The following is a 57426-nucleotide window of genomic DNA, read 5'->3' on the forward strand; positions in this document are numbered from 1 at the left end:
AGTTCATGCTGGATACTCATACTCAGGAAAACGGATATCAGGAGGTCATGGTACCTTACCTGGTTCATGCTGAGGCATTGCAGGGGACTGGGCAACTTCCCAAGTTCGAGGAAGATTTGTTCAAGATTCCCGGCGAACATGATTTTTATCTGATTCCGACAGCAGAGGTGCCTGTCACCAATCTGGTTCGGGATACAATCCTGGAAGGAAAAGAGCTGCCACTGAAATACGCCAGTCATACCCCCTGTTTTCGTAGTGAAGCAGGAAGTTATGGGCGGGATGTTCGGGGAATGATCCGCCAGCACCAGTTTGAAAAAGTCGAGTTGGTTCATATTGTGGACCCAAGCTCTTCAGCAGCAGCGCTGGAAGAATTGACCGCAAATGCCGAAAAAATTCTGCAAAAGCTGGAGCTGCCTTATCGGGTGGTGGCGCTTTGTGGCGGAGATCTTGGCTTTTCTGCTGCAAAAACCTATGACATCGAAGTCTGGCTTCCCGGACAGAAGAAATACCGGGAGATTTCTTCCTGCTCAAATTGCCGGGATTTCCAGTCACGCCGAATGCAGGCTCGCTGGCGTAACCCTGCTACAGGTAAGCCGGAGCTGGTGCACACCCTTAATGGTTCGGGGCTGGCTGTTGGACGCGCTCTATTGGCAGTGATGGAAAACTATCAGCGTGAAGATGGAAGTATTGAAGTTCCGGTGGTCCTGAGGCCCTATATGGGAGGAATGGAAACGCTGGAACCTCAGAAATAGAGGCTGTCGTGGATGGCTAAAGACTTCGAAGGGCAATGGGATTTTCTTCCGGTTGCCCTGGATCTGAAAAATAAGGCTTGTCTGGTGCTGGGTGACGGAGAGCAGGCTGCACGTAAAAGTGAACTACTGCTGAAAGCCGGTGCCAATGTGAGACTCGTGGTGGCAAGCCCGGAGTCTGAAGCACTAGAGGAGTTGGGAGAGGCTCGAGCAGTTTCTTTCATCTGTTCACCCTATGAGTCTTCGATGTTGGATGATGTGTCAATCGTTGTGGCAGCATCTGATAATCCTGAACTGAATGCACTGGTGGCTCGTCATTGCCAGGAAAAGCATTTGCCCGTGAACGTGGTAGAAAACCCCGCGCTCAGCAGTTTTATCTTTCCTTCGATTATAGATCGTCACCCGGTTCTGGTGTCTGTCAGCAGTAGCGGAGATGCGCCAGTACTGACACGTCTTTTACGCAACCGTCTTGAATCGACTATCCCGCATGGAGTCGGGCGGCTGGCCGAGTTGGCAGCCAAATATCGGGGCGCGGTAAAAGCGAAATTCCAGCACATCAATCAGCGAAGAAAGTTCTGGGAGCAGACTCTGGAAGGGGCCATTGCCGACCTTGTTTATGCCGGAAGGATGGACAAGGCAGACAAGTTGATTCAGGAGTCCCTGGAAAAGATAGATGTTGATGCCAGAGGGGAAGTGTATTTGGTGGGCGCCGGCCCAGGAGACACAGACCTGCTGACCTTCAGGGCTTTGCGCCTGATGCGTCAGGCAGATGTCGTTTTGTATGATCGACTTGTCTCACCCGCAATTCTTGATCTGGTGCGGCGGGATGCCAAAAAAATTAACGTGGGTAAGGCACGTTCCAACCATACGTTACCTCAGGGGGAAATAAACCAACTGCTGATTGATCTGGCCAAAAAGGGAAATCGAGTGCTCAGACTAAAAGGAGGAGACCCTTTTATCTTTGGGCGCGGAGGTGAGGAGATCGACCGGCTTGCTGATGCTGATATTCCTTTTCAGGTAGTTCCCGGTATTACGGCTGCTGCAGGATGTGCGTCCTACTCAGGTATTCCCCTGACTCACCGTGATTATTCGCAGTCAGTCAGGTTTGTCACAGGGCATCTCAAGAACGACACCTGTGATTTACCCTGGAATGAATTTGTTCAGGAACATCAAACCCTGGTGTTTTATATGGGATTGGTGGGGTTGCCGATTATTGCAGAACAATTAATGGCTCACGGTATGCGGAAAGATATGCCGATAGCCCTGATTTCCAGGGGAACTTTGCCTGATCAGAAGGTGTTGACTGGTACGCTGGAAGATATCACAGGGAAGGTTGAGAACAATGAGGTCCATGGGCCGACAATCATCATTATTGGTGATGTGGTCAGATTAAGGGAAAAGCTGGATTGGATGAATTGAATTAAAAAAACGGGGCAGAAGCCCCGTTTTTTATTTGTATTCTGATTATTCGATTCTGCTCGGTAGCGCGTCTTTGAGCTTGGCATGCATTTCACGCAGGCTCTTTTCGGTTGCTTCCCAATCGATGCAGGCATCAGTGATAGATACACCGTACTTCAGCTGCGAAAGATCTTCCGGAATAGGTTGGTTACCCCAGTGAATATTGCTTTCCACCATCAAACCGACAATCGATTTGTTGCCTTCAAGGATCTGGTGTGCAACGTCCATCATCACCAGAGGCTGGTTGGCGGGATCTTTGCTCGAATTTGCATGACTGCAATCCACCATAACAGCTTCACGCAGTTTGGCTTTTTTCAGGTCCTGCTCACAATGCGCCACACTTACGGTGTCATAATTGGGCTTTCCATCGCCACCACGTAGTACAACGTGGCCATAGGCGTTGCCTTTGGTACGAATGATGGATACCTGGCCCTGGGGGTTGATGCCCAGGAAAGAATGAGGATGAGACACTGATTTCATCGCGTTTACTGCGACGGTCAGGCTGCCGTCAGTTCCGTTTTTAAACCCGATCGGCATGGACAGGCCGCTGCTCATTTCCCTGTGGGTTTGAGATTCGGTGGTCCGTGCTCCAATGGCTGACCAGGAGATTGTGTCCTGGAGATACTGGGGAGAAATCGGATCGAGTGCTTCTGTAGCAGTAGCGATACCCATCTCAGCCAGGTCCACCAGTAACTGGCGGCCAATATGCAGACCCTTTTCGACGTCAAATGAATCGTCGATGTTAGGATCGTTAATCAAGCCTTTCCAGCCAATTGTGGTACGGGGCTTTTCAAAATAAACCCGCATAACCAGATATAACGTATCTTCCAGCTCTTCTGACAGAGCCTTCAGACGCTTAGCGTAGTCTTTCGCCGCTTCGATATCGTGAATCGAGCAGGGACCAATCACGACAAACAGGCGATGATCTTTTCTATCGAGAATGTCACGGATCGTCTGCCGTCCTTTATAGACGGTTTGTTCTGCTGTTTCGGATAAGGGGATTTCTGCCTTCAGGCGATCAGGTGTAATGAGAATGTCCTGGCTGATGACATTAACGTTATCAATCTGGTGTACTGACATAATTTTTCCGTGTTTTCTATAGCGTTCAAGGCGTTACTATCTGGCTCGACAGGGCCGTTATACTGCGCTAATCAAGGGGTAAATGCAATCAAGATCAAGGGGAGCCGTCACACTATTTCACATATACTGCATTTAACATATTGCAGCAATGCGCCTACATAGGAAGTAGGTACAAAGCAGGTAAGTGTGAAACATACTGAAATATGAAGAAGGGTATTTGGTAATGATCAATAAGCGGCCAAAACGAGGCTTCTGTCTCGGGTATTTCTGACAAATGCCCGAGACAGACCTAAAGTCGTCAGATTTCGCAATGTGGCAGGTAAGGAAACGCCTGTAAAGGTCTGTTGTCTCTGCGTCTTTCTGTGCGTCGACGGTTGACGACGGTTTCCGGATGATAATCTTCCGGTAGCTTGGTGATTTTGGTAAGGCGGCGATCAAACCGACGACGATCTTTCGTCAAATCATACATGTCGAGTCCTCCTTGTCTTTGTTATGGACCCACGTATTAGCATAGCAATGATAAACGACGTTGGTGATATCAATTGTTCATAATAAGGGACTGCCAATAACTCTTGGTTTTTAACAGTTTCATGATTTTAGGCGCCATTAGCACTGAGCTGTTTCAAATTGTTAAGCGAATTTAAGGGAATAGTCTATTCGGGCGGCTGACAAGGAAGCCGTTTATCATCCATTATGATGTTCTATACTGAGTCTGTGTGAGCGCGATTCTTTGACAATTGCCTGTGGATGAATTCTCAAGTATTGCCTTTTGTCACAGCCAAAAGATAAGTACAAATCTACACAGTCAAGCATACGTGTCCATTGAAAGGTTGCGGAATTTTTTAACACAGCAATGGCAATGCAGGTGACTTTTGAAAGGTTTTCGAAGTTCCTGCTTTAAAGATTTTTCCACTACACCGGTTATGATAACTCCAGGATGATTTTCGCAGTGATTCCAGAAAAGGACCACGATACTCCACCCACATCGATCAATGTCGATCAACTGGCTTCTGCGCTTCTGCGTGTCAATCTCGAAGAAACAGAAAATATATTTCGACTTGCGGGTACCAAGCTGATTGAAAGTGACGAGGACCGACATGCGGTTGCCACCAAGCTTGCGGATATTAGCCGGGAAAAGAAGCATCAGCTCAGAGATGTTATTAAACAGCTCAATCAGGATATGGGGGGGCTGGACCGGTCCATAATCAACTGCCTTGTGTTTATGAACCGGGCGACCGAGACCTGGCAGGCGCAAACACCGTTGGATCCTTTCGTCAGAAAGTCGCTGATGCGCAGGCGATACATACTGGCGGCACTATTGCTGGATCAGCCGGAGTTTGTATTGGAGCCTTCCCATCCTGTTAATGAAATTCTGGGGTTGGTGGAGGATCTGTTTCTCGGCTGGGAAGAGGATAAGGGGCAGCCTCCTACATTTGTTATGAAGTCCCTCAATGTATTGACACGATTGTTGGATGCCGATCATTGTCTGATCAGAGAGGAGCAGGAACTTGCTCGTGACGCCTTATTTGGCGAGTGGGAGAAGGAACAAAAACGGAGAAAGATGATGGAAGATCGCCTGATTCAGACGGAGCTGGGTTTGGATAATGTTTGGTATGCTCAGCAATTGGCTATACAGACAATCAATAAATTTGCCTTAGGTAAATTATTGCCACCGGAAGTCAGCCATTTTCTGTCGACAGTATGGCTGGACTCAATGAGGTTGATGGTGCTTTCCAAAGGAGAGGAAAGCAGGGAATACCAATTGATGTACAAACTGACTGACCGTATCGTGTTTACTTACAAGGGGCAGCATAACTCCGGTCAGATGCAGCGGGTTTATGATTATGCAGGGCAACTGGTGGATGAACTGCAGAATCATCTGCACAGTCTTGATAATAATACTGAGGAAAAAGAAAAGCAGTTATCCATTCTCCAGTATGTGATTCTCGATATCGTCAAGCAGCAAGAAGTTCCCAGGGAAGAGTTCAAGACTCTGGAGAGCGAAATAGCCGACCAGGAAAAAGTTGACGCATCCGCGGTGATTGAGGGCCTGAGAAGCTTACAGGGCAAATGGTACCGCAGATTTGATCGTATTTGTCGTCTCGTGCATATCTTACCCCGGCAGCAGGCGATTCTTTGGGGGGATTTCAGTGGAAGAAAGGTGGCGCTGGAACCGGCAATGCAGTTTCATCAGGCATTGGCTTCCGGGAAGATCGTTGAGGTTGCGCCGTCCACAAGAATGCAGGAAATTTGTGCCAAGGTGGCACAGGATGTTGTGACCACAGACATCGAGCATCGAAAAGCCCTGCAGAAAAAGCTCGACGAAGAGCGTAGCATCCGAGCCGCAGCGAAAGCCAAAGCTGAGGAGGAAGCCAGGGCCATCATGGCGGCCAGAGAAGAGGCCAGGAGAAAGCTGGAGGCAGAGAAGGCCGAAAGGGATGAGAGAATGCGCCAGCAGGCTCTGGAAGAGGAAGAACGTACACGCCTGGAGGCGGAAAGTGAAGCTTTGGAGGCAATCGACAGCCTGAGAATAGGGGGCTGGGCAGCATTTGAAAAAGACGGCAGGGAAATCAGAGCTAAACTTGGAGTACGTTTCAATGCCACAGGGAGGTTGGTGTTTGTGGATGAATTTGGAATGAAACTCGCCGAGCTGCAGCGCGATGAGGCAAAGAGCTTGATTCTGGAAGGCAGGTTCAGGTTGCTGGGGGCTGATGCGGAGCTCGAAGAAAGGCTCTCAAGAGCCGTTGGGCGTATCGGGATTGCTAAGAGGTGATCTATGCATAACAAAAATCCTCTGGATGATAACCTTAGAACAGAGCCGAGACTTCCACATAATGAAGTGATTTATGTGGAAATAAAGTCATCCGGTGCTGTAGAAAGTAGTGAACTTGGTCCGGTTATCAGGGCCTCGGAAACAGTAGACATATCGGCTAATGGCATACAGGTTAGGCTGTCTCAACCATTGCGTGTCGGTGCTTTTATAGAGCTTGGTATTATTCGCGAGAAAACCGGGGATCGTTATGATCTTGTGGCGGAGGTTCGCTGGCAGAAAAGGCTGCCAGGTTCTGTCGGTTACCTGGTGGGACTGGCTCTGCTTGAGTCTGACGACACTTCCATCGTTGAGTGGAAATTGGCTGTGTCAGCGATGCTTGGGGATGATGACCCTGATCATGTGAGATGCTGATTCTGTTTAATGGGACGGTTTTTTGCCGGATCTTTCAAGACCTTAAATCAGGGTCTAATCGGAGTAGATCCCTGATTGATCATCTGCTTTTTGAATATTCATCAGATCTGAAAAATGTCGGATGATTGACAGGTTAAAGTCCTTCCATCGGCGCGAAATCTGATGAGAAGTCCTCTCCCTGCAGTATAGACTCCAGTTCGTCAATGGAAGGGGATGATTGTGTCGGTGCCTGCTGGACGTCCGCCAGGAAGACTATGGCGTCCTGCACTGTCTGATAGGGTATCTCTTCCATCGGCATATGCCCCACACCCGGGTAGCTGATAAATTCCAGATTTCTGACATCTGCTTTCCAGCGCTCTGCCAGTTCTATGGGAATCCAACGATCATCTTCACCCCACATCAAAAGTGTCGGAGCGTCTATGCTGGCAAAGGGGAGTGGCCGTTCGGTCGTCGATGCTTCTGACTGCATCTCCATGGTTTTCACATAAATGGATTTGGCTCCCGCCCTTTGTGCCATGTGCACATAGCGATACAGGTTGTCCTGGCTGAGACGGGAGCGGTCGCCATAGATATCCATCACGTTTTTGGTAATGAGGAACGGTGGCTGAACCATTTTAGAAAGCGTACTGATTACAGGTGCTGTCGCCAGTTTAAATATCCATGGACGCTCCTGGGGGTATCCGGATGGGTCGAGCAGGATAAGTTTTTCGACACGCTCTGGATACTGAACGGCGTAACGGGCGGCAATATAGCCACCGAAGGAGTTGCCAGCCATAGAAAATCGTTCAAGTTCAATATTGTCTATAAACTTGGCGAATGTATTGAAAATATAGTCTTCATTGAAGTCATCAATGTCTTCCGGCCCGCCTGTAAGTCCGAATCCCGGCATATCGAGGGAAATGACCCGGAAATTCTTGCTGAGTTCTTCGGACCACCCATCCCAGGTCTGCAGGGAAGACATAATACCATGCATTAATACAATAACCGGACCTTCCCCGACATCACGGTAGTGAATTTCCAGGTCATTGACCTCAATAAACCGGGAATTCTGATCGGTGTATTTTTTCTTCAGATCCTTCAATGGAATGTCTGCCATACCTAGAGCATTGGCCAGCGTAGGGCTGGCCTTCATCGCCGGCTTCATCGAACTGCAGCCGGTGGTAAGTAGAATCAGGGCAATAAAGGAGCAGAGTAGTACGGACCTTGTCATGATGTTGTCGTTATATCCGGTTGCTGTTCACAAGTGATGACGGTGCATGAACGCTAGATGTTCACAAAAGGTTACATTAATGAGAATTGTCTTTCATTACAGTGACGTGGTCCTGAAATTCTACTACGGGATGTGGTTCTGACGATGATTTGGCCACAAAAAAGGGAAGCCGAGGGCTTCCCTGATGATGGTTGAGAAGTGCGGCAGATTATTCTGCCTCAGCTTCCCAAGCCATTGCGGTGGTGTTGAAACCACCGTCTACATACAGAATCTCACCACTGATACCGCTAGCCAGATCAGAACATAGGAACATCGCTGCATTACCGACTTCTTCAATAGTGACATTGCGACGCAGTGGAGTCTGTTTGGCGTTTTCCGAGAGCATCATACGGAAGTTTTTGATGCCTGATGCAGCCAGTGTCCGGATAGGTCCTGCGGAAATGGCGTTGACCCTTGTACCTTCAGGGCCCAGGCTACTTGCCATGTAACGGGTGTTGGCTTCAAGGCTGGCTTTGGCCAGTCCCATCACGTTGTAGTTAGGGATTGCGCGTTCTGCCCCAAGGTAGGTCAGGGTCAGCAGTGAGCCGTTGCGTCCACGCATCATTTCCCGGGCACCTTTTGCCAGGGCGACAAAGCTGTAGGAGCTGATATCGTGTGCAATGCGGAAGCCTTCACGGGTGGTGACATCCACGTAATTACCGTCAAGTTCGTGGCCTGGCGCAAAACCTACGGAGTGCACCAGAATATCAATGCCATCCCAATGCTTACCAAGCTCGGTAAACAGATTGCTGATATCTTCATCGTTGGCAACATCACATGGGAAAGTGAGTTTTGAGTCATACTCGGCCGCGAAGCCTTCAACCCGGCCTTTAAGTTTGTCATTCTGGTAGGTCAGAGCGATTTCTGCGCCTTCACGATGAAAGGCATCAGCGATCCCTTTAGCGATAGACAGTTTGCTGGCAACGCCGACAATTAGAGCTTTTTTTCCTGACAGTAATCCCATAATCGTTGTCCGTCTGTTTTACTGTTTAGTTGCAATGACCGTCACCAGAAAATTCAGGGTGGCTGTCATCGTTCTTCTGTTACGAAAAGGCTGCGTCGAGAAGTCTGCGGGTATATTCCTGTTCCGGTCTGCCGAAAATGTCTTTCGTCATTCCGTGCTCAACCACACTTCCTGATTTCATCACCATAATTCTGTGGCTGAGTGCTTTAACGACTGCCAGATCGTGACTGATAAATATGTAGGCCAGCTTGTACTTTTGCTGTAACTGGCGCAACAATTCGATCACCTGCTTCTGCACGGATCTGTCCAGAGCTGACGTAGGCTCGTCCAGAATAATCAGTTTCGGTTTCAATACAAGCGCTCTTGCGATGGCGATGCGCTGTCTTTGTCCCCCTGAGAATTCATGAGGGTACCGATCTTTGGCTTCCGGATCGATTTCGACATCCCGCAGAGCTTCCACAACCTTTTGGGTGCGTTCATCTTTACTTAATTCTGGCGCGTGGACCAGTAGACCTTCTTCTACAATCTGTGCAATTGACATTCTTGGGCTGAGGCTACCATATGGATCCTGAAAGACAATCTGCATGTTTTTACGCAGAGGTTTGAAAGCTTTTTGATCCAGGTTCTCCAGTGCCTGACCTTCGAATGACCATTTGCCATGCGCGGTCAAAAGTTTGACCAGTCCCAGTCCCAGGGTGGTTTTTCCGCTGCCACTTTCGCCGACTATGCCGAGTGTTTCGCCTTCCTTTAGATAGAGGTCAATATTTTTCGCAGCCTGTAGTGACTTGATAGGCCTACCCCAGAAGTTCTTTTTTAGTGTAAAGGAAATATTGATTCCTTCAGCATTCAGTAAAACAGGTGCTGTTTCTGGTACCGGATCTGGCGCACCGGTAGGTTCTGCGTTCAGAAGCATCTGGGTATATTCATGCTGCGGCGAAGAAAAGACTTGATCCATTGAGCCCTGCTCAACAATCCGTCCATTTTTCATCACCGCGACTTTGTTGGCGTAATGCCGGACCACACCGAGATCGTGAGTGATCAGGAGCACAGCCATTTGCAGTTTTGTCTGCAGCTCCTTGATCAATTCCAATATTTGTTTCTGTACCGTCACGTCCAATGCGGTGGTGGGCTCATCTGCTATCAACAGTTTGGGATCATTAGCCAGCGCCATAGCGATCATCACCCTTTGCTTCTGGCCACCGGATAGTTGGTGCGGATAACTGCCGAGCCTGGACTCAGGGTCGGGGATTCCCACCAGGTGCAATAATTCAATTATGCGGCTTCTGGCTTTAGCGCCGGTCAGCCCCTTGTGTAGTAGAAGGGTTTCTCCTATTTGCTTTTCAACGGTATGCAACGGATTAAGGCTGGTCATGGGTTCCTGAAAAATAACCCCAATATCATCGCCCCGGACTTGTCTCATTTCATTTTCGGACAGTTTGAAAAGGTCTTTTCCTTCCAAACGTATCTCACCATCAGGGTGAGAGGCAACGGGGTAGGGTAAAAGTTTCAGAATAGACATAGCTGTGACTGATTTGCCGGAACCGCTTTCGCCCACCAGCGCCATCATTTCGCCCTTGCCAATCACAAAAGACACTTGATCTACTGCAACTGTGGTGCGTTTCTCCTGATGAAAATGGACGCTCAAATTATTGATTTCGAGTAGCTTAGAAATCTGATCAGTGTTGTTTTCTTGGGTCGAAGGCATCGCGAACCGCTTCTCCGATGAATACCAGTAATGTCAGCATGACTGCCAGGACCATGAAAGCTGAAATGCCAAGCCAGGGGGCATGCAAATTGGACTTGCCCTGAGAGATCATTTCGCCCAGGGATGCGGATCCCGGAGGCAAGCCAAAGCCGAGAAAATCGAGGGAGGTCAGTGTCGTTATACCCCCCGTAAGAATAAAGGGCATGAATGTCAGTGTCGCCACCATTGCATTCGGTAACATGTGTTTGAACATAATGACCCGATTGTCGAGACCTAGTGCCCGTGCGGCTCTGACATATTCAAAGTTTCTGGCCCGGAGAAATTCTGCTCTGACAACATCCACCAGTGCCATCCAACTGAAAAGTAGCATGATTCCTATCAACCACCAGAAATTTGGCTTAACGAAGCTGGACAGTATCAGCAGAAGGTAGAGCACAGGCAGGCCTGACCATATTTCAAGAAAACGCTGCCCAATCAAATCGATTTTGCCGCCATAGAAGCCCTGTACTGCTCCAACAAAGACCCCGACCAAAGAGCTGAAAAGTGTCAGCACCAGACCGAACAGTACTGATATACGAAAACCATAGATCAGGCGTGCAACCACATCACGCCCTTGGTCATCAGTACCCAGCAGGTTCTCTTCTGAGGGAGGGGCTGGGGCGGGCTGGGAGAGGTTGTAATTGATCGTCTGATAGTCATAACGTATAGGCGGCCAGATTATCCAGCCTTTCTCATTGATAAGCTCTTTGACAAATGGATCACGGTAATCCGCTTCGGTCTCGAAATCGCCGCCAAAAGTGGTTTCAGGGTAGGCGTTGAACACCGGCATATACAGGTTGCCGTCATAACTGACCAGAATCGGTTTGCTGTTACTGATGAATTCAGCACCGAGGCTGAGGATGAAGATCACGAGGAAAATCCATAATGAATAAAAGCCTCGCTTGTTCTTGCGGAAGTTATGCCAGCGACGCTGGTTGATTGAGTTCCAGGAGGATGGGGAGAATATTTTCACTTCAATTCTCCCTGCTTTCAAAGTCAATACGTGGATCGACCCAGACGTAGGTGAGATCGCTGACAAGCTTCAGCAAGAGCCCCATCAGCGTGAAAACGTAAAGGGTACCAAACATCACCGGGTAGTCACGGTTTATGGTCGACTCGAAACCGAGAAGCCCCAGACCGTCCAATGAGAAAATTACTTCAATCAGTAGTGAACCGGTAAAAAACAGAGACATTAAGGCAACTGGCATACCGGCTATCACAATCAGCATGGCGTTGCGAAAGACATGGCCATAAAGAATCTGGTTTTCTTCCAGTCCTTTGGCCCTGGCAGTCACAACGTATTGTTTGTTGATCTCATCCAGAAACGAATTCTTGGTAAGCATGGTCAGGGTCGCGAAGCCTCCGATAACGTTGGCTGTTATCGGTAGGGCCAGATGCCAGAAATAGTCGGTGACTTTTCCGAAGAGGGACAGTTCCTCAAAGTTGCTGGATGTCAGTCCTCTAAGCGGGAAAAGGTCCCAGTACGAACCGCCTGCAAATAACACAATTAATAAGATGGCGAATAGAAAACCAGGTATAGCAAAGCCGATTATAATGGTGGCGCTGGTCCAGACATCGAAGCGTGATCCGTCTCTGACTGCTTTTCGGATGCCCAGAGGAATAGAGATCAGGTAAATAATCAGGGTGGACCATAATCCCAGGGAAATGGAAACAGGCATTTTGTCGATGATTAGATCGACCACGGTTCTGTCCCTGAAAAAACTTTCCCCGAAATCGAATGTTGCGTAGTTTTTTAGCATCAGGAAAAAACGTTCGTGAGCAGGTTTGTCGAAACCGTAGAGTTTCTTGATCTGTTCAACAAGTTCAGGGTCAAGACCCTGAGCTCCCCGATAGTTTGAATCGCTGCCCGAACTACTTTGGACTTCGCTGCCACTGCCGGCAACGCGGTTTTCCACCTCCGAACCCAGGCCTTCCAGTTTGGCCAGCGTTTGTTCTACCGGGCCGCCAGGGGCGGCCTGAACAATGATGAAATTAAGGAGCAGGATGCCTAACAGAGTAGGGAATATCAGTAAAATTCTTCTTAGTATATATTGCCACATAGATATTGGCCGGCCTTGAAGTTATTTAATCCACCAAGTGCTTAAGTCTGAACCTAATTTAGTCTGTTTTTCCGGGTGGGCCAGTTTTTTCCAATAGGCGATTCGCTCATAAGGAAGGTGCCATTGTGGAATGACAAAGTGATTCCACAGAAGCACTCGGTCCAAGGCGTGTGTGCGGGCAATGAGGCTTTCTCTGTCAGGGGCTTTTATTACCAGTTCAATCAGTTCATCGATCACCGGATCTGCAATGCCAATGAGGTTTCTGGATCCTTTCACATTGGCTCTTGAGCTGTGCCAGAATTCAATCTGTTCGTTTCCAGGAGAGTTGGATTGGGAGATGGTGTAAACCACCATGTCGAAATCAAAATCTCTCAGGCGATTAATATATTGAGTGGTATCGATACGTCTTAACGATGCATCAATACCCAGTCGTTTGAGATTCTGTATGAAAGGTAGAACGATACGCTCGAATCCCTGAGAGTAAAGGGTTATCTCGAAGGCAAGAGGTTTGCCACTTGCTTTATTGACCAGTTTACCATTTTGTACCACCCAGCCGGCCTCTTTCAGTAACTGAGACGCCTTGCGCAGGTTCTTGCGGATATTGCCTGCTTCCGGGTTGGTGGGAGGCTGGTATTCTTCAGTGAATACCTTTTCTGGTATTTTCCCTTTAAAGCGTTTGAGAATGTCCAGCTCTTCTCCGGAAGGCAATCCGTCTGACGCCAGTTCTGAATTGACCCAATAACTGTCAGTTCTAGAATACTGGCCGTAAAAAAGATTCGCATTTGTCCATTCAAAGTCAAACGCCAACCCTAGAGCTTCTCTGACTTTGGGGTCTTTAAAAACATCCCGGCGAATATTGAATATGAAGGCCTGCATACCTTTAGGAGTACTTTCAGGGAGTTGTTCCTTGATGATGTCTCCGCGCTCAAATTGGGGGCCAGTGTATGCTGTGGCCCAGCTTTTTGCTGTATTTTCCAATCGCACATCAAACTCGCCAGCTTTGAACGCCTCCAGTGCAACGGTATGATCTTTGTAATACTCGTAGACAATTTCATCAAAATTAAAGAAACCTTTGTTGACCGGTAGTTCTGCTGCCCAGTAATCCTTAACCCGTTCATAAACAATCGAGCGGCCGGGTTCAAAGGATTTGATTTTATAAGGGCCACTGCCAAGGGGGACTGTTAGGTTAGCGTCGGAAAAGTCTCGCTTTTCATAATAATGTTTGGGAAGAACTGGTAACTGGCCGAGTATCAATGGAAGCTCTCTATTCTCGTCACTTTTAAAGTTGAAGCGCACGGTTCTGTCATCCACAGCGACGATTTCTTCTACATCAGCATAATAGGCCTTATAGAAAGGTTGGCTCTGGTCATTTTCGGTGAGCATCTTGAAAGTATAAATTACATCCTCAGCAGTGATAGGGTGCCCATCGTGAAAACGTGCTTTTGGATTCAGATGAAATGCTACCCAGCTACGGTCGTCAGGCATCTCTATTTTTTCTGCGAGTAAACCGTACTCACTGAATGCTTCATCACCTGAGGCCTTGGCGAGTGTGTCATGAAGGAAGCCGATCCCTGCAGCGCTGACCCCTTTGATAACGTAAGGGTTAAAACTATCGAAACTGTCGCCCACTACGCCGAGTTTCAATGTGCCACCTTTCGGAGCGTTAGGGTTTGCGTAACTGAAATGTTCGAAGTCTTCCGGGTATTGAGGATCCCCGTGCATGGCAAATCCATGGCTGATGGTGATATTTGGTTCTTCTGCTGATGCTGTGGTTAACAGGCCGACCCAAATAATCGCCACCAGAAACGTCAGGGAGGAGTAGATTTTTTTTTGCCCGAAAGCTGCAGTATTTATGTCTAAAGACATGATCAACCTTATTTTATTTGTGTATGCCAATTATTTTTCTAGCCACCAGTTTTCAAAACCCAGACTATAGTCCGGCTGGTGCTTGGGCCTTTGCAGCGGCTTCCAATAGGCTGCTCTGAAGCTGCCTAAATGCCAGTTCGGCACTATATAGTGCTGCCAAAGTAAAACTCGATCAAGGGCTCTGAGCGTTACGGAGAGTTCATTTTGTGACGTGGCCTGGATGGCACTTTCCACAAGTGCGTCCACTGCCGGGTGGGATATACCGGCGTAGTTTCTTCCTCCCTGCATTGCAACCGACTCCGAATGAAAATATTCTTTCAGTTCTTGCGCGGGTACCTGACCCTGGGGAAGTACATAAGTCGTGATGTCAAAATCGTAGGTTTCAAGACGTTGTTTGAACTGAGCGCTATCCAGTAGTCGAAGACTAACATCGAGTCCTGCCTTCTTTAAATTCTGTATATAAGGCAACAGAACTCTCTCAAGATTCTTTTGTAGGTAAATGATTTCAAGTGTGACAGGTTGTTTTGATGTGCGGTTGATGAGCCTGCCGTTAGTTAATTCATAACCAGCCTGTTTAAATAGAGAGAATGCCTGCCTCAGCTGAGGGCGAATATTGCCTGAACCGTCCGTTTTAAAGGTAGGTGGAGCTTTAGTGAAAAGAGACTCTGGCAGTTGTTGTCGGAATCGCTGCAGAAGATCCAGTTCCTGGCCCTCAGGAACGCCAGTTGCCCGATAGCCAGAGTTTGGGAAGTAGCTTTCTGTCCGCTTGTAAGCATCGTAGAAAAGCGCTTTGTTCGTCCACTCAAAATCGAACAACAATGATATTGCCTGGCGGAACACCGGATCGTTCAAAGGTGCGCGACGGGAGTTCATGAACAAGCCCTGCACGCCGGCTGGAATTTGATGAGGGATGTCAGCCTTGATGACCTCTCCTTTATCTACTGCTGGAAAGTCATATCCGGTTGCCCAGTTCTTTGAAGAGTATTCCAGGAATATATCCAGGTTTCCGGCCTTGAAGGCCTCAAATGCCACTGTTTGGTCCCGGTAGAATTCAACTTTCACTGTGTCGATGTTGTAACGCCCCCGATTTACAGGCAAATCTTTTCCCCAATAGTCATTCACTCTCTCGTAGGTAATGCTTTGTCCGGGGTCTACTGAGGCGATTTTATAGGGGCCACTGAGCAGAGGAGACTCTAATGTCGTCTTCTCGAAATCACGATTCTGCCAATAGTGTTCGGGTATTATCGGCAATTCTCCAAATCTGAGTAAGTCTTTTGCTGAGTTTGCCTGTCTGAAGGTGACTTTTACCCGTTTGGTTCCCTGTGCTTCTACAGTCTTTACACCAGCCAGAACCTGTTTGAATCGAGGGTGTCCTTTTGCAAGAAGAGTGTTGTAGGAATAGAGGACATCGGATGCCTCTATCGGGTGACCGTCATGAAACCTGGCTTTTTCCCTTAACTGAAAGACTGCCCAGGAAAGGTCTTCAGGGTAGGATACTGATTCTGCTATGAGTCCATAAGCCGTCTGGATTTCGTCACCGGACGGAGAGCGTGAGCCGGAGCCGGCCAATAAGGTTTCGTTCAGCTCATTGATTCCGTAGAGGTAAAAACCGGGTGTATTGTAGGGGCTGGTTCCTTTCAGGGTGTAAGGGTTGAGTGTATCAAAGGTGCCAAAACCAAGTAGTCGGATAGCCCCTCCTTTTGGCGCCTCTGGATTCACGTACTGAAAGTGTTGAAAATCTGACGAGTACTTCAACTCGCCCCAAAGCGAGAACCCGTGAGAGGTAATTTGATCAGCTTTAGCTTCAGCAGTTGCTAAGGCCGATAGCAGGAGGGTGAATAAAAAAAACAGGGACAAAAATACTTTTCGGATGAAACGGGTCATCTTCATATCAGGCTGAGGGCTCTTTTCTTTTTTCTTTCAAGCGAATTGCTTTTCATATCAAACTAATGTTTTTTCATAACAAGCATGTTGATGCTGCATGGCATGCTCTAAATAACCTAGCAATTTCAGCTAGATAAATGAAGCGATTTAAAGCCTACAGAAAGCTACTTTTTTTCTGAGTATGCTTTAGTTCATACAGACTGGCGTCTACACTTGAGCATAGACACCTGTATATGTGAAGGCTGAGAGGGTAAATGCTGTTGACTTCCAAAAAGGCTCCTTTCGGGTTGGATGAATGGCTGGAAGAGCTGAGCCAGATGGATGCAGTGACCATGGGTGCGATTATCAGGGAGTTGAACAAGCTGACGGATTCTAAAGAGTCTTCTGTACAGCAACTATCAAAGGAAATATTGAAAGACCCGGGGCTGACTTCGAAAATTATCAAAGTCGCAAATAGCGTCCTGTACAACCCGTCCAAAGCGTCAGTTGCAACGATTAGTCGTGCAATCATGCATATTGGATTCAATACCGTTCGAGCAATCTGTGTCTCGGCGATTGTGATTGAATCTATTATGAGGAATCATCCTCGTGAATCACTGATCAGGCAGATGGCCAGATCTTTTCACGCGGCAGTGCAAGCTCGCAATCTATGCGAAAAAGCTCGGCTGGACATCAGGGAGGAGGTCTTTGTCGCTGCTTTGCTTCTGCACTTGGGGGAGCTGATGATTTGGGCCTATCCCCATCCCAGCATCGATAAGTTGTATCGCTTGTATCAGAAGGGAGCAAATTCCAGGGATATCGAATCCGTCCTGGGAGTGACCTTTGAAAGACTGACAATCGAGATGGTTTCACAGTGGAACCTCGGGAACACTCTGGCCGAAGCGCTTTCCGAAGTTGAAGATAAGGCGAGTCGGATGTGTCAGGCTGTGCGTTTGGGAGACGAAATCGCCATTGCCATGGAAAAAGGTTGGGACAGTCCTGAAATGGCATCTGTGCTCAAGAAAGTCTCTGTTTTTTCCAATCAGCCTGAAGCAGAAGCCAGGAGGCGCCTGCAGACCAGCATGAGTGAAGCGACTCAGCTGTCCAAACTTTATTGCGATCCCAAGTTGACCAGATTGCTGAAGGAGACCGGACAGGTTGCCGAAGAGTCCATGGATACACCGGCCCTGTTGCAGCCGAACCCCCAGGTTCAGTTACAGACATTGCAGGCGATTATGCAGATGATGGCTGGAAACCTCGACAGCGGCAAGTTGTTCCAGTTGATTATGAATGGGCTGCATGAGGGGGTTGGGTTGGAAAGGGTCGTTCTGGCGATATTCAATCAATCCCGCACACAGGTATCGGCAAAATATGTCGTGGGAGCAAGAACGGTCAATTGGCGAGAGCGATTTCGGTTTTCCTACGAGAAGCAGCCGGATAATCTGTTTTCCAGGGTGATGCAAGGACATGAGGCTGTCTGGCTAGGTAACCCAGGCTTCAGCGCCGTCAGTAAGCTTCGAAGTAAGGCTTTTGAGGAGGTGGTGGGAGCGGGCGATTGTCTGCTGGGACCCATAGAGGCAAGTAAGCGAGAAGTGGGATTCCTGTATGCAGACATGCACGTGTCAGGTCGGCCGATGACCGAAACTTATTTCAGTGGTTTCAAACATTTTCTCCAGCAAACGTCCCTGTGTCTTGGATTGCTGGCGAATAAACGTTGACAATCGGAAAGCCTAATTTATCTCTGTTACATCAACGTAAATAGAAAGTCTCTGACCTGGGCGCAAAATGCTGCTTTTGTTGATGGAGTTCCATTTAACCAGGTCATTGACAGATACATTGAACTTGTTGGCGATAAGATAGAGCGAGTCACCCTGACGTACCCTATAGCCTACCTTACGGATAATTTCCCGATTGCTGAATGCTGACGTTGTTGGTGTTGGAGAGGTGGTGGACTTGGCCAGATTGACTTTGGTCCACACCACCAGCTTCTTACCGGGGCTGAGCACATCACCTGGTGCCATACCATTCCATTTTGCCAGTTTGCGTACATTGACGTGATAAGCGCGGGAAATGTCCCAAAGCGTATCTCCTGACTTAACGGTATATTCGATTCGGGTCGTGCCCGCTGCCCCTGTGACTTTCGACTGTTTGCTTTCCAGTCGATTGTCAGCACTCAAGGCGTAGTAGTCTGCTCCCTCATAGCTGCTGGGGATGAGTAGCTGCTGGCCTTGTCTGATAAGTGAGCCGCGAATGCGATTGACATCTTTGACCACCTGAGGCGTGGTTTTAAATTTTTTGGCGATGGAGATCAGACTGTCTCCGGCTTTCACCCGGTACCGTGTCCAGTTGACTCTTTGTTCCTTTGGCAGCTCAGCATAGGCTTTTTTGAAATCTTCAACCCGGTCGATTGGTAACACCAGCCTGTGTGGACCAAGAGGATCCGTTGCCCACTGGTTGTAACCGGGATTCAGGATGTAGAGGTCATCAACATCGATTTTGGCGAGTCTCGCTGCCTGGGAAAGATCTATTTGAGATTCGAGCTGTACTACGTCGAAATAAGGTTTGTCATCAATAGGGAAAAGGGTGACGCCGTATTGCTCCGGCTTATATACCAGTTTGGCTATCGCCAGTAGTTTGGGGACGTATGCCCGGGTTTCCCTTGGAAGATCCAGGTTCCAGAAATCAGTGGGTTTACCTCTGGCCTTGTTCTTGCGGATTGCCCGCTGCACCGTTCCTGCTCCGGAATTATATGATGCCAATGCAAGCAGCCAGTCACCTTTAAAATACTTGGCCATGTCTGAAAGATAGTTAAAGGCAGCTTCAGTGGAAGCTACGATATCTCGTCGGCCGTCGTACCACCAGGTCTGGCGCAGACCATAATGTTTGCCGGTACCGGGGATAAACTGCCAGATGCCTGCCGCGCGACCGTGAGAATAAGCAAAAGGATCAAAGGCACTTTCCACCACAGGCAGCAATGCCAGCTCCATTGGGAGTCCCCGGCGTTCCGCTTCGGAAACAATGTGGTACATGTAAAGGGAGCTGCGTTCGAACGTCCGGTCAAGATAGGACTGGTGCTTTGCATACCAGTTGAGCTGAGATTCAATGCGGGGGTTGGTGAGCTCCATATCCAGCTTGAAGCTGGCGCGCATTCTGTTCCACACATCTTTTTTAGGAATAAGTTCGGCCGGATCTCTGGCTATGGCTGGATCTGACGGCGTAATGAGGATACCTGCCGATTCATCCCTGCCATTGAGGTATTGTCCATTGTGATATTGCTCACCGGCATGCTGAGAATCTGAATGGGCCTCCGCTCGGGTGATCTCACTCAGTGTCTGATCGTTGTCCGTAGTTTCCTGCATTGCCAACTGGTCAACGTCGACAGAGGAAGAGGATTCCGGGGCTCCTGTTTGTGTCCCGGCTTCAGAGGCAGGCGTTGAGTCGTCTGTAGATTCGCTCGAGACGATCTGTTCCAGGTGACTGCAGGCTGCGAGGAGCGATAACTGGGTTGCGGCCAGCAGGCGCGCGATATAATGCATAATCAGGCTTTACTTTCAGCGTTTACAACAAAAAAGATGCTATGAAACTTATAGCATCCGGCAAGCAAAACGTCGTGGATTGTATTGGGCGATACTTTGATCAGCAAGTTAAAAAACCTAAAAGTTGTCTTTCCATTTCCTGATTGCCCCCATAACTTCGGCTTCATCTTCAGGCTCATGACCGAGGCGGTTTCGTGCCTGTGAGATAACTTCCGGATCGTCTGTTCTTAGGAAGGGATTGTACGCGAGCTCGCCTGACATCAGCGAAGGAACTGTTGGATGCCCCTTATGCCTGAGGTCTGTACACTCATTAATCCGGTGTTGTACGGCTTCTGATTTGGGCAGAACTGCTTTGGCAAATGCAAGGTTGGAAAGCGTGTACTCATGAGCGCAATAGACCCGGGTATCGCCTGGCAAAGCCTTTAGTTTTGCCAATGAGTGGAGCATATTGGAGGGGGTACCTTCAAACAGTCTTCCGCAGCCGGCTGAGAATAATGTATCCCCGCAAAAGAGGACCGGTCCCAGAGAGTCTGAATGGCCGAAATAGGCAATGTGATCCATGGTATGGCCCGGAACAGTCATTACACTGAGCTTTAGTCCAGGGAGTGAGAGTTCGGCGCCATCATCGAGGGGATGGTTGATCAGGGGAATGTTGGCCCGGCTATATCCATAGACCGGAATGTCGCGGGTAGCCAGCAAGCTGCGAATCCCGCCCACATGATCCATATGATGGTGGGTTACCAGAATGCCGTTAAGCTCGAGGTTATGCTCTAATAGTGCCGTTTCCACCGGCGACGCCTCACCAGGGTCTACTACCCAGGCTTGTTGATGGTGTTGATAGAGCCAGATGTAGTTATCGTGAAATGCTGGTATTGGAAATATCTTCGTCATGGGTTATCCCGGGGTAGTCGAAGTGATACTATTTTAACGTCGGGTCAACGTTTTATCGATGTTACCGAAATATAAAGTGAGATTAGATGCTCTTGTTTGAACATTCTAATACACTCCGGGAGTATCTGTCGTATCCGAACCGGGTTTGAACCAGAGGGAATTTCGTCAATAACGGATTTCAGTGGCAATGCAGGATTATGAAAAAAATTAACAAGCAGAAAATGCTGGATCCTGAGTCTGTCAGGGAAGATTTCAAGCAGTGGTTCAGTACCGGCCTTGGGCGTATATTGCTGGCCAATCAGAGGTTGGCGGTAGAACGCTGTATTTCCCGTTACTTTGGTTATCACCAGCTTGAGTTGTTGGTTGATCAGAGCCATGGCGTAGCCGAAAACAGTCTGCTGGGGCATCGAATTATTGCAGTGCCAAAGTTGGAAGAAGGGGCGGATGATGGTGTCCTTGTGTGCGAGCCCCACGAACTGCCCTTGATCACAGACAGTATTGATCTGGTGGTTTTGCACCATACTCTGGATTTGTCTCCGGATCCCCATCAGACATTGAGAGAGGCATGCCGGGTTCTTAGATCCGGAGGACATATTGTGATTGTCGGGTTTAATCCGGTCAGCACCTGGGGGCTCAGCAAGATTTTGCACCGGGGGCGCAAAGCTCCTTGGTCTGGTCGCTTTATTTCTTCCGTGAGACTAGAGGATTGGTTAAGTCTGCTTGACCTGCGCCTGCACGACGTTTCATACAGTTTTTATACACCGCCTGCTGCCAATCTTCGCTGGCATAATCGTCTGGCGATTCTGAATCGACTGGGGAAAAAGCTAAAGCTTCCGCTGGGGGCTTTCTATATCATACAGGCGCAGAAACGCGTCGGTGGAGCGATACCTCTTAAGCCTAAATGGCAAAGGAGAAGGGCTGTTACCGGTGCCGCGGTGGTTCATCAATTCACACCATACAGAAAAAATGAAAAAAGTTGAGATATATACAGACGGGGCCTGTAAGGGAAATCCCGGTCCTGGCGGGTGGGGCGTTGTCCTGCTTTATGGGAAAAGCAAAAAGGAAATGTGGGGCGGAGAATCGCCCACCACCAATAACAGAATGGAGCTGATGGCTGCGATTAAAGGGCTTACAGCGCTAAAACAGTCATGCGAGGTGGATCTATACACTGACTCTCAGTATGTTCGGAAGGGGATTACTGAGTGGATGCATAACTGGAAAAAGAAGAACTGGAGAACCTCATCAGGCAGTGCCGTTAAAAACAGTGATTTATGGAAGGAGCTTGATCAGGCCTGTCAGCGCCATCAGGTAAAATGGCACTGGGTGAAGGGACACGCGGGTCACCCATTAAATGAGCTGGCCGATGAATTGGCGAACAGGGGAGTGCTTGAGCCTTCGCCCAGCCTGTAGTATCTATCAGATACTTAACGAAGATTAGAGAATTTAGCGAAAAACTATGCGTCAAATTGTACTGGATACGGAGACTACGGGTCTTGAGCCATCACAGGGCCACCGTATTATAGAAATTGGTTGTGTTGAAATTGTCGACCGCAAACTGACAGGTAATCATTACCACGTTTACATTCGGCCAGACAGGGAAGTGGATGTCGAGGCATTTGAAGTTCATGGGATCTCAAATGAATTTCTGGCTGATAAACCCCGCTTTGCGCAAATTGCAGATGAATTTCTGAACTTTATCAAAGGGGCGGAGTTGGTGATACATAACGCAGCGTTTGACGTTGGGTTTATCGATCACGAGTTTGCGATGCTTGGTAGCCAATACGGCAAAACGTCAGACCATTGTGGTGTGGTGGATACGCTGCTGATGGCTCGAAAAAAGCATCCAGGGCAAAAGAACAATCTTGATGCTCTATGTAAGCGGTACATGATTGATAACAGTCATCGCGAACTTCACGGAGCCTTGCTGGATTCCGAAATACTGGCGGAAGTCTACCTGGCTATGACCGGTGGCCAGACTGCTTTAATGCTGCATGGTAATGACGGTGATGGTGAAGAAACGGCGACCGAGATCAAAAGGCTGTCTGCAGATCGTCCGCCACTGAAAGTTATTCGAGCCACCGAGCAAGAGCTGTCGGCGCATAATGACAGGCTGGACGCCATAGACAATAGTCTTTGGCGACAATTGGAGAGTTGAATTCCGGACCTTGGATATCAAAGGATTCTGAATACCAAAAACAAAAAAGGCGCTGAGTAAGCGCCTTTTTTATGTCTGTGTCCCGTTCTGAGTAACGGTGAGAAGACTCTGAATGAATCGGATTAAAGCGTCAAGTTAACCATTAACAGTCCAACGGCACCCATCACCACCGTGTAGGGGGCTGCCATGATGACCATTTTACCGTAGGACAGTCTGATCAACGGCGCAATGGCGGAAGTCAGCAGAAACAGGAATGCTGCCTGGCCGTTGGGGGTCGCCACGCTCGGCAGGTTGGTACCGGTGTTGATGGCCACAGCAAGTGCTTCATAGTGCTCGCGGCTGATCTGGCCGGCATCAAAGACACGTTTGACTTCATCTATATAGACAGTGGCGACAAAAACGTTGTCACTGATCATAGAAAGTACACCATTGGCGATAAAGAACATTGATGGCTGAGCTGATTCGTCCATGGCCAGCACCGCATTGATAATACCGGAAAACAGATGCTGTTCATGGATGACGCCGACGATAGCAAAGAAGACTACCAGAAGCGCTGTAAACGGCAGGGCTTCTTCAAACGCTTTACCGATTTGGTGTTCTTCGATAATACCATTGGCAGAGGTTTGCAGAATGATGACCATCAGGCCGATCAGGCCGACAGCAGCCAGATGGAACGCCAGTGAAAGAATCAATATTCCCGCAACACATCCCTGAACAATCAGCTTGGCCTTCTGCTGCAGATGCATTTTCTTACTTTCTTCAGCGTTGAAGTCAGAGAGAATCTGTCTTACAGAGTCTGGTATGTTGGAACCATAGCCAAAGACCTTGGTCTTCTCCAGGATGTAGCAGGTAATCAGTCCTGCTACCAATACCGGCATAGTGATCGGGGCCATAACGGTAAAGAACTGAATGAAGTCCCAGCCCAGCTTGTCAGCGATCAACAGGTTTTGAGGCTCGCCGACCTGAGTGCAGACACCACCCAATGCTGTTCCCACCGCACCATGCATCAGCAGGCTGCGCAGAAATGCCCGAAACTGTTCGAGGTCTTCTTTAAGGTCCTGTTGTACCAGTTGATCATCGCCATGATCATGGTCGTGGCCAAAGTGCTTGCCCGACGCCACTTTGTGGTAGACGGAGTAAAAACCAACTGCCACGCTGATAATAACCGCGGTAACAGTCAATGCGTCGAGAAAGGCAGAGAGTACGGCAGAGACTAGACTGAATAGCAGAGAAAGGGTGGCTTTGGAGCGAACATTTAGTAGAATTTTGGTGAAGACATATAGCAGCAGGTCTTTCATGAAGTAGATGCCGGCTACCATAAATACCAGTAGCAGGATAACTTCGAGATTGCCAGAGACCTCATGATATACGACTTCTGGGCTGACCATGCCGATTACGACAGCTTCGAGTGCCAGCAGTCCTCCAGGTTGAAGTGGATAACACTTCAGGGCCAGGGCCAGAGTGAATATAAACTCAACAATTAACAGCCAGCCCGCCATATAGGGGCTGATCAGGAAGAGGATCGGATTGATCATCAAGAAGGCAAAGATGGTTTTTTTATACCATCCGGGGGCATGCCCGAGGTAGTTGTTGTAAAACGCCTGTGATAGGGTCGTCACCATAACAGTTTGTTCCTTAGGTTAAAACGGATGTCACAGCGAGTGAAAAAACCTGAAAGAAAAACAATAATTAAGAAGACTGTTTTCTTATGGTTATTCTCAAATCAGCTAAAATAGTCGAAGCGAATCGAAGAAATAATCTGGGGGGGGTCACTGAACCGCGCGTGCGGAGTTTACCAAAATATCGACACATTGCAGCAAATAATTGAAACACCCAATTTCTTGTTTAACTTGAAAATTGTGTTATAAGTTAGTAATTACAGGGCGCTTTTTGCCAATTTTAACACCGTTAATGTATCAATATTGACCAGCTCCGCAGGGTTTTAAGGGCAGGGTATATGGCTGACGCGACAATAGCCGCGAAGAAATCAACATCATTTGATCTGGTAGAAAAGGAAATCAGCAACACAATTGAGCAGGCTGAATTAAGTCTTGAACGTTTTCAGGAAAACCGTGAAAGTGGTGAAGATTTACAGAACTGCATCGATTTTCTAAACCAGTTGCGAGGCATCTTCACTCTGATTGAGTTGCAGGGTGGGACCATCTTGTGCCAGGAATCTGTGGCAATTGCCAATGAGGTTCCTGTTGGCGCCAGTGAAGACAAGAACAGTCTTCTGGCGTCCCTCAGTCAGGCGTTATTTATATTACGCCGTTATGTGGAGTACTACGATCGCCGCCGGGAAGATCATCCAGAATTACTACTCGATATTATCAACAGTCTCAGGCAGGCAAGAAATGCTAAGCCTTTGCCTGATAGCTACTTCTTTGACGTGGAATTTCAGCGGGTAACACCAAAACCATTGTCAGATACCTCGATTCAACCGGAAGTCTTCGAATACAGAAGTCGTCGGCTCCGGCACATGTATCAGGTTGGCTTGGTCAGCCTGTTGAAAAAGACAGAACGCGATGTCGGTTTCAAGCTTATGAACCGCGCCGCTGACGGATTTGCCAAATTGTGCAAAGGTTCGTCTATTGCCGAGCTTTGGAAGCTGACCAGTTTGGCTTCCAGGCTTATGTTAAGAAACAACATGACGCTGACCGGCACACGCCAGCGAGTCTTTATGAAGCTGGAAAGATATACCCGGGAAATGGTAAAGCTGGGTAAAGTTGCCACCGCGAAAACGATTTCGGAAACGGTGGCGAAAGATCTGGTGTATATCATTGCCCTGAGTGGCGACCGTTCTGAGAAGATCCGTGAGGTGTTGGCTGGTTTTCAGGTGGCACCGTTGGATTTTGATGAACCTAAACTGGTCGCTCACCGCAGTCTTTTGATGGGGCCTGGTAGTGACGTGCTGAGTTCTCTGGCGAAGGCTCTGCATGAAGAAATCAGTCATATCAAGGACAAGCTTGATATCATCGAGCGGGGCATTGATTCGGATGATACCGGTCTGCAGCAGATTTCCGACAGTCTAGGTAAGCTGGCCGATACTTTGACCATGCTGGACCTGAAAAGGCTCAGCGATTTGGCGAAAGGACTGCGCAGCAAGTTGCAGGAATGGAGCAAGACAGGCAAACAGCCCGGTGATAATGAACTGATGCTCATTGCTGATTCCGTTTTGAACATTGAGCAGGCGGTTTCCCAGCTGGAAGACGAAGGTCTGACTTTTGAAACGGATAAAATCGCCGAACAAAAATCAGATATACAATCCAGTCCCTATCTGACGGAGGCGCATATCGTCGTCGTTGGTGAGTCCCAGGCAGGTCTGGCGCTGGCGAAACGTTCGATTACCGCTTACCTTGAATCCAGTGGTGATAAGCTGCATCTGGCCAATATTCAGAGTGTTCTGGATGGAGTGCTGGGGGCGCTCGTCATGATCGAGCAGACTCGTGCTGCGAAAGTACTTCAGTCAATGGCCAGGTGTATTGAGGAGAAACTGCTCCGGAGTGACACCAAGCCAGAGGACCATCTGCTGGAAACCCTGGCGGATGCATTGACTTCACTCGAATATTACGTAGATAGCCTCGGACGCAATTCGGAGGGGAATGCTGAACTTCTGTCTTTGGCAGAAGAAAGTGTTAATTCTCTGGGATACTGAGCGCGATCCTCGGCCTGTGGCGGTACTCGGGAAGGGTGATGTCGTTCTTGTCCGGAGCTGATACACCAGGATACCGTCATGCTCTATTCCATCGTTAGTGCGATCCTGATCACCATAGCTATTATGATTGGAATCGGAGCGGTCTGGACTATGATCCGCCGCTCCTGGTTTATGACCTGGATAAAAGGCAGTCTAGCGCTCGCAGTGGTTGCCATGGCTGTTCTGCTGGTTCTGCTGGCGGTTGATTTGATTCAGTTCAAAAGCTTTCAGGCCGACGTGCCTGTGGCGAAGGTCAAGCTTAAGCGTCTGGGAGAGCAACAATTCCAAATGCTAATGGAAATTCCCGAGGAAGATGTTCAGGAGTTTGTTCTGTCAGGGGATTTGTGGCAGTTGGATGCGAGGCTGATTACTTGGTATGGGCCTTTGGCCGCTGTGGGAATGCGTCCCGGCTATCGCTTTGAGCGGGTCAGCGGACGCTATTACTCATTAGAGCAGGAGCAGAAGGCGGAAAGGACCGTATATGCCGTTGATCATATTGATACCGGGGTGGATTTTTGGGAATGGCTCCTCCATTCAGATAAGTTGCCTTGGGTAAAAGCCAGGTATGGTAGTGCGACCTTTTTGCCCATGAAGGACGGGGCTGAATTTTCGATTGCTGTGGGGGTGGACGGTTTGGTGGCAAAGCCAGTTAATAGTCAGGCTGTGGAAGCAATCCAGGACTGGAATTAAAAAAAAGCGCCGTTAAGGCGCTTTTTTAAGAGGTAATCCGAAGATTAACTGATGCTGAAAAGCTCACCCAGCTTCATCGCCAGCATCATGTCACCTTCTGCGCGCAGTTGGCCAGCCATAAATGCCTGCATACCGTCAGTTTCACCGCTCACAATGCCTTGCAGAGTTTCAGAGTTCATGATCAGGGTAACGGAAGGATCGTCGTGGTTACCTTCAGTCAGATCGCATGAGCCATCTTTTACTACCAGGTGATAGTTATCTGCATCTTCGATGTCAAACTGGAACACCAGGTCGAGACCGGAAGCGGCGTCAGCGTTGAAATTGTCTTTCAGCTTCTGAAAAATTTGTGCAACAGGCATAGTACGTTCCCTTTAATTGTTAGGACTCAGTTGTTGTAACCGGACATACGTCAGGTGCCGCTGAAATGAGATATCGCAAAAACATTGTGTTTCTAAACATTTTTCATGGCCGAGCATGAAAAACACCTCTAACAGCATCGAGGCTTGAATGTAGGGGCTTTGGAAAGCTGTGTCAACAGTTAATCGAACGCTTGTTTGAATTTTTGTGAAAAGACCTCATTTATAACGTCAGCCTATGGGTCCAGCAGTATATTCTGCGATAACAGACCCTGATGATCATCAAACACTTAAGTTCCTCGTCATAGTCTGTAAAATGGCGGACGTTGATAGGTAAAAGTTTAGTTCTACCTGCAGATTTGGAAATTTTGTCAGTCTTATTCAGGAGTAAAAGCGTTGGAGTTCTTAACCGACTATGGTCTGTTTCTCGCTAAATCCGTCACTTTAGTTGTGGCAATTCTATTTATTGTCGGTTCACTGGTGGCCTTGGGGCAGAAACAAAAAAAACAACACGATGGTGATATCGAAATTACGCATCTCAACGACAGGTTGAAAAAATTCAAGCAGTCACTTGAGCATTCCATATTGAGTAAGGAATTAATCAAGTCCCGCGAAAAAGCCCGCAAGAAGGAGGAGAAAGCGCGAGCCAAGGCGGAGAAAGAAAGCAGGAAAGCAGGAAAAGGAAATCCCCTGGAGGAAAACGACGACAAGCAGCGGGTTTTCGTTATGGATTTTGATGGGGATATTAAAGCTTCGGAAGTATCCAGATTACGTGAGGAGATTACCGCCGTTCTGACGCTTGCTGGTGATAAAGATGAAGTGGTTATCCGCCTTGAGAGTCCGGGAGGAATGGTTCACGGGTATGGCTTGGCTGCATCACAGTTGGAGCGTATCCGCCAGAAGAATATTCCGTTAACGGTGTGTGTTGATAAAGTGGCAGCCAGTGGTGGATACCTGATGGCTTGTCTCGCCAATAAGATCGTGGCAGCTCCTTTTTCAATTATTGGTTCAATTGGTGTGGTGGCTCAGTTGCCAAACTTCCACCGCCTGCTTAAGAAGCACGACATCGACTTTGAGGTTCTGACGGCCGGTGAATACAAGCGGACCCTGACAGTTTTCGGTGAGAATACCGAGAAAGGTCGACAAAAGTTTGTGGAAGACCTGGAAGAGACTCACGTATTGTTCAAGGAATTTGTGAATGAACATCGCCCACAGGTGGATATTGATGAAGTCTCCAAAGGCGAGATCTGGTATGGCAGGAGAGCGAAGGAAAGATTGCTGGTAGACGAGATTATGACAAGCGATGACTATCTATCCAGTAAGTGCGATCAGGCTGACGTGTATCTAGTGCATTATCTGGAAAAGAAAAGCCTGGCAGAAAAAGTTGGGTTGTCAGTTGCTAAAGCGGCGGAGACGTTAGCCCTAAAAGTAGCTAAACTCAGTAGTAGCAAAGTTTAAATGGAAAGGCTTGGAAGAGTCCTGACGAGGTTTGAGTAATGGCGGCGGAGAGCGGCTTCAGAGCATTGAGAGCAGTCGAAAAAAGTGAGGGTTTTTTTGTAACCGAAATTCAGGAAATGCCTTTTGACTCACTTCCGGATCATGATGTCCTGATTAAGGTTCATTATTCTTCTCTCAATTTCAAAGATGCACTCTCCGCTCATGGGCACCGGGGTGTTACTCGGAAGTTTCCTCATACTCCCGGTATTGATGCGGCGGGTATAGTCGTTGAATCAAGATCCGGAGCCTTCACGGCGGGGGATGAAGTCCTGGTGACAGGTTATGATCTGGGAATGAATACCCCAGGAGGGTTTGGTGAATACATCAGGGTTCCTTCAGAGTGGGTGATTCGTAAGCCTGCCCGTCATGATCTGCGTTATTACATGGTGTTGGGCACCGCGGGTTTGACAGCGGGGTTGTCTGTAGAGCGTCTGGCGACGACTGTGAGGCCTGAAGATGGACAGATTCTGGTCACCGGGGCAACCGGTGGTGTGGGGTCCATTGCTGTTGCTCTGCTTGCAAAGCTGGGTTATGAAGCCGTGGCTCTGACCAGTAAGGTTGATCACAGCGATATGCTGGTCCGTCTGGGGGCTCATAGGATTGTCGATCGCTCCTATGTTGAGGACCTGCCTGATAACAAGGCACTTTATAAGGAAACTTGGGCAGGGGTAGTGGATACAGTAGGCGGTACGTTGTTTTCAAAAGCCATGAAAGCGATTCATCACAGTGGTGCCGCTACCACTTGTGGAATGGTGGCGGGAACAGAAGTATCGACGACCATCTTTCCTTTTATTCTGAGAGGGATTTCGGTGTTCGGTATCGATTCAGTGGAAATCTCCAGAAGCCGTAAAGAGCATATCTGGCACTTGTTTGATAATGAATGGGCGCTGACGAATCTGGATAGTCTGTCACATGACATTTCATTGGAGGAACTGCCAGCGGCCATAGAGAAGATTCACATGGGGAAAATGCTGGGGCGCATGGTGCTGAAGCATATTCTATAAATTTGGCGTCAGGTAGTTAAAAAATGGGGCGATAAGTTGCCCCATTTTGGGTTGGATTCCTGATTCTTTTAATCTCTTCTTAATCTGTCCGAGATAGCAATGGGGCTCTGGAAGTTCAATACCACGACATAGGATGAAAGCATAAACATTAGGATTGCTGTGCTTTGTATCAGCATGGAAGCTTTTTCGCCGATCATATTTTGAGATACCGCCATAAAAGAAATCAGTAGAGAAAATTCACTGATCTGGCCTAGTCGGAAACCTATTTCCCACGAGTCTTTGCGCTCTTCTTTTACCATTCTTAACAGTCCGTAAAAAATGGTTGGCTTCGCTGCCAGTAACACGAGTGACAGGATCAGTGCTGGAATTGCCACATCCGGGAGTAAGGCGATATTCAGACTGGCTCCGAGAGAGAAGAAAAACAGCACGAGAAAGAAGTCCCGCAAGGGTTTCAGGCTTTCCGCGATATATTGTGATATGGGGCTGGTAGCTATAGTGACACCGGCGATAAAAGCGCCTATTTCCAATGAGAGACCTGCTGCTTTGGCAATCTCAGCGACACCCAGGCACCAGCCAATCGCGAGCAGAAAGACATATTCATGAAACCGGTCGAACTTGGCGAACAGTTTCAGAAGAATATATTTTACGACCAGATATGCCCCGCCAATGATTAGTGGTAGTGCGAGGAAAGTCAGTGTAAGACTTCCGGCAGACAGGTCTTTGTCTCCCGCGGCCAGGACAAGCAGTGCAATGATGGCAATGAGGTCCTGGACTAACAGCAGGCCCACCACCAACTCGCCGACGTGGCGGTGGTGAAGGACGGTCGTGGGTAGAAGTTTGATGCCGATGATGGTGCTGGAAAAAGTGACGGCAATGGCGACAACCATGGCTTCTGTTTGAGTGAAGCCACTGCCCAGGGCGACTGAATAACCGATGGCGGCAAACAGCAGTGAGCTGACAAATGCCACAATGGTCGCCTTTCTCAGCACATGAAGCAGGGCGGAGGGTTGCATATCCAGCCCTAACAGAAACAGCAGGAAGATGATGCCAATTTCTGCGATATTGGAAAGCAGCTTTAAATTGTCGATGAGTGAGAAACCCGATGGTCCGACCATAGCGCCAAGAACGATATAGGCGAGAATCAGTGGCTGTCTTGTCAGTAGTGCCAGGGATGCAAGAACAGCGGCGCCCGAAAAAATCAGAAAAAAGGAATAGACGATATTGATATCCATGACCAGTCCGCTACAGGGTGTATAGTAAGGTTATAAGCAGCCGGGAAAGCTGTCAAAGCCCATTGCTGAACTCAGGTTTCGGTATTCTACAGAATACATAACGCTAAATGTTAGTGGATCTGATGATTAAAAAGACGTTGAAGGAAAATAGAAGATCTGAGTTGTAGAGTATCTAAAACAAATAAAAAAGGCAGATAAAAATCTGCCTTTTTTGCTGAAGATTATGCGCGCCGCCTGAATAGCGGTAGCGGCTGATCTGTGCCGGCTTGGTATACCTCGGAAAAGGTGGTTAATCCAGCCAATGCTTTTTCTGCTGAGCGGTCTGCTCGCAAAGCAAAGCCGTTAAAGCCGCAACGTTTCATATAAAACAGCTGATCCAGAAGTACATCCCCGATCGCCCGTAGTTCACCTTTGAAGCCGTAACGCTCACGAATAAGCCGGGCGATGGAGTACCCGCGTCCATCGGCGAATTTGGGAAAGTTTACCGCGATCAGTTTCAGGGATGCGATATCGTCGGCCAGATCTTCCGGCTCTTCATCGCTGTCTAACCAAACGCCGAGGTCCTGTCTTGTCGCCAGGGTCTCTTTCTGGGCCAGCCAGGTCTTCAGAGGAACAATGACGCTTCCGTCTGGAATCTCCTGTTGAGCCGGCGTGTCAGACTTCTCAAGATAGACCCATTGGTCGTCCAGGATGTTTCCGTCGAGTATCATGTTAGGCATACACGCGCTCCTTGAATGGGGTTATACCAATGCGTCTGAAGGTATCGATAAACAGCTCTTCGTCACTACGCTTGTCGACATATACCTGCAGTATCTTTTCGATTACATCGGGCATTTGCTCGCGGGCGAATGATGGGCCGAGTATCTGGCCTATAGAGGCATCCTGACCGGAAGCGCCACCGAGGGAGATCTGGTACCACTCTTCACCCTTTTTATCGACACCCAGGACGCCGATGTTGCCCACGTGGTGGTGGCCACAAGCGTTCATGCATCCGGAGATATTCAGATCAAGGTCGCCAAGATCATAAACATAATCAAGGTCATCAAACTTGGACTGGAGAGCTTCTGCAACCGGAATTGACTTGGCGTTGGCCAAAGAGCAGTAGTCTCCACCCGGGCAGCAGATGATATCTGTTAGTGTGCCCAGGTTAGGCGTGGCAAAGCCCAGGGGTTTGATTGCCTCCCAGAGTTCAAACAGGCGATTTTGTTCAACGTCGCCCAATACCACATTTTGCTCGTGAGTAACCCGGAGCTCACCAAAGCTGTATTCATCTGCCAATTGGGCAAGTTGTTCAAGCTGCTTGTCTGTAACGTTGCCGGGCGGAATTCCCAGGGTCTTGAGTGTTAGGTTGACAATGGCGTAGCCTGATTTCTTGTGGGGGGCAACATTGCGCTTGTGCCAGTTGCTGAAGAACTTATTTTCGGCAAGCTTTGCTGATAACTCCTCAGGCTGGTCATTCAGTTCTTTGTATGCAGGATCGGTGAAGTGACTTTTGATCCGCGTAATTTCTGCATCAGTTAACTTTGAGGGGCCATCTTTAATATGTTGCCATTCGGCTTCCACTTTTTCTGCAAAGCCTTCTGGTGTCATGGCTTTGACCAGAATCTTGATACGAGCCTTGTACTTGTTGTCCCGGCGGCCATAACGATTGTAAACCCGGAGTATGGCGTCGAGGTAAGTCAGCAGGTCATGCTCTGGGAGAAACTCACGAATGACAGAGCCAATCATAGGAGTGCGGCCCAGGCCTCCACCGACAAGAACTTTATAACCCAGTTTGCCGTCTGAATTGGTCACGATCTGGAGCCCGATATCATGCACGTGAATTGCTGCGCGGTCACTGTCAGGACAGGCGTTGACGGCGATCTTGAATTTGCGCGGCAAGAACGCGAACTCCGGGTGGAAGGTTGACCACTGACGAATGATCTCGCAGTAAGGGCGTGGATCAACCAGCTCCTCGGCTGTGACTCCGGCGTATTGGTCTGTGGTCGTATTGCGGATACAGTTACCGCTGGTCTGAACAGCATGCAATTCTACTTCCGCCAGCTCGGCCAGGATCTTGGGAGAGTCCTCGATGGTTGGCCAATTTAGCTGAACATTTTGGCGGGTAGTGAAATGTGCATAGCCTTTATCATAATCCCGGGTGACCGTGGCCAGGCGACGCAATTGTGTGGAGGAGAGCATGCCATAAGGAATACAGATTCTTAACATCGGCGCCAGACGCTGGACATAAAGTCCATTTTGAAGACGCAGAGGTAAATACTCCTCTTCGCTCAGCTCTCCTGCAAAGTATCGATTGGTTTGATCCTGGAATTGATTTACCCGATCCCGGATGATTTGATGATCGTAATCGTCGTATTTATACATTGAGATTACCTAATAAGTACCAGCGTGTTTAATGGGTTACAAACTCAAAAGTATTCAGTGTCAGCAGCTTTTTAGGGGCCTAATTCTACAGGAACTTCTTATAATTAAAACGGCTATTTAAATATATATTTAGAATTAATATTTATTAAAAAATGCGAAACAGTATTCGCTAGTCATTGAAAATCAATATCTTCTTGATCCTGCCGGTCAGCTGTTATACAAAACAACTGGGAAGTCCTTTTCGACAATCAATCAGGAGCGTTCCATGGCTGAAAATAATAATCAAAGCATTAACCAGGACTCTGACAGTAAAGTGGATGCCATCGCTGCGGTGGTGCTGGTCGTCAGCATTGCCACGATGATGATAATGTGGGTGGCAAGTCACTAAGTACCAGGCATCATCAGGTCGTAGAAAGACAAAACACCGCCATCTGAGCGGTGTTTTGCTGTCTTATCCTTTTCCTTGATCTTTTCGGGTCCGCTCAGGCCCCAGCAGAGCTGAGTACCATGCTGACAATAAAGGCAATGGTGAGCACGAACAAGATTCCAAATACGATTCCGGCCACAATATAGGCTGCAGGGCTTTTCTGCTGAAAATCCCGTTGTTGAGCCTTGCTGCTTTGTACTCCAAAGGCAGCTCCGAGCACACTGACAACCAGTTGCCATAAGTTCGGTTTGGCGCTTTCTGAATTCTTATTCTGTTCTTCCATTCCTGTTATCCCTATTGACGTTCCTGTGTTGGGGTTATTTGGCTATCACGCGATCAGGTGTCGTAGGCCAGATTCGGGGAAAGCCAACGTTCTGCTTCGCTCAGGCTCCAGCCTTTGCGAGTCGCGTAGTCTGCCACCTGATCTTTTTGTATCTTGCCCACAGCGAAATACTTGGCCTTCGGATGTGAGAAATACCAACCGCTGACCGCAGCAGCCGGGTACATGGCATAGTGTTCTGTCAACTTTACGCCAGTTGTATCCTCTGCGGACAGTAGATCGAACAGCTTTCTTTTTTCCGTGTGGTCCGGGCAGGCTGGGTATCCAGGGGCAGGACGAATACCTCTGTACTTTTCCTTGATCAGGGCGTCGTTGTCCAGAGATTCATCTGAGGCGTATCCCCAGAACTCCTTACGAACTCTTTCATGCATGTGTTCGGCAAAAGCTTCTGCAAGTCTGTCTGCCAGGGCTTTCACCATAATGCTGCTGTAATCGTCCTGACGGGCCTCATACTCTTTTGCCAGCTCTTCTGCACCAATTCCTGCGGTAACAACAAAGCCGCCGATGTAATCAGTTTTGCCCGACTCTTGAGGCGCAACAAAGTCGGCGAGAGAAAGATTTGGATTGCCGGGTCCGCGATCATTTTGCTGACGCAGATGGTTCAAAGTCAAAATCTCATCTTTTGCCGAGGCGTCAGCGTAGACCGCCGTGTCCTCTTCGCCGGTTTTGTTGGCCGGCCAGAAACCGAGGACCGCGCGCGCCTTGAGAAGCTTGCCATCGATAATCTTTTTCAGCATTGCCTGTGCATCGTTGAATAGTTGCGTCGCCGCTTCGCCGATAACCTGGTCCTGAAGAATTTTCGGATATTTGCCGGTGAGATCCCACGAGATAAAGAAAGGTGTCCAGTCGATATAGTCCACCAGCTTTTCAAGGGGGTAGTCGTCGAATACCCGGGTGCCTGTAAAGGCTGGAGTAGGGGGCGTGTAATCAGACCAGTCTACATTGAGGGCGTTATCCCGTGATGCTGTCAGAGTCATGGATCGATTGGCCGGTTCACGTCCCTTGCGACGTTCACGGACCGTTTCATATTCCTCCCGGATTTCCTGGATATACCCGATCTTCTGGGTGTCGCTGATCAGTTTGGTGGCTACGGCAACACTGCGTGAGGCATCTGTCACATAGATGGTTGCGTCATTCTGATACTGAGGCTCGATTTTTACTGCCGTGTGCGCCTTGGAGGTTGTGGCGCCGCCAATCAGCAGTGGAATATTGAAGTCCAGGCGTTGCATTTCTTTGGCGACATGAACCATTTCATCCAGTGAGGGGGTGATCAGTCCACTCAGTCCGATAATATCCACTTTCTCCTCTTTGGCGACCTGCAGGATCTTTTCGCAGGGCACCATAACACCCATATCAATAACATCGTAGTTATTGCATTGGAGAACGACCCCAACAATATTTTTGCCAATATCGTGAACATCGCCTTTCACGGTGGCCATCAGAATCTTGCCTTTACTCTTGGTGCCTTCCCCTTTCTCTTCTTCAATATAGGGCACAAGATAGGCAACGGCCTGTTTCATGACTCGGGCACTTTTTACTACCTGGGGCAGAAACATCTTTCCGGAACCAAACAGGTCGCCGACCACGTTCATGCCGGCCATCAGAGGGCCTTCAATAACTTCGATGGGGCGCGCGGCCTGCTGTCTGGCTTCTTCGGTGTCTTCAGTAATGTAGGTATTGATGCCCTTAACCAGTGAATGCTCAAGTCTTTTAATCACTGGCCACGAGCGCCACTCAAGATCTTCCGTCGATTTTTTTTCACCGGTAGACCGGAAACTCCCAGCGGCTTCCAGCAATTTTTCGGTGGCCTCCGGGCTCTTATTCAGAACGACGTCCTCAACAAGTTGTTTCAGGCCTGTGGGGATTTCATCGTAGATAACCAACTGAGCGGGGTTAACAATCCCCATATTCATGCCGGCATTGATGGCATGGAACAGGAAGACAGAGTGGATGGCTTCGCGTACAGAATCATTGCCGCGGAAGGAAAATGATACGTTACTGACACCTCCTGAGACGCTGGCGTAGGGGAGGTTCTGTCGTATCCAGCGAGTGGCTTCAATAAAATCCACGGCGTAATTGTTGTGTTCTTCGATCCCTGTGGCAATGGCAAAAATGTTAGGATCGAAAATAATGTCCTGGGGTGGAAAGCCCAGATCGACCAGAGTTTTGTAGCTTCGCTCGCAGATTTCAATTTTGCGCTGCAAAGTATCGGCCTGACCTTGTTCGTCAAAAGCCATGACCACAACAGCTGCACCATAGCGCATACAGGCTCGGGCCTTGCTTACAAAATCCTCTTCACCTTCTTTCAGGCTGATAGAATTGACGACCGCTTTGCCCTGAATACAGCGCAGGCCAGCCTCGATAACCTCCCACTTGGAAGAGTCAATCATGATGGGAACCCGGGATATATCCGGCTCAGAGGCTACCAGATTCAGGAAGTTAACCATGACCTCTTTGGACTCCAGCATTCCTTCGTCCATATTGATGTCAATGATCTGTGCGCCGTTCTCCACTTGGTCGCGAGCCACGTCCAGAGCCTCCTCGACACTGCCTTCCTTGATCAATCTCAGGAAGCGACGTGATCCGGTGACATTGGTTCTTTCGCCAACGTTAACGAACTTGATTTCGTCGTTCAGGGTGAAAGGCTCCAGCCCTGAAAGTCGCAGGCGGGGAGTGATTTCCGGGATGGCTCTGGCCGGGTACTTCTCTACGGCCTCTTTTATGGCCTTAATATGAGCAGGAGAGGTTCCGCAGCAGCCGCCGATAATATTGACGAATCCGTCTTTGGCAAACCCTTCGACGATGGCGGCCATTTCGGCCGGTGTTTGGTCATATTCGCCGAATTCATTTGGTAGTCCCGCGTTTGGGTGGGCACTGATATAAGTGACAGCTTTATTGGAAAGCTCTTCCACATAAGGACGCAGGGCATCAGCGCCCAAAGCGCAGTTAAGACCGACAGAAATTGGTTTGGCATGGGCAATAGAGTTCCAGAAAGCCTCTGCGGTTTGCCCGGAGAGTGTCCGGCCTGAAGCGTCGGTTATGGTGCCGGAGATCATGATGGGTAGGTCGATATCATGATCAATAAAATACTGTTGCACCCCATAAATACAGGCTTTTGCGTTCAGGGTGTCGAAAATGGTCTCGATCAGGATGATATCGACATCGCCGTCGACGAGCCCGCGCGTAGCGTCATAGTAGTTGTCGGCCAGGGTCTGAAAATCGACATTTCTGTAGCCGGGGTTGTTGACGTCCGGTGAAATGGAGGCGGTTCTTGATGTAGGGCCGAGTACTCCCGCGACAAATCTTGGGCGGTCGGGAGTTTCCAAGGTTTTCGCATCGGCGGCTTCTCTGGCGACTCTGGCCGCTGCCACGTTGAGCTCGTATACAATGTCCTCAAGGCCATACTCTGCCTGAGACACGGCAGTGGCATTGAAACTGTTGGTTTCAATAATATCAGCCCCTGCATCCATATACGCCTTGTGGATGTCCCGGATAATGTCGGGTTGGGTCATGCAAAGCAGGTCGTTATTGCCTTTGATATCCCGGTCGAAGTCTTTGAAACGGTCACCTCGGTAATCCTCTTCCTCCAGCTTATATTGCTGGATCATAGTGCCCATGGCACCATCGAGGATCAGAATTCTTTCTTTAAGAGCGTTATGTAAAGCTGCTATGTTTTGGCGACGGTTTGCGCTCAATGTCATGTGTATAACCCGTTTCAGACGTCAACTGATGTTATAAAAAGGGCGAAAATATTAGCAGAAATGCCCGTGGGATGCTGCACTCAGGCTGATATTTTGGCGCTGAATCACTAATTTTTCAGCGATCAAAGTAAGCATTGGGTATTGTGCCTTACATTTTTTATCATTTCGCTATAACCTAGTAAATTAGTAAGGCTTTAACCCTGTCGGGATTTACACTACAATGCCCGGCAGCAATAATGGTCTGATAAACAGGTCCATTACAAAACAGGTCACTACCGTTTTGGTAATGCCAAGCTGTTCAGAACATGCCGGACCGGCACTGAACAGAATAACGCGAGCTGGTTAACGAAAGTAAGTGAGAATCGATGGTAACTGTTACTGAATCTGCACAGGATTATCTGGCGCAACTTCTGGAAAAGCAAAAGGTTGAAGGTATCGGTGTGCGGATGTTCGTCACTCAGCCTGGAACCAAGTATGCAGAAACCTGTCTGGCATATTGTAAGCCGGAAGAGGTGATCGAGGAAGACGAGAAGGTGGAACTGTCTAAGTTTGCCGTCTATCTCGATCGGAGCAGTCTGCCGTTTCTGGAAGATGCCATTGTCGATTTCAACCAGGAAAAAATGGGTGGGCAACTGACCATTAAGGCGCCAAACGCTAAAATGCCCAAAGTGAACGAAGATTCTCCACTGCCTGATCGCATCAATTACATACTGTACACTGAAATCAATCCCGGGCTGGCGGCTCATGGGGGGGAAGTTTCGCTCGTCGAAGTTGTCGACGAAGGTGTGGCTGTGTTGAAGTTTGGTGGTGGATGTCAGGGCTGTTCTGCGGTGGATATGACTCTGAAGAATGGTGTTGAGAAGACGCTGATGGAGAAGATTCCCGAATTGAAAGGCATTAAAGATGCCACCGACCACTCCAATACCGAGAACGCTTACTACTCCTGATTTAGCCAGGTCTTTGGGTTCAGCAGCCTAAAGTAATCGTTGATCAAGCTATCTTTGGCAAGGTAACAGGTCGCTATGAAAAAGGACGCTTATGCGTCCTTTTCTGCTTTCTAGAGCAGGGTTTTGTTTCTCTGTGCCCAGATCTCTTTCGACTTTTTCATTGCCTCATCCATGCACAAGTTTCTTAAGTGTCTGAGCGTTAATGCTGCCGTAGAAATAACGGCTGCGACTGCGTACTCGTCTTCTGACTCCCCCCGCCATAGTGATTGCATGGCGGACACTTCAAGTGAATCCGGTTTAACGTGCCGACGTTCGAACATGGCTGGCCAGGTTTCTTCTGCGACTTTGCCGTCAGCGACATAGCGAGCGAGGCATTCCCCGTCAGGATTGCGCTCAAACTCACCGCCTTCTCCTTTAATCACCAGGGATTTTGGATAATTAAGCAATTGGCCCGTCAGTTGGTGAATGGGGCTGTAGGGGGGGTGGAATATTCCTTGGACCACCAGAGAGGCGTTCAATGGATTCAATAGCCTTGCCATGGAGTGGACGGGGGAACGTAGCCCCAGGATTGAGCGCATCTGGATGATGTCATGAAGCCTTGGGGAGAAGGCTTCAAGAGGTAGGTAGGCGAAATTTTTAGCGTCAAGATGATGCTCTACCTGTTCCCAGTTTTCTGCAACGGGTAAACCAAGAGTCGTCATGACGTTGCGAGTATACAAGCGCCCTTGAGTGTGACCCTCGGCGCCATGCATGAATATCCTGATACCTGTCTGAGAAAGCATTAAAGCAGAGAGAATAAACCAGGGCTGGTGCCTTTTTTTGCCGGCATATGAGCTCCAGTCAATATCAACCTCCAGCCTGGGAGCGTGAAATCGCTCCTGGGCGGCTTCCACAAATCCGGCCAGCTCGTCGGGAGATTCCTCTTTGACTCTTAGCAGCATTAAAAAAGCACCGAGTTGAAGGTCTAGGCATTCTTTGTCGATAATCATTCCCATGGCAGAGCGGGCTTCTTCACGCGTAAGTGAACGGCTACCTTTTTTGCCTTTGCCCAGGATTCGTACAAAAGGAGCAAAGGGATGTTCGTTATGCTCCTTGGGAAACTTGCCTTCTTTGGGAGAGCTTTTGTGTTCTGAGGCTTTATTGATAGAGGGTGTGGTCATAGGTGGTGTGTGTAATTGACGATAAATTAAAGACAGTTGTTTGGTTTTGGGAGTCCGGCAATTTTACAGACCATTTTGGCAGGTCCTTCCCGGAAGAGCTTGAGCAAGTGCATGCTGTTGCCTTTGTCGTCTCCGAGTTCCTGCTTGACCGCTTTAACCAGGACTCTATTTACCGGAGATAAGCCGAATGTTTCATAGAACCTGCGGGCGATCAGGATGATCTTAAAGTGTTCTTCAGTTAGTTGAATTCCTTCAAGGCCTGCAATACGGGCAGCCATTTCATCATTCCAGAGGTGAATGTCCTTGAGGAACCCCTCTTTATCAAATAAGGCGTGATCAGTTGTTGAGTCATGCTGTGTTGTCATAAATTGTCATCAATGGCGTATCAGAACCAGGAAATCGAGTGATTGTGTTTCTCAGTCAATGAAACAAATCCAGGATAGTCTACCATCTGGACAGTCTCAGCCCTAAGGCTCTCCAAGCCTCTGGCGGAAATGTCCTCAGACAAGGTATAAATATCGATGCCTGTTACCTTGAGGCGCTTGTTAAGGCGGTCAAAGGGAGAAGATGTTGTCCAGATTACGCCATCCTCAATAAATAAAAGGGTGTCGCCGGGAGTCAGGCTTTCCAGGCACTTGTTCAGAAGTTCTGTCTGATGGGTGCCCTGATTGAAAATGTGGAGAGTCATCATTTTTACTCAATTAAAAGCTCAATACGGTGTCTGCCTGTTGAATAACTGCGGCGATCTCTTTCCTGGTCAGTAGCTGCACAGGTATCGCCAGTTCATTTCCCGTTAAACCTCGTTCATTCAGATCCGCTGCATCGACAATGACTTTATCAACTCCATACATTTCAAGTGCTTTAAAGCCTTTTCGGTAATCTTTCAGGCCTATAGAGGCCGAATTGCCGCCATCAACCAACTGATAAATCCCGTCCATCTGAAAAATGAGTGTTACGTCCTGGTCGAACACTGAAGCAGCGAGAACGGCATCGAGACCTGCTGAACCCAGCGAGTTTCCGAAAGGGCTGGCGGAAAATATAAATAACAGACGTTTGGCGGACATTATCGTGCTCCAAAGGTGATAACACGATCAGATTTGAGCGTGGCATCCACTAGCTGACCCAGACCTGATAGCTCAAAGATATCGTCCAAAGAGTGCTGTTGGCGCTCATATCTTTGGGATTCCTGCTGATTAATGACCCCCCGTTTAATTCCAGCGCCAATACAGATCACCAGATCCATATTGTGCAGCTCCTTCAATTTACGCCAGGCGTCCGGCAGCAGATTGTCATCCTGAGGGGAAACTGCCAGGGAGGAGCCGTTCAGGGCTCCGTCGTGATAGAAAAATACACGATAAACGCTGTGCCCCATCGCCAGTGCCGACTTTATGAAGTGATAGGCAGAATAGGGGGCTTGGGAGGAGTGGGGGGCGCCATATACTACGATGCTGTAAATCACTGGAGGTATCCGCGTAAGTCCTGAGTTGGCCATCGGTTTGAGAAATAAAAAAGCCCGACGTTTGTCGGGCTTTGATTATATCCTGAAAATCAGGTTATTGCCTGGGTATCACTCGTCTCCGGCAAATGCCATCAGGATGTGAAGCAGGCTCATGAATAAGTTGTAGATGGAGGCGTAAAGAGATACAGCCGCCAGAATGTAGTTTGTTTGACCGCCATGTACGATTGCACTGGTTTCGTAAAGGATTGCTGCAGAAGCAAACAATACGATTGCACCAGAGATCGCCAGAGCAAAGCCTGAGGACTCAATAAAGAAGCTGAGAACAACCGCGCCAACGATGACGCAGAATCCAACTACCAGGAAGCTGGACAGGAAGCTGAAGTCTTTTTTGGTGGTCAGAACAAAGCCTGAAAGACCGAAAAATGCAAAAGCGGTTAGCCCCAGGGCGGTTGTGACGGTCTCTGCCGCCCCCATGCTCAGGTAGGCGCCGACGATGGGGCCGATGGTCAGACCCAGAAGCCCGGTAAAGGCAAAAGCAAGGACCAAGCCCCAGACACTATTGGCCACTTTGTGGATAACAAAGCTGATGACCAAGGCTCCGATGAAGGCTCCAAAATGCATAATGGGGTTGAAGGCCATTCCCATTGAAAGGTAGGCGGTAAAGGCTGAAAACGCCAAAGTCAGGCCTAGCAGCCAGTAGGTGTTTTTCAACACGTTTGCAGCGGTTGCCGAATCCACCTGAGTTGCGTGGCCACTCATAGGGTTGGCAACTGCTGACATGTTAGCGTTTTGAACGCGCCGGTTTTGCATTAGATCCTCCCAGATTTCGATAATGCAGTTGAGGTTCGGTTTTATACTAAATTGATAAACTCTGCTGTCTATAATAAGGGTACATGGAGTTATTTCAATGTTTTAAATACGTGTGCTTCCTAAATTCTGGTTAATTTTGTGTGACTCTGTCATGAAAATGGGGTGGGCCCTGGAGATAAGCTTCTCCCGAGGAAATATGCAGAAGTATTTTGGATAAGTATAAGTCATTGGGCCAGAAGTAGAGTGAGTTGCCTGCTTTTTACGCAGATTGATGAAAAATGGCTCATTTCGGGGAGGTTTTCGGTTGGTGTGTGAGAAGATTTGCCTGTAAGTGGGATCAACCGTTGACAGTAAAAAAAATATGAGTATCATGCTCGCTCGTGTCTCAGCAGACACATCCTGACGGTGAGCTGGCTGAGTGGTTGAAAGCAGCGGTCTTGAAAACCGCCGTGGGTTAATAGCCCACCCGGGGTTCGAATCCCTGGCTCACCGCCACTTCTTTTTCTGAATTCTCAGATCTTTACCCCTCCATTAAATTTACGTCGATTCCTAGGGTCCAGGCGAATTTCATAGTTGATTGTTTGCTTATTGCTTTGTGATTGTTAGATTGCCTTTTTGTTTAACAGAAAAGTCTATCTGACCGCTTAGGATTTTTGATAGTCTGTCACTAATTTCTCTGATGGGTAAATAATCCCAAAAGATAGGGTGATAAACAGGGTCTTTCTTGAGATAGCTTCTGTGATTTCAAAGGGTTTTTGATAATTCCCCTGTCGAAGTTGGGCGCAATTGTCTATCCTCCAGGTAATAACTAAAAAGATAACTGACTGAAAGGATTGGAATCTTTAGTCGTGAGTAGATGGCTGGGAAACCTTGGTGACAACCAGTAGATGATCTTCAGAACAAGACGACCAGGCTGGCTAACAAAATCTCTTATTATCCTGTTGATGCTTGTATTCGGGGGAAATTGCTATGCCCGTTCGGAATACGAGATCAAAGCAGCGTACCTTTATAACTTTATTAAGTTTGTTTCCTGGACCAGCCAGTCGGTAGAAGCGGCTGGCGAAATCAATGTCTGCATCCTGGGGAAGGACCCATTCCAGGAACTGATTGATCCTATCAACGGTAAGAAAATTCAGGGAAAACCTATCAAGCTGTTTAAGTTTGAGTCCATGAAGGTGGCCCCCAGCTGTACTGTCATCTTTATCAGTTCTTCTGAACGCAAAGGATTTGAAAATATCTTAATGACTCCCGCACTGGAGCATGCACTGACGGTTAGTGATATTGAGGATTTCGCAAAAAGTGGAGGGATGATTGGATTTGTGCAGGTTGGCAACGTAATCCGATTTGAGATTAATCTGGACAGTGCCAGGAAGTCTGGTGTCGACATCAGCTCAAAGCTTCTTGAGTTGGCGCAGGAGGTGTATCAATGAGGCTGAGGTACTGAAATGACCTGGTCAAAATTACCAATAAAAACAAAGCTGATACTGCTGACCTTTATCACCAGTGTATTTGGTATTCTGATTCTGAGTGCCAGCCTGATTTGGTACGAAAACCTGACATATCGGCAACAGATCAGCCAGGAATTGAATGTTATCGGTAATATGCTGGCGGATCGTAGTAACGCTGCTCTGGTATTCGGAGATGTATCCCAGCTTAAGGATAATATCAACAGTCTAAAATTGAGGGAATCCATTACTCTTGGCTGCATCTATAACGAGAAAAATCAGGTCCTCGCCACTTTTTCCCGTTCCGGGAAGTTGGGCTGTCCGGACAAACCCCGCTCGACGTCTGGTGTTTTCGAGGATGATCACTTTTATACAGTTCAGGATATCATGCTGGATGGAGAGGTTATTGGAAGGCTGTATATAGAATCCACTCTCGAAGAACTTAGGCGCCACCTGCAGAACTATGTTGCCACAGCGACAATTGTCTCTGCTTTGGCGGTGCTGGGCCTTCTCATTATTTCCGCCATCCTGCAACGCACCGTGACCACGCCGCTGCTTCACTTGTCTGAAACCGCGACCAGAATTGCCAATGACAAGAATTATCGACTTCGTGCAGAGTTGGAAAGCTTTGATGAAATAGGGGAGTTGACCAAATCGTTCAACGCGATGCTGGAAACCATCGAATACCAGAATAAGGAAATTCTCAAAAGTTATGGCAGCCTTGAGAGGCAGGTGGAAATCCGAACCGCAGAGCTGAAAGCGGCCAATCAGGAGCTGGAAGCCTTCAGTTATTCAGTTTCGCACGATTTACGGCAACCGTTGCGGGCGATAGACGGGTACAGCGAAGCCATTGCTGAGGACTGTAGCGAAAAGCTGGATGAGCTGGCTGTAGAGTACCTGGGTAGGATTCGATCCGCTAGCGGCCGTATGAGTATGCTCATCGATAGCATGCTGACATTGTCCCGGGTTACCCGACACAAGCTTGACTGTGAAGAGGTCGATTTGAGTCAGATAGTGGAAGGAATAGCTTCTGAGCTCAGATCTGCTCATCCTAATAGAGATGTGACGATGACAATCGCGCCGAATGTGAAAGCCAAGGGGGATGAAAGGTTGCTTCACATTGCCTTGTCGAATCTAGTTGAAAATGCCTGGAAATATTCGTCCAAAAAGGAAAGTGCGCATATTGAGTTCGGCGTTATCAATAAGCGCGAGGGAGCGGTATATTTTGTGAAAGATGATGGGGCCGGCTTTGACATGAAATATGCCGACAGGCTGTTTGTCGCTTTTAACAGATTGCATACTCCATCAGAGTTTGAGGGAAGTGGTATTGGTCTGGCGACAGTATTCCGGATTATTACTCGCCACCGGGGGCGGATTTGGGCAGAATCTGAACCGTCAAGGGGTAGTACCTTCTATTTTACCCTGAATGTACAGTAGATCTTGATGTCAGTGGTTAATGGTCATACAGCAGGGAGTGATATTGAGCTTGGGAACTACAAATAAAAGTTGTATAAAACACTCTGTTAAGCCTAGACTTCATGGAAGCAGGAAAGTTGATCAGGCCCAAAAGAAAAGGTTAATTAGTCCACGTGTTATAAAAAGTTGGCTCTTGGTACTGGCGCAAATCAAGACAAAGAGTTAACTTTATAGATGACTGACTTAATTGAACTTTTGATGCTTTATCACTGAATGGAAAACAGTGGGTTTGTTAGTCTATTGGCAATACAAGCATCGAGCGTGTAGCAGGTATCCGCTAAATAAGACCTAAAAACATGTCGTTATACAACATGCAAGCCGCGATGAAGGAACAAAGAGTTACCGACAAGCTTAGGGTACTGGTCGTTGACGATTCGGAAGACGATGTATTCCTATTAATTCGAGAGCTCCGTAAAGGCGGAATTATCCCAGAGTATCTGCGTGTCGATTCTGAGCCAAAGCTGAGACAGGCACTCAAAAAATCCTGGGATATTGTGATTACTGACCACAATATGCCTGGTTTCTCCTCTGAAGAAGCCCTTGAAGTCGTCAAGAGTGAGGGGCTTGATACCCCTGTAATTATCGTATCCGGCACCATTGGTGAGGATATTGCCGTGCGTGCGATGAAAGCTGGCGCGCACGATTACATTATGAAAGACAATCTTGCCCGTCTGTTGCCGGCGATTCAGAGGGAGCTTAAAGAAGCGGGAGTTCGTTACGCGAGAAAGCAGGCGGAACAGTCTCTGCATCATATGGCTTACCATGACAGCCTGACGGATCTGGTGAATCGTCGCGAGTTTGATCGACGCCTGAGATCAGCGCTGGTGAGCAGTAAAGAGCGTGGTCTGGTGCACATGCTGCTTTACCTTGATCTGGACCAGTTCAAAATCATTAATGATACCTGTGGCCATATCGCTGGCGACGAACTGCTCAAACAAATCGCGAGAATCCTTTCCAGGCATATCCGGGAAAGCGACACTCTGGCGCGTCTCGGTGGCGATGAATTTGGTATTCTGTTGGAAAGCTGCAATAAGCAGCATGCGGTTGAATTAGCGGAAACACTAAAGGAAGAGGTTAGGGGGTTTAAATTCGTTTGGGACAATACTCCCTTTGTGGTCAGTCTGAGTATCGGAATCGTTCAGATCACCAAGGCCTATAGTAATGCCACCGAAATTTTAAGCCATGCGGATATTGCCTGTTATGCCGCCAAGGATCGAGGACGTAATACCGTTCAGATCTATCAAGTCCAGGATACGGACATGCAACGCCGCCATAGCGAGATGCAATGGACAAGCCGCTTGCGGATGGCGTTAGAGCAGAACCAGTTGTTTCTTTGCCATCAGCCGATGGCATGCCTCTCTGATGAAGTGTCAGATGATCACCACACAGAATTTTTGCTGAGGCTGCGGGATGGAGAGGAAGTCGTACAGCCTGGTGCCTTTATACCCGCCGCTGAGCGTTACAATATGATGCCACTGATTGATCTCAGGGTCATCGAACTGGTATTTCAGTATCTGGCGGACTCTGGAAAAGGTTACGAAGATAAGGGGACCTATTTCGTCAATTTATCTGGTAACTCTCTGAGTGACGACCAGTTTTTTGCCAGGATCCGAGAGCTTCTCAATCAGTACAAGATCAGACCTGAACGTATTTGTTTTGAGATTACTGAAACCGCTGCGATCGCCCACCTTTCAGATGCTGTTGAGTTTATTCGGGAAATCCGTGATGAAGGGTTCAAGTTTGCGCTGGACGATTTTGGCTGCGGAATGAGTTCCTTCTCCTACCTGAAAACCATTCCAGTGGATTTCCTGAAAATCGACGGTGGCTTCGTCCGCAATATGCTAAATGATCCTATTGATGTCAGTATTGTGGATGCATGTAATAAGATCGGCCATGCGGTCGGCCTGAAAACCATCGCTGAGTTTGTTGAAAGTGATGCCATCAAGGATAGGCTGAAGGAGATGGGAATTGATTTTGCTCAGGGATATGCTATTGCCAAACCCAAGCCGCTGAATATGGAATAAATGAGACAGGCCACTCTGATTCAAAGAAACAGTATTTAAAGTCAGTCTCGGTTTTAGAGCAGAGTGGCTAAGTATTTACTGGGCTGTATAAGCTCCATCTACGGAAATGGCTTGGCCGCTTATATAGCTGGCGGACTCAGATAGTAACCAGCATACAGTTTCGGCCACTTCATTCTGAGTTCCAAGTCTTCGCATGGGGTGGAGAGATTTTGCGTACTCCATTACATCCGGGTTGCTCAAAGCTTCTTCATTCCCTGGTGTAGGAATCCATGCAGGACAAACTGCGTTCACTCGAATATTTTTATCTGCATACTCCAAAGCTGCTGCTTTAGTTAGTCCAATCACCCCGTGGTTGGAAGAAACATAGGCGGATACTCCCATGCCGGTGGCGACCTGTCCGTAAATGGACGACATATTGACGATCCCTCCTCCAGTGGATGAAAGCATGGCTGGAATCTGGTATTTCATGCTCAACCAAATTCCCTTTAAGTTAATATCCATGACTCTGTTCCAGTTTGCTTCTGTTAACTCTGTAAGTGAGCCAATTGGTTCGGATACACCTGCGTTGTTAAACGCTAAGTCTAACCGTCCAAATTTCTCTACAATACATTCAACAGCTGACTTGACCTCGACTTCTTTGGCAACATCGGCCTTGATGAAAACCCCAGTCCCACCCAGTTGATTAATTTGATTAGCTACGGCCTCACCTTCGCTTTGTCGTCGTGCCACTACTGCAACCTTGGCTCCGCAATCTGCGAATCTTAGAGCAGCAGTTCTTCCAATGCCTGAACTTGCACCCGTCACCATGACTACTTTGTTATCCAGCATAACTGGTTGCCTCCTTTGATCGGAATTTAAATACTAGAGTATAGACTGAAGTTGATAACGAGGGTGGGACGCGGCTGTAGGACGACAACTTTAAGACAATGAATGTACAGTGCGGAGGTAGACTGAACGATAGGGATTGTCTTGATTTGATTAACGTTATATCGTAAAGCTAATCAAGCATCTGTATTAAAAGGGAAAAATTGTTTCGCACAATTTGGGAACAACTGCTACGCTTTAATTCAGATAAAATAATTTTAATAATAACATCTATTGATGTGCTCCCTTGTAGGATACCTAGACGGCGCCGTTACACCATGAACAAATTAAAAATACTAACTCTGCTGATGGCTGGATTACCTACGGCAGCACACGGAGTTAATGATGATTTTTCAGATGACGGGTTATGGGATCTGTCTCCAGAAGAGCTGGGGCAAATTCGCGTTACAAGTATTGCTTCGGGAACACCTACTCCGCTTGATAAGGCCGCTGCCATTACAACGGTAATTACCGCAAATGATATTGAGGCGATGGCTGCGACAGACCTAGATGAAGTGTTGGAAACCGTACCTGGCCTACACGTAACAAGGTCACAATTAGCCTATGCACCACGGTATGTGATCAGGGGGATTGCTTCCGCAAATAATCCGCAAACCCTAGTTCTTATTAACGGTATTCCTGTAACGAATTTGGCATTGGGAAATCGTGGTAACGTATGGGCTGGTATGCCGCTTAAGTCAATCGCGAAAATTGAAGTAATCCGGGGGCCAGGATCGGCCCTATATGGAGCGGATGCATTTGCCGGAGTCATAAATATACAGACCAAGGGTCCAGAGGACATAGACAACCTTAAGGTCGGGGTTGGCTATGGGAGTTTTGATACAAAGTCCAGCTGGTTTCAATTCGGCAGCAATGAGGGACCAGTGAAGTTTGCTGCTTCTGTTGAATATGAAACTACAGATGGACACCAGGGGAAAATAGGAGAGGACGCCCAAACCCTTAATGATCAGAATACTGGAACTAGTGCGTCTAATGCCCCAGGACCAGTCAATACCATGAGGGACTCTGTAGAGGCAAGATTTGAGGTTGGATATGATGATATTACCGTGCGTCTTGGTTATCAGGGGCGATACAACATCGGAACAGGACCTGGATTGATCGAAGCTATTGATAACAATGGCCGGTTTGCGAGTAACAGGTACAACTTTGATATCACACATCAGGCCGATGAAATAATTGAAGATTTCTCTGTCGTCACTCAGTTGTCTTACTACCAAGACTCTCAGGAGGTAGAGGAGAATGTTCAATTGTTTCCTCCCGGAACTTTACTTGCAGGGACATTTCCTGATGGGTTTATTGGGAACCCAGGATATAAAGAGGAAATTGTTCGATTGAACTTCAATTCGCTATACAAGGGATTTGACGCTCATCTTGTCAGGATAGGTGTGGGTGCTTCTTGGGGGGATGTTTACGAAGTAACGGAGTCGAAGAATTTTAATCCTGATTTTACTCCTAAACCTGGAGGTATCACTTCTGTAGATGATACAGATGAAGTTTGGCTCCCTGAAAAGGATCGCACAAGTTATTTTGTGTATTTACAGGATGAGTGGAAGTTTGCACAGGACTGGCAGTTAATCAGTGGTGTGAGATATGACTATTACTCTGACTTTGGTGATACCACAAACCCAAGGTTGTCATTAATATGGGCCGCCACAGATGATCTGACTGCCAAGCTGCTATACGGTAGAGCCTTTAGAGCACCGTCGATAGAAGAACTGTTTGTAACTTCCAATCCAGTAACGTTGGGTAACCAGGACTTGAGCCCGGAAATCATTGACTCCTACGAGCTTGGAATTGCATATCAGGTGAACAAGCAGATTTTGTTATCTGCAAACATTTTCCATTATGAAATCAAAGATTTCATTAACTTTGTAGACATAGGAAACAATCGTCGGCAGGCTCAAAATATTGGTACACGGAGTGGTCAAGGCGGAGAGTTGGAACTCAGTTACGAAGTTAATGATCAAATTATGTTGGTCTCAAATTACGCTTATCAGAAGTCAACAGACAAGAGGACTGAAGAGGATGTAGGTTCGGCTCCCAATCATCAACTTTATGCAAGGGTTCAGTTTGATACCCAAAAAAATGTGTTGTTCAGTGCTGAGGTTAACTGGGTGGGGGAGCAAAGCAGAGCAGCTAATGATGACCGTGATCCCACCCCAAGCTATACAACGATCGATCTGAAATATACACAGCAAAACCTACTGCAAGGTATGGACTTGATTCTTACTCTTCGTAATCTGTCAGATAAGGATGTACGAGAACCAAGTCCAGCAGGTACTATTACCCCAACAGCAATCCCTGGAGACTATCCGATGGTGGGACGCTCATTGCTGGCTGAGATCGAGTACTCATTTTAATTGCTGAATTACCAGGATCTTTTCTCCACACCGCTATACTTGATAGATTCGCACCTCATTGCAAATACTGAACCTTCGGGTTTGGTGATACCGTCTATAAAGCAGGGGACCATCCCTGCGATAAAGCAAGGGGTCATGAATAGTTGATATTGTTCTGGTGTCATTCCCATGTCGGCACATAAGGCTGCATCTAGAGCAGCGACATTCATTGAAAGTCGCTTGTTTTTCCTGAGATAGCGATACACTTCAAGTGCTAATTGGAAGTGTTCGCCATCCGCGAACCCAAGTTCTTTAGCCTTTTTGACCGTATGTAGAATGCGCTCGTCGATTCTGGCTAATGGTCTTCCATACCCATAAACCACGCGGTATTTCTTCAATTCTGCTAGAAGAATTTCCCCGAGTTCAGCGCCTTCCTTTACAGCTTTATTAGTGCTTTGCAGAAAGCTTATTGCTCGGCGATCTGGTCGGCGACCATAAATAGATGCCTCAGATATAGCCATTCCACTCATGAGCGATAAAGAAGGTGTACTTCTTGAGTTACCTGCAAGTTCGGTGACATGGTTTGGCCAAATACTGGGATCAGGATAACTGGTACAAAGCCAAATATAGTTGAGCATCTTTATCTCATCGATTGTGTATTCTTTACCAGTAATTGAGAAAAGATACAGTGAAAACCAATCTTTATCGCCTAGCTCCTGATGCAGGTCTTTACCTCTGAATACAACCCGGTCACACAAGAAAGCTTTACCCATTGCGGTTTTATGACTTCTTTCCTGATCTAAAAGATCCTGTAAGCTCATAATCCAAGTTCCTCTGCATTTGGTAGTTCAAAGTGTGCAGCGTCTTCAGTTAGCTCAATATGTGCCCCATAAAAAGGGAAATGCTTCCAACCCAGGTGCCTTTGTTCAATCGCATGCGCGGCCGCACCCGGTAAACGCAGGATTAGAAAGAGCATTGTGGCCGAGTGGGCATCGAGTTCAAGTGCGTGAAAAGCGGCAGCTGCTACCCCAGTCATAGACAAGGGGATTCCAGTGGATGCTTCCAGTTGCTCTCGGGTTTCTTCAAGAAAACTGAGGCATCCGTTCTCGTCATATCGTGCCAGGGCTGACAGCGTTTGTTTGACGGGAGTAGGGCATGAAACACCATTCGGATCAAAGCCGGGGGCATGCTCCATAGGTTTCCAGATATCTTCCCTTTTATCTTCTACCGGATCATGTAACTTTTGCAGCCACAGACCCAGATCCAGTCCACAGGTCTCCCAGAGAGACATTAATATATAGACCTCGTGTCCACCACCACACTGGCCTGCTCCTACAGACAGTGCGCTCATCAGGGAGGCCGCGTGCGTGGCACCGCCAACACCTCCATTCATCGCAGCCCTAACGCTAGGCTCTCGTGGGCCAAGGTTGGTCAGGGCGAGGGCCAAAGTCTCCAGTAGTTTAGCCTGTCGGGGTGACGGCTTTTCTCCCTTAAACAACAGATATAAGTACTCAAACCAGGTCGCTTTGGAGAGAATATCTCCGTAAACATCATATCCGTGGCAGTAGGACTTCCTGGCAGCAAAAGGATTGTCAGATTCTGGTTCTTCAAACCAGATCTTGGTTTTATACCCGAACGAGTTGTTCATGCTTAACCTCTATGATTTCTTCTGAATGCTTGGGAGTGCCGCTGCTGCCGGCCAGTACTTTCGTTCGCATCTTCATTGGCGGAACTTCGTTACTGTCTATCAGGACATCCAGGACAAAGGGACCGGGGGTTCTCAGCTCGAAGGCGATCTCTTCGTCATCGAGATCGTTCAGAGACCGGACTTGTTTGCCTCTTACGCCCAAGGCTTCTGCCATTTTTGCAAAGTTAACCTGAGGTAGTTCGTGACCAATACTTTCTGCGCCGCCCAACTTCTGGCCGTGCTTGATCATGCCCAGATGGCTATCATTCAGAATGACAAATACGATGCTTAGCTGGTGTTCCATGGCTACCGTCATTTCCTGGCCGCTCATCAGCACGCTTCCGTCTCCGGTAATGCAGATTACCGGTCTTTCCCGGTCAGCAAAGGCCATCCCTACAGCTGCGCCAATTGCCCAGCCCATGGAGGCGAACCCCATGCCAATGTGGAACAACTTGTTCTGTTCGGTGCGCAGGTTTTTCGTCTGCCAATAATGAACTCCCCACAGGAAGCTGTTGCCGGTATCCATTAATACGGGGACACGAGGCGGACAGAGCTTACTTAACTTAAAAAATAATGCCTGTGGTTTAACGGGACCGCCGTTATCAAAGCAAACACCCTTATTGGCATACTTCACATGAACCGGAAAACCTCTTTCATCTTCTCTGTCTTCCGGATACTGATGTTTATTCAGTAGTTCCAAATACTTGCTGAAAGGGCGGATCATCAGTCTGGGTGATCCCAGCAATGAAATCCGAGAGAGAATAGAGCGGCTCAGGTGTTCGGGGTTGCCGGACAAGTGTAAGAGGCGTTTGGAGAAAACAGCCTCAGGGTCCCAGCCACCGGTAGTGATTTCATCTAAAGCCGTTCCAATGACAATCACGCGTTCGGCGTTTTCGGGTGAGAGAGCTTCCTTGGCGCTTTCATGTCCCCCCAAACCAAAAACACCCCGGTAAAGTGGGTGATATTCGGAGACCAGACCTTTACCCATAGGAGTGGTCACAATCAGAAAGTTTCTCGATTCTGCCAGCATCAGGAGCTCATGTATGGCGCCTGCCGCACCCTCTCCAATCACGATGGTGGCTTTTCGGACATAAGCCAGGTCTTTGAGTATTAGATGAAGTCCATCTGAGCTCGGTGCCACTTCGTGATTGATGAACGCCCGCATATTAAGGCTGCGAGAATTGTCATTGACTCTGGCGCGCATGATATCCAATGGAACGCTTAAATGAACCGGCCCAGGTTGGTTGCTGAGAGCATAACCGATTGACATTACCAGTTTGTGTTCCAACTGGGCTGCATGGGATACCAGGGTATTGAAGCGTGTGCAGCTATCAAAGATGCTGACAGTATTGATGCCTGTGCATGAACCTTCCTGGAATGCACCTAGACCGAAGCGCTCGATAGAAGGTTGAGCGGTAATCACCAGAAGCGGAACTCCGTCAGCATAGGCGTTAGCTACGCCTGTGAGAAGGTTGGTTGCGCCTGGCCCGGAAGTAGATATACAGACGCCGAGTTTGCCGGTAGCACGGGCATAACCATCAGCCATAAAGGCTGCGCCGGTTTCATGGCGCGCGAGGACAGCCCTGATCCCACCGCGCCTTTCACTCCTTGCCAGCGCGTTATAGAGGGGTTCAATGCTACCACCGGGGACACCAAATACATATCTGACGCCGAGTCTTTCTAGATAACGAAGAATTAAATCGCCGTTTTCAATCATAACGTCTGAACCCCATAGTTTAGATACATCATATGAAAGGTGCGCTATTGTGACGTTTACGATTCACAATGGAAGACAGCAATTGTAAATTCTTGAAAAATCCCTCTAAAATTCAATAGACTAGGCCGAAGAGCCTACGTATAAATTACCATTCCTCATATCACCTACGCAATCCCTGTCAGGCTAACCTCACCGGCTAGAGACGGGCAAGCATGATAATGAGATCTAGGTCAAATGTGGGAGTAAAATAATGATAAATGATTACCTATTGGCTTGAAGCCCCCGCCATAAAAGGCTTTTGAAGTAGAGAGCCTGACGTGTGAAAATGCCGCTCATGAATATGACGTTGGACTCTTTCTACGATCACAATGCGCAGGTTAGGGGGGATGTTGACCGGTTAACTATTTCGTGACGAAATTATTGATTTTATGGATTGGTCTGTTTGCCGAGCAAGGAGTATTCGAGATTTTAATCATCTGAAAGGGTCTTATAAGAGTCGATGACAAACTTCTTGGCCTCTTGTCGAAAAAGTTCACGGAATTCCAGACATAGTCAAGTTCTGTAACCGGATGATCAATCGTCAGGGCAGCGAATTTTCCCTCAGAATCAGACGGATTGATTTGTTTAATCAGCTCTGAGAAAGCTTTCCGAACTGGGAGCCTGCCTGCTGATAGAAGATTAGTCCATCATCATAAAGGCATTGCTCCATTTCATTAATGCTGTCAATACTCTGGAAGATGGTGTGTCGACTGGATTAGAGAACTCGTCGAGACTCTCGGTAGGCGTCTTCCCAATAAGGAGTGTTCAGGCTTGATATGATGACGCCTCTGGAGGTTGAGGAATGAATGAAACGCCCTTTACCTACATATATTCCTACGTGTCGTTGTTTTAATCCGGTTTTGAATATCAGAAGATCACCGGGAGCAGCCTGTGTCAGGGGGATTTCATTTCCAGCATGGACCTGGCCAGATGTGGAGCGAGGCAGCGTTATTCTGAAAAGTTCCTGATAAGTCCGAAATACAAATCCAGAGCAATCTATGCCTCTCTTGTTAAGACCTCCCATTTTATAGGGAGTGCCACGCCAGCCTTCATAGTGATTCAGCAGTAGAGTGCTAATGTTGTGCTGGTCTGGTGTAGTGACAGAAGGCAGACTGTTATGAGGCCCATTGACCGGCGTGCTGGAACAGCCCGCTAACACAGCGGAAAATAGCAGAATGAGGAATACCGAGTAAGTAAGGTTCATAGAACAGATAATAGAACACATCTAAGTAACATCGCACCCATATTATAAAAACGTTGCGGCCTTTAAGAGGTCACTGAATGAAGTTACCAGGTTATTTAAAGCATGAATTAAAGCTCAAGGCAGCGTTACAACGTCAATTAGACCGGGCCCTGGAATTCGAATCTACGAGCCTCCGTGTCGAGCCGCTTTTTAAAATTACCGGGTAAATGCATGATCCTGGCTAATTGATCGGCGGCTGCAGTTGATCAAAGGCACCTTCCATTAATTTATTCCATTTATGACGCAGGGTGCGGATGTACTCATTATCTTCATCGAATGAAATATAGCGCCCTGGCTGAAGTGAGCCAGTATCCAATATATAGAGTTCTATTGGAGGGCCGACCGTCAGATTACTGCGCATGGTGGCATCCATGGAGACCAGTCCACATAGTACAGCTCGGTCACAAGACGTCTCTTCACGGATCACGCGATCCAGTATCGGTTTTCCGTATTTAATCTCACCGATCTGTAAAAAGGGTACTTGAGAGGAACTGGCAATAAAGTTTCCTTGGGAGTAAATCATATACAGACCACTTACCGTGCCCTGTATTTCACCTGCGAGCAGAAAGGTGGTCTCAAAGGCCGGTCCTCCACCGGAAGCCTGCTGGCAGGCGACACTGATTCGGCCTATGTACTCTGCTGTCTCGTGCAAATCGGTAACCGTCAGTAAAGTCGTTGGGGCGTTATTTCTGATATCCCGTTCCAATTGGGCAATCACGGCCTGGGTGGTCGCCAGATTTCCTGCACTGCAAAGGACAAACTGACGTTGCCCCGGGATGCTGTAGCGCCACATTTTGCTATAGGTGCTGATGTTATCGACACCGGCACTGGTCCTCGAATCCGACACCATTACGATGCACTGGTTGGTTTTAATCCCCAGACAATAGGTCATCCAAGCCTCCCAAGATGCAAAGGTGGGTAACAATGGTAAAAAGCATAATCCTTTCTCAAAAAAAGACCAGCGTCATCCATGCCGGAACCTAAAATGAAAAGAACCAACAAAAGCACCAGGATAAACACAAATATTAGTGGCTTATCCGTTATGGTCGTACCTGGCCTAAAAGGGTTCTGATATGCTTATCCTGTTCATATCATTCCGTACGATACAAGGTTGTACATTCAACCAATGTGAGAGAGCACGATAATGGAAAGCTATCCATTCTTTTTTATCGGTCATGGCGTTGGCACGTTGTCGGGCGGCTTTGATGCACACCTTCTTTTTGTCGAGAAGCCTTCAGATGAAGCCAAGACAGCTATTCAACAGCGGCTTCAGGGTTATGGTGAAATACGATGGAGCGATCACAGTGCATCGTTCTGTCTATCAGATCGTCAGATACAAAGCGCGTTAAAACATGATCCCAGTTATGACGACCGCCCGGAATGCCTTAACGACCCAGAGGTTTATGAGACATTCGCTTTGTCCCCGGAAGGGGTCAAGGAAATTCAGAAGCGGCTGATTCATTACTATTATGATTTTCAGCACGAACTTCGGGAAATTAATAAAGATAATCGAGTTGTTCTTTGTATCGTCAGGCAAGATCCGAAGGCAAAGCTTACTCCCTGGCACTCCTGGAGCGAGCAGCAATTGGAAGTCATCCTTGATATTTTGCTGGATTACTATCACCGTGACGATGTTCGTCGTGAACGGTTTAACGGTTACTCAGAAGTATCATTCTTTGACTCGAATGCCGTGATCCTGTGCCAACTGATTGAAACCGTTATTCGAAGAAAATCAGATGTTAAGAAAGTCTCTGAGGCTGTATCTGCGAAGCTAATAGAAGTGATTAAGTCTGCCGTAGGTTTTTCAGACAATACATGACGTGGTCAACTGATTTGTGACAACCCAGTTAAGCAACTTCTCGTAATTCTTTCCAGGCCGTTTCATATTGATTCGGGCTTTGGTAATCCAAATATGAATGTAGCCGAAAGCTGTTGTAGAACATCGTGATGTAATGCAACACATCTTGCTGTGCTTCTCGTCGAGTCTGGTAGTGGTGCCATTGAATCCGTTCTTGCTTCAGGCTACCGAAGAAGCTCTCCACTACCGCGTTATCCCAGCAGTTCCCCTTTCGACTCATGCTGCCAACAAAG

At 48.0% G+C, this 57426-nt stretch carries 50 protein-coding genes and 1 tRNA gene (1 of these 51 cut by a window edge); 20 read left to right on the top strand and 31 right to left on the bottom strand.

The window, feature by feature from the left end:
• Positions 1 to 752, top strand: the 3' portion of a protein-coding gene (serS, locus tag F566_RS0120225; RefSeq protein WP_020408855.1) for a serine--tRNA ligase. It extends 532 nt beyond the left edge of the window; only the last 752 of its 1284 coding nucleotides appear in the window; its start codon lies off the left edge, out of view; it ends in the stop codon at positions 750 to 752.
• Positions 753 to 764: 12 nt separating this feature from the next.
• Positions 765 to 2168 (top strand): siroheme synthase CysG, encoded by a 1404-nt coding sequence (cysG, locus tag F566_RS0120230; RefSeq protein WP_020408856.1) that lies wholly within the window; start codon positions 765 to 767, stop codon positions 2166 to 2168.
• A 45-nt stretch (positions 2169 to 2213) separates the two neighbouring features.
• Here the strand turns inward: cysG and F566_RS0120235 are convergent, their stop codons facing one another.
• Both F566_RS0120235 and F566_RS36965 read right to left on the bottom strand, forming a co-directional pair.
• Entirely contained in the window at positions 2214 to 3287 is a 1074-nt protein-coding gene (locus F566_RS0120235; protein WP_020408857.1) for a 3-deoxy-7-phosphoheptulonate synthase, read from the bottom strand.
• Between the two features lie 298 nt (positions 3288 to 3585).
• On the bottom strand, positions 3586 to 3756 hold the full coding sequence (locus F566_RS36965; protein WP_020408858.1) for a hypothetical protein: 171 nt from the start codon (positions 3754 to 3756) through the stop codon (positions 3586 to 3588).
• A 480-nt stretch (positions 3757 to 4236) separates the two neighbouring features.
• Here F566_RS36965 and F566_RS0120245 point away from each other — a divergent pair, with 480 nt between their 5' ends.
• Together F566_RS0120245 and F566_RS0120250 are read left to right on the top strand one after the other, a co-directional pair.
• On the top strand, positions 4237 to 6060 hold the full coding sequence (locus F566_RS0120245; RefSeq protein ID WP_245555278.1) for a DUF1631 family protein: 1824 nt from the start codon (positions 4237 to 4239) through the stop codon (positions 6058 to 6060).
• A 3-nt stretch (positions 6061 to 6063) separates the two neighbouring features.
• Positions 6064 to 6471: a PilZ domain-containing protein gene (locus F566_RS0120250; RefSeq protein ID WP_020408860.1), complete on the top strand. Its 408-nt coding sequence runs from the start codon at positions 6064 to 6066 to the stop codon at positions 6469 to 6471.
• A gap of 133 nt (positions 6472 to 6604) precedes the next feature.
• Here the strand turns inward: F566_RS0120250 and F566_RS0120260 are convergent, their stop codons facing one another.
• The 7 genes from F566_RS0120260 to F566_RS0120290 all read right to left on the bottom strand — a co-directional run bounded on the left by F566_RS0120260 (position 6605) and on the right by F566_RS0120290 (position 16109).
• Positions 6605 to 7681 carry an alpha/beta fold hydrolase gene (locus F566_RS0120260; RefSeq protein WP_026180169.1) on the bottom strand — a complete coding sequence of 359 codons (1077 nt, stop codon included), beginning with the start codon at positions 7679 to 7681 and terminating at the stop codon, positions 6605 to 6607.
• A gap of 208 nt (positions 7682 to 7889) precedes the next feature.
• Positions 7890 to 8684: an enoyl-ACP reductase FabI gene (locus F566_RS0120265; RefSeq protein WP_020408862.1), complete on the bottom strand. Its 795-nt coding sequence runs from the start codon at positions 8682 to 8684 to the stop codon at positions 7890 to 7892.
• A 79-nt stretch (positions 8685 to 8763) separates the two neighbouring features.
• Positions 8764 to 10389, bottom strand: a complete 1626-nt coding sequence (locus F566_RS0120270; RefSeq protein ID WP_020408863.1) for an ABC transporter ATP-binding protein — start codon at positions 10387 to 10389, stop codon at positions 8764 to 8766.
• On the bottom strand, positions 10361 to 11401 hold the full coding sequence (locus tag F566_RS0120275) for an ABC transporter permease (RefSeq protein WP_020408864.1): 1041 nt from the start codon (positions 11399 to 11401) through the stop codon (positions 10361 to 10363). Before F566_RS0120275 ends, F566_RS0120270 begins: the two co-directional genes overlap by 29 nt.
• A 1-nt stretch (position 11402) precedes the next feature.
• Positions 11403 to 12488, bottom strand: coding sequence for a microcin C ABC transporter permease YejB (locus F566_RS0120280; protein ID WP_020408865.1), 1086 nt, complete (start codon positions 12486 to 12488; stop codon positions 11403 to 11405).
• 21 nt (positions 12489 to 12509) lie between these two features.
• Positions 12510 to 14354 (bottom strand): extracellular solute-binding protein, encoded by a 1845-nt coding sequence (locus tag F566_RS0120285; RefSeq protein WP_020408866.1) that lies wholly within the window; start codon positions 14352 to 14354, stop codon positions 12510 to 12512.
• A gap of 30 nt (positions 14355 to 14384) precedes the next feature.
• The gene (locus tag F566_RS0120290) at positions 14385 to 16109 is read right to left on the bottom strand and encodes an extracellular solute-binding protein (RefSeq protein ID WP_211210689.1); all 1725 of its coding nucleotides are present in this window, start codon (positions 16107 to 16109) and stop codon (positions 14385 to 14387) included.
• Between the two features lie 383 nt (positions 16110 to 16492).
• Between F566_RS0120290 and F566_RS0120295 the strand changes: the two genes are divergently transcribed.
• Positions 16493 to 17935, top strand: coding sequence for an HDOD domain-containing protein (locus tag F566_RS0120295; protein WP_020408868.1), 1443 nt, complete (start codon positions 16493 to 16495; stop codon positions 17933 to 17935).
• A gap of 12 nt (positions 17936 to 17947) precedes the next feature.
• On the opposite strand, the gene F566_RS0120300 is transcribed toward F566_RS0120295, so the two are convergent.
• Both F566_RS0120300 and gloB read right to left on the bottom strand, forming a co-directional pair.
• Positions 17948 to 19753, bottom strand: a complete 1806-nt coding sequence (locus F566_RS0120300; RefSeq protein ID WP_020408869.1) for a lytic transglycosylase — start codon at positions 19751 to 19753, stop codon at positions 17948 to 17950.
• A gap of 117 nt (positions 19754 to 19870) precedes the next feature.
• The gene (gloB, locus tag F566_RS0120305; RefSeq protein ID WP_020408870.1) at positions 19871 to 20644 is read right to left on the bottom strand and encodes a hydroxyacylglutathione hydrolase; all 774 of its coding nucleotides are present in this window, start codon (positions 20642 to 20644) and stop codon (positions 19871 to 19873) included.
• A gap of 197 nt (positions 20645 to 20841) precedes the next feature.
• On the opposite strand from gloB, the gene F566_RS0120310 reads away from it, so the two are divergent.
• Genes F566_RS0120310 through dnaQ form a run of 3 tightly spaced genes read left to right on the top strand, consistent with a single transcriptional unit; the run spans position 20842 to position 22799 of the window.
• Positions 20842 to 21624 (top strand): class I SAM-dependent methyltransferase, encoded by a 783-nt coding sequence (locus tag F566_RS0120310; RefSeq protein WP_020408871.1) that lies wholly within the window; start codon positions 20842 to 20844, stop codon positions 21622 to 21624.
• A complete protein-coding gene (gene rnhA, locus F566_RS0120315) occupies positions 21611 to 22054 on the top strand; it encodes a ribonuclease HI (protein ID WP_020408872.1) in 444 nt (147 codons plus the stop codon). The genes F566_RS0120310 and rnhA overlap by 14 nt, the downstream gene beginning before the upstream one ends.
• A gap of 46 nt (positions 22055 to 22100) precedes the next feature.
• Complete coding sequence (gene dnaQ / locus F566_RS0120320; RefSeq protein WP_020408873.1) at positions 22101 to 22799, top strand: DNA polymerase III subunit epsilon; 699 nt, start codon at positions 22101 to 22103, stop codon at positions 22797 to 22799.
• Positions 22800 to 22921: 122 nt separating this feature from the next.
• On the opposite strand, the gene nhaB is transcribed toward dnaQ, so the two are convergent.
• The gene (gene nhaB, locus F566_RS0120325) at positions 22922 to 24421 is read right to left on the bottom strand and encodes a sodium/proton antiporter NhaB (RefSeq protein WP_020408874.1); all 1500 of its coding nucleotides are present in this window, start codon (positions 24419 to 24421) and stop codon (positions 22922 to 22924) included.
• Positions 24422 to 24756: 335 nt separating this feature from the next.
• On the opposite strand from nhaB, the gene F566_RS0120330 reads away from it, so the two are divergent.
• Together F566_RS0120330 and F566_RS0120335 are read left to right on the top strand one after the other, a co-directional pair.
• Positions 24757 to 26454 carry a FimL-related protein gene (locus tag F566_RS0120330; RefSeq protein WP_020408875.1) on the top strand — a complete coding sequence of 566 codons (1698 nt, stop codon included), beginning with the start codon at positions 24757 to 24759 and terminating at the stop codon, positions 26452 to 26454.
• A 78-nt stretch (positions 26455 to 26532) separates the two neighbouring features.
• Complete coding sequence (locus tag F566_RS0120335; RefSeq protein WP_020408876.1) at positions 26533 to 27183, top strand: hypothetical protein; 651 nt, start codon at positions 26533 to 26535, stop codon at positions 27181 to 27183.
• 44 nt (positions 27184 to 27227) lie between these two features.
• On the opposite strand, the gene F566_RS0120340 is transcribed toward F566_RS0120335, so the two are convergent.
• Complete coding sequence (locus F566_RS0120340) at positions 27228 to 27542, bottom strand: SCP2 sterol-binding domain-containing protein (RefSeq protein WP_020408877.1); 315 nt, start codon at positions 27540 to 27542, stop codon at positions 27228 to 27230.
• Between the two features lie 393 nt (positions 27543 to 27935).
• Here F566_RS0120340 and sohB point away from each other — a divergent pair, with 393 nt between their 5' ends.
• Positions 27936 to 28997 carry a protease SohB gene (gene sohB / locus F566_RS0120345; RefSeq protein WP_020408878.1) on the top strand — a complete coding sequence of 354 codons (1062 nt, stop codon included), beginning with the start codon at positions 27936 to 27938 and terminating at the stop codon, positions 28995 to 28997.
• Positions 28998 to 29035: 38 nt separating this feature from the next.
• On the top strand, positions 29036 to 30040 hold the full coding sequence (locus tag F566_RS0120350; RefSeq protein ID WP_020408879.1) for a YhdH/YhfP family quinone oxidoreductase: 1005 nt from the start codon (positions 29036 to 29038) through the stop codon (positions 30038 to 30040).
• A 68-nt stretch (positions 30041 to 30108) separates the two neighbouring features.
• On the opposite strand, the gene F566_RS0120355 is transcribed toward F566_RS0120350, so the two are convergent.
• The 3 genes from F566_RS0120355 to F566_RS0120365 form a co-directional block, all read right to left on the bottom strand.
• Positions 30109 to 31272, bottom strand: a complete 1164-nt coding sequence (locus F566_RS0120355; RefSeq protein ID WP_020408880.1) for a cation:proton antiporter domain-containing protein — start codon at positions 31270 to 31272, stop codon at positions 30109 to 30111.
• 221 nt (positions 31273 to 31493) lie between these two features.
• A complete protein-coding gene (locus F566_RS0120360; protein WP_020408881.1) occupies positions 31494 to 31991 on the bottom strand; it encodes a DUF934 domain-containing protein in 498 nt (165 codons plus the stop codon).
• Positions 31984 to 33636: a nitrite/sulfite reductase gene (locus F566_RS0120365; protein ID WP_020408882.1), complete on the bottom strand. Its 1653-nt coding sequence runs from the start codon at positions 33634 to 33636 to the stop codon at positions 31984 to 31986. The genes F566_RS0120360 and F566_RS0120365 overlap by 8 nt, the downstream gene beginning before the upstream one ends.
• A 265-nt stretch (positions 33637 to 33901) precedes the next feature.
• Here F566_RS0120365 and F566_RS37975 point away from each other — a divergent pair, with 265 nt between their 5' ends.
• Positions 33902 to 34024 (top strand): hypothetical protein, encoded by a 123-nt coding sequence (locus F566_RS37975; RefSeq protein WP_020408883.1) that lies wholly within the window; start codon positions 33902 to 33904, stop codon positions 34022 to 34024.
• Between the two features lie 94 nt (positions 34025 to 34118).
• Here F566_RS37975 and F566_RS0120375 read toward each other — a convergent pair whose 3' ends face one another.
• Together F566_RS0120375 and metH are read right to left on the bottom strand one after the other, a co-directional pair.
• On the bottom strand, positions 34119 to 34346 hold the full coding sequence (locus tag F566_RS0120375) for a DUF2970 domain-containing protein (protein ID WP_020408884.1): 228 nt from the start codon (positions 34344 to 34346) through the stop codon (positions 34119 to 34121).
• A 53-nt stretch (positions 34347 to 34399) separates the two neighbouring features.
• Positions 34400 to 38104 carry a methionine synthase gene (gene metH, locus F566_RS0120380; RefSeq protein ID WP_020408885.1) on the bottom strand — a complete coding sequence of 1235 codons (3705 nt, stop codon included), beginning with the start codon at positions 38102 to 38104 and terminating at the stop codon, positions 34400 to 34402.
• Between the two features lie 365 nt (positions 38105 to 38469).
• Here metH and nfuA point away from each other — a divergent pair, with 365 nt between their 5' ends.
• Positions 38470 to 39051, top strand: coding sequence for a Fe-S biogenesis protein NfuA (gene nfuA, locus F566_RS0120385; RefSeq protein ID WP_020408886.1), 582 nt, complete (start codon positions 38470 to 38472; stop codon positions 39049 to 39051).
• Between the two features lie 110 nt (positions 39052 to 39161).
• Here the strand turns inward: nfuA and F566_RS0120390 are convergent, their stop codons facing one another.
• The 6 genes from F566_RS0120390 to F566_RS0120415 all read right to left on the bottom strand — a co-directional run bounded on the left by F566_RS0120390 (position 39162) and on the right by F566_RS0120415 (position 42480).
• Positions 39162 to 40211, bottom strand: coding sequence for a glycosyl transferase family protein (locus F566_RS0120390; RefSeq protein ID WP_020408887.1), 1050 nt, complete (start codon positions 40209 to 40211; stop codon positions 39162 to 39164).
• Between the two features lie 26 nt (positions 40212 to 40237).
• Positions 40238 to 40576: a TusE/DsrC/DsvC family sulfur relay protein gene (locus F566_RS0120395; protein WP_020408888.1), complete on the bottom strand. Its 339-nt coding sequence runs from the start codon at positions 40574 to 40576 to the stop codon at positions 40238 to 40240.
• Positions 40577 to 40596: 20 nt separating this feature from the next.
• Positions 40597 to 40902, bottom strand: a complete 306-nt coding sequence (gene tusB, locus F566_RS33570) for a sulfurtransferase complex subunit TusB (protein ID WP_020408889.1) — start codon at positions 40900 to 40902, stop codon at positions 40597 to 40599.
• A 10-nt stretch (positions 40903 to 40912) separates the two neighbouring features.
• Positions 40913 to 41275, bottom strand: a complete 363-nt coding sequence (tusC, locus tag F566_RS0120405) for a sulfurtransferase complex subunit TusC (protein WP_020408890.1) — start codon at positions 41273 to 41275, stop codon at positions 40913 to 40915.
• Positions 41275 to 41670, bottom strand: coding sequence for a sulfurtransferase complex subunit TusD (gene tusD / locus F566_RS0120410; RefSeq protein ID WP_020408891.1), 396 nt, complete (start codon positions 41668 to 41670; stop codon positions 41275 to 41277). Before tusD ends, tusC begins: the two co-directional genes overlap by 1 nt.
• 108 nt (positions 41671 to 41778) lie before the next feature.
• Positions 41779 to 42480 carry a Bax inhibitor-1/YccA family protein gene (locus tag F566_RS0120415; protein WP_020408892.1) on the bottom strand — a complete coding sequence of 234 codons (702 nt, stop codon included), beginning with the start codon at positions 42478 to 42480 and terminating at the stop codon, positions 41779 to 41781.
• Between the two features lie 404 nt (positions 42481 to 42884).
• On the opposite strand from F566_RS0120415, the gene F566_RS0120420 reads away from it, so the two are divergent.
• The 4 genes from F566_RS0120420 (at position 42885) to F566_RS0120435 (ending at position 47425) form a co-directional block, all read left to right on the top strand.
• Positions 42885 to 42975 (top strand) — tRNA-Ser (locus F566_RS0120420).
• A gap of 392 nt (positions 42976 to 43367) precedes the next feature.
• The gene (locus tag F566_RS0120425) at positions 43368 to 43910 is read left to right on the top strand and encodes a YfiR family protein (protein ID WP_157496940.1); all 543 of its coding nucleotides are present in this window, start codon (positions 43368 to 43370) and stop codon (positions 43908 to 43910) included.
• 15 nt (positions 43911 to 43925) lie between these two features.
• On the top strand, positions 43926 to 45362 hold the full coding sequence (locus tag F566_RS36395) for a HAMP domain-containing histidine kinase (RefSeq protein WP_020408894.1): 1437 nt from the start codon (positions 43926 to 43928) through the stop codon (positions 45360 to 45362).
• Positions 45363 to 45697: 335 nt separating this feature from the next.
• Positions 45698 to 47425, top strand: coding sequence for a GGDEF domain-containing response regulator (locus tag F566_RS0120435; protein WP_020408895.1), 1728 nt, complete (start codon positions 45698 to 45700; stop codon positions 47423 to 47425).
• Between the two features lie 75 nt (positions 47426 to 47500).
• Here F566_RS0120435 and F566_RS0120440 read toward each other — a convergent pair whose 3' ends face one another.
• Positions 47501 to 48253 carry a glucose 1-dehydrogenase gene (locus F566_RS0120440; protein WP_020408896.1) on the bottom strand — a complete coding sequence of 251 codons (753 nt, stop codon included), beginning with the start codon at positions 48251 to 48253 and terminating at the stop codon, positions 47501 to 47503.
• Positions 48254 to 48567: 314 nt separating this feature from the next.
• On the opposite strand from F566_RS0120440, the gene F566_RS37980 reads away from it, so the two are divergent.
• Positions 48568 to 50670, top strand: coding sequence for a TonB-dependent receptor plug domain-containing protein (locus F566_RS37980; RefSeq protein WP_020408897.1), 2103 nt, complete (start codon positions 48568 to 48570; stop codon positions 50668 to 50670).
• 8 nt (positions 50671 to 50678) lie between these two features.
• On the opposite strand, the gene F566_RS0120450 is transcribed toward F566_RS37980, so the two are convergent.
• The 5 genes from F566_RS0120450 to F566_RS0120475 form a co-directional block, all read right to left on the bottom strand.
• Complete coding sequence (locus tag F566_RS0120450; protein WP_020408898.1) at positions 50679 to 51470, bottom strand: citrate synthase family protein; 792 nt, start codon at positions 51468 to 51470, stop codon at positions 50679 to 50681.
• Positions 51467 to 52297 carry a citrate synthase family protein gene (locus F566_RS0120455; RefSeq protein ID WP_020408899.1) on the bottom strand — a complete coding sequence of 277 codons (831 nt, stop codon included), beginning with the start codon at positions 52295 to 52297 and terminating at the stop codon, positions 51467 to 51469. Before F566_RS0120455 ends, F566_RS0120450 begins: the two co-directional genes overlap by 4 nt.
• On the bottom strand, positions 52275 to 54053 hold the full coding sequence (locus F566_RS0120460; RefSeq protein ID WP_020408900.1) for a thiamine pyrophosphate-binding protein: 1779 nt from the start codon (positions 54051 to 54053) through the stop codon (positions 52275 to 52277). Before F566_RS0120460 ends, F566_RS0120455 begins: the two co-directional genes overlap by 23 nt.
• Positions 54054 to 54807: 754 nt before the next feature.
• Positions 54808 to 55296 (bottom strand): NlpC/P60 family protein, encoded by a 489-nt coding sequence (locus F566_RS0120465; RefSeq protein WP_020408901.1) that lies wholly within the window; start codon positions 55294 to 55296, stop codon positions 54808 to 54810.
• A gap of 220 nt (positions 55297 to 55516) precedes the next feature.
• Complete coding sequence (locus tag F566_RS0120475) at positions 55517 to 56227, bottom strand: Ntn hydrolase family protein (protein ID WP_020408903.1); 711 nt, start codon at positions 56225 to 56227, stop codon at positions 55517 to 55519.
• A gap of 252 nt (positions 56228 to 56479) precedes the next feature.
• On the opposite strand from F566_RS0120475, the gene F566_RS0120480 reads away from it, so the two are divergent.
• Positions 56480 to 57154 carry a hypothetical protein gene (locus F566_RS0120480; protein WP_020408904.1) on the top strand — a complete coding sequence of 225 codons (675 nt, stop codon included), beginning with the start codon at positions 56480 to 56482 and terminating at the stop codon, positions 57152 to 57154.
• 28 nt (positions 57155 to 57182) lie between these two features.
• Here F566_RS0120480 and F566_RS0120485 read toward each other — a convergent pair.
• Positions 57183 to 57426: IS3 family transposase (locus tag F566_RS0120485; protein ID WP_020408905.1), on the bottom strand; the 244-nt coding region annotated here is incomplete at its 5' end.

The organism is Hahella ganghwensis DSM 17046, assembly GCF_000376785.1.
Lineage (GTDB): Bacteria > Pseudomonadota > Gammaproteobacteria > Pseudomonadales > Oleiphilaceae > Hahella > Hahella ganghwensis.

Coding starts and splice junctions, on each gene's coding strand:
- cysG (WP_020408856.1), top strand. CDS start 765: ATGGCTAAAGACTTCGAAGGGCAATGGGATTTTCTTCCGGTTGCCCTG.
- F566_RS0120235 (WP_020408857.1), bottom strand. CDS start 3,287: ATGTCAGTACACCAGATTGATAACGTTAATGTCATCAGCCAGGACATT.
- F566_RS36965 (WP_020408858.1), bottom strand. CDS start 3,756: ATGTATGATTTGACGAAAGATCGTCGTCGGTTTGATCGCCGCCTTACC.
- F566_RS0120250 (WP_020408860.1), top strand. CDS start 6,064: ATGCATAACAAAAATCCTCTGGATGATAACCTTAGAACAGAGCCGAGA.
- F566_RS0120260 (WP_026180169.1), bottom strand. CDS start 7,681: ATGACAAGGTCCGTACTACTCTGCTCCTTTATTGCCCTGATTCTACTT.
- F566_RS0120265 (WP_020408862.1), bottom strand. CDS start 8,684: ATGGGATTACTGTCAGGAAAAAAAGCTCTAATTGTCGGCGTTGCCAGC.
- F566_RS0120270 (WP_020408863.1), bottom strand. CDS start 10,389: ATGCCTTCGACCCAAGAAAACAACACTGATCAGATTTCTAAGCTACTC.
- F566_RS0120280 (WP_020408865.1), bottom strand. CDS start 12,488: ATGTGGCAATATATACTAAGAAGAATTTTACTGATATTCCCTACTCTG.
- F566_RS0120285 (WP_020408866.1), bottom strand. CDS start 14,354: ATGTCTTTAGACATAAATACTGCAGCTTTCGGGCAAAAAAAAATCTAC.
- F566_RS0120295 (WP_020408868.1), top strand. CDS start 16,493: ATGCTGTTGACTTCCAAAAAGGCTCCTTTCGGGTTGGATGAATGGCTG.
- F566_RS0120300 (WP_020408869.1), bottom strand. CDS start 19,753: ATGCATTATATCGCGCGCCTGCTGGCCGCAACCCAGTTATCGCTCCTC.
- gloB (WP_020408870.1), bottom strand. CDS start 20,644: ATGACGAAGATATTTCCAATACCAGCATTTCACGATAACTACATCTGG.
- F566_RS0120310 (WP_020408871.1), top strand. CDS start 20,842: ATGAAAAAAATTAACAAGCAGAAAATGCTGGATCCTGAGTCTGTCAGG.
- rnhA (WP_020408872.1), top strand. CDS start 21,611: ATGAAAAAAGTTGAGATATATACAGACGGGGCCTGTAAGGGAAATCCC.
- dnaQ (WP_020408873.1), top strand. CDS start 22,101: ATGCGTCAAATTGTACTGGATACGGAGACTACGGGTCTTGAGCCATCA.
- nhaB (WP_020408874.1), bottom strand. CDS start 24,421: ATGGTGACGACCCTATCACAGGCGTTTTACAACAACTACCTCGGGCAT.
- F566_RS0120330 (WP_020408875.1), top strand. CDS start 24,757: ATGGCTGACGCGACAATAGCCGCGAAGAAATCAACATCATTTGATCTG.
- F566_RS0120335 (WP_020408876.1), top strand. CDS start 26,533: ATGCTCTATTCCATCGTTAGTGCGATCCTGATCACCATAGCTATTATG.
- F566_RS0120340 (WP_020408877.1), bottom strand. CDS start 27,542: ATGCCTGTTGCACAAATTTTTCAGAAGCTGAAAGACAATTTCAACGCT.
- F566_RS0120350 (WP_020408879.1), top strand. CDS start 29,036: ATGGCGGCGGAGAGCGGCTTCAGAGCATTGAGAGCAGTCGAAAAAAGT.
- F566_RS0120355 (WP_020408880.1), bottom strand. CDS start 31,272: ATGGATATCAATATCGTCTATTCCTTTTTTCTGATTTTTTCGGGCGCC.
- F566_RS0120360 (WP_020408881.1), bottom strand. CDS start 31,991: ATGCCTAACATGATACTCGACGGAAACATCCTGGACGACCAATGGGTC.
- F566_RS0120365 (WP_020408882.1), bottom strand. CDS start 33,636: ATGTATAAATACGACGATTACGATCATCAAATCATCCGGGATCGGGTA.
- F566_RS37975 (WP_020408883.1), top strand. CDS start 33,902: ATGGCTGAAAATAATAATCAAAGCATTAACCAGGACTCTGACAGTAAA.
- F566_RS0120375 (WP_020408884.1), bottom strand. CDS start 34,346: ATGGAAGAACAGAATAAGAATTCAGAAAGCGCCAAACCGAACTTATGG.
- metH (WP_020408885.1), bottom strand. CDS start 38,104: ATGACATTGAGCGCAAACCGTCGCCAAAACATAGCAGCTTTACATAAC.
- nfuA (WP_020408886.1), top strand. CDS start 38,470: ATGGTAACTGTTACTGAATCTGCACAGGATTATCTGGCGCAACTTCTG.
- F566_RS0120390 (WP_020408887.1), bottom strand. CDS start 40,211: ATGACCACACCCTCTATCAATAAAGCCTCAGAACACAAAAGCTCTCCC.
- F566_RS0120395 (WP_020408888.1), bottom strand. CDS start 40,576: ATGACAACACAGCATGACTCAACAACTGATCACGCCTTATTTGATAAA.
- tusB (WP_020408889.1), bottom strand. CDS start 40,902: ATGATGACTCTCCACATTTTCAATCAGGGCACCCATCAGACAGAACTT.
- tusC (WP_020408890.1), bottom strand. CDS start 41,275: ATGTCCGCCAAACGTCTGTTATTTATATTTTCCGCCAGCCCTTTCGGA.
- F566_RS0120415 (WP_020408892.1), bottom strand. CDS start 42,480: ATGCAAAACCGGCGCGTTCAAAACGCTAACATGTCAGCAGTTGCCAAC.
- F566_RS0120425 (WP_157496940.1), top strand. CDS start 43,368: ATGATCTTCAGAACAAGACGACCAGGCTGGCTAACAAAATCTCTTATT.
- F566_RS36395 (WP_020408894.1), top strand. CDS start 43,926: ATGACCTGGTCAAAATTACCAATAAAAACAAAGCTGATACTGCTGACC.
- F566_RS0120435 (WP_020408895.1), top strand. CDS start 45,698: ATGTCGTTATACAACATGCAAGCCGCGATGAAGGAACAAAGAGTTACC.
- F566_RS0120440 (WP_020408896.1), bottom strand. CDS start 48,253: ATGCTGGATAACAAAGTAGTCATGGTGACGGGTGCAAGTTCAGGCATT.
- F566_RS37980 (WP_020408897.1), top strand. CDS start 48,568: ATGAACAAATTAAAAATACTAACTCTGCTGATGGCTGGATTACCTACG.
- F566_RS0120450 (WP_020408898.1), bottom strand. CDS start 51,470: ATGAGCTTACAGGATCTTTTAGATCAGGAAAGAAGTCATAAAACCGCA.
- F566_RS0120455 (WP_020408899.1), bottom strand. CDS start 52,297: ATGAACAACTCGTTCGGGTATAAAACCAAGATCTGGTTTGAAGAACCA.
- F566_RS0120460 (WP_020408900.1), bottom strand. CDS start 54,053: ATGATTGAAAACGGCGATTTAATTCTTCGTTATCTAGAAAGACTCGGC.
- F566_RS0120465 (WP_020408901.1), bottom strand. CDS start 55,296: ATGAACCTTACTTACTCGGTATTCCTCATTCTGCTATTTTCCGCTGTG.
- F566_RS0120475 (WP_020408903.1), bottom strand. CDS start 56,227: ATGACCTATTGTCTGGGGATTAAAACCAACCAGTGCATCGTAATGGTG.
- F566_RS0120480 (WP_020408904.1), top strand. CDS start 56,480: ATGGAAAGCTATCCATTCTTTTTTATCGGTCATGGCGTTGGCACGTTG.